The sequence below is a fragment of the Pseudomonas sp. GL-R-26 genome (genome assembly GCF_019947365.1).
Lineage (GTDB): Bacteria > Pseudomonadota > Gammaproteobacteria > Pseudomonadales > Pseudomonadaceae > Aquipseudomonas.
This window is the reverse complement of sequence record NZ_JAGYGI010000002.1, coordinates 230,687-287,058: the sequence shown is the minus strand read 5'-3', so window position 1 is coordinate 287,058 and position 56,372 is coordinate 230,687. Positions and strand designations below refer to the sequence as shown.

Genomic DNA, 56,372 nt, shown 5'->3' with positions numbered 1-56,372 from the left:
AGCGGCAGCTCAATCAAGGATTCCCAGCTCAGCGGCGCCTCGCCAAAGGTGAAGAAGCGTTGATCGTACAGCAGGCCCATGCGGGTTTCGCTGAAGGCCAGGGAGTCGAAGTGTTCGGTGTTGAGGCGCTCCAGATAGGAAACACCGAGATCCAGGCGATTGTTCGCCAATTGCTCGAGGATCTGCTCCGAACTCAGGGCCGAGAGTTCGAAGCGCAGGTTCGGGTGTTCGGCGTGCAAGTGTTGCATCAGTGGCAGCGGATCGAAGCTCGACAACGGCACTACGCCCAGGCGCAAGGTGCCGACCAGATTGCCGCGACAGGCAGCCGCCTCGGCGTACAAGCCGTCGTAGGCCGCCAACACCGTGCGCGCCCAGGCCAGCACCCGCTCGCCTGGCGCGGTGAAGCCTTCGAAGCGCTGGCCGCGATTGACCAGCGGTAGGTCGAGTTCTTCTTCAAGGCTGCGCAGGCGCATGGACAGGGTCGGCTGAGTGATGTGGCAGCGCGCGGCGGCCTGTCCGAAATGGCGGGTTTCGTCGAGCGCGATGAGGAATTTCAGCTGCTTGATGTCCATCTGCGCTCCAGGGGGTGGGAAGGTGCGGATTCTATCGCAAGCGGGGTCATTGGTCGGGTTGGATTCGTAAGTGACGACCGTGGTCTAGGCTTTGACGTCTGGAACCCGAAACCCAAGGAGAGTGCACCATGAGTCTTTTGAGCTTTGTGAAGGAAGCAGGCGAAAAATTGCTGGATTTGCTGACCCCAGGCAACGCCAATGCCAGTGAGCAGTTGAAGGAGCACATCAGCAAGGTCGGCTTGGGCAACCCGAATGTGCAGGCGACGGTCGATGGCGACAAGGTCACGGTGACCGGTGAAGTGGCGAGCCAGGAAGAGAAGGAAAAGATCCTGCTGGCGGTGGGCAATATCGCCGGGGTTGGCAGTGTGGATGATCAGATTACCGTGACTGGGCCTGTCGTTGCTGCCGCAGTGTTTGTCACCGTCGTGAAGGGCGATACCCTCAGTGCGATTTCCAAGCGCGTGTACGGCGATGCCAACAAATACAACAAAATCTTCGAGGCCAACAAGCCGATGCTGTCGCACCCGGACAAGATCTATCCAGGGCAGTCGTTGCGGATTCCTGAGTAACACCAAATCTGTGGCGAGGGGGCTTGCCCCCGTTGGAGTGCGAAGCACTCCCAATTCGGCCAATGCGTTCTTTCCGATAGATCGCGTCAGCTGAAAGGCGACTGCTGCGCAGCCGAGCGGGAGCAAGCTCCCTCGCCACATTGACCGCGCCAGGTTCAAAGCCCCGCAATCAAATCCCGATAATCCCCGACCGCCGCAAACTCCGCCGTATCCTTCGGCCCCTTGCGGCTGTCCGGCTCACGCACGGCCAGCAAATGCGCCACGCCAAAGTCCCGTGCACTGCGCAGGATCGGCAACGTATCATCGATGAACAGGCTGCGCGCAGGATCGAAATCGATATCGGCTTGCAGCGCATCCCAGAACTGCGGGCTTTCCTTGGGGAAGCCGTAGTCATGGGAGCTGATCAAACGCTCGAAGTAGGGCGCCAGTTCGATTTTTTCCAGCTTCAACGACAGCGCATCCCGATGGGCATTGGTGATCAGCACCACGCGCTTTCCGGCCCGTTTGATCGCCGCCAGAAAGGTGTCGGCATCCGGGCGCAGGGCGATCAGATGCGCGGTTTCCAGTTTCAGGTCGCGCACCGACAGTTTCAGTTCGGCGCTCCAGAAGTCCAGGCAGTACCACTGCAACTGGCCGGCATGGCGCTCGAACAACGGCTGCAGTTCCATCTCGGCCATGGCCCGGCTGACCCCGTGCAGTTCGGCGTAACGCTGGGGCAGGTGCTCCATCCAGAAGTGGTTGTCGAAATGCAGGTCCAGCAGCGTGCCGTCCATGTCCAGCAGAACGGTATCGATGTCGGACCAGGGTAATGAAGGCATGGCAACGTCTCGGGCAGTAGAAAGATTTCTGGCGTAAACAATCGGGAAAGCCGCGTTATAGTAGCGCGTTCACGCCAAGGAGCTTTGCATGCGCCAGAAACCCACCATACTCGCCCGCGAAATTGTCGCCACCAGTCGATTGTTCTGCGTGGAAGAGCTGAAGCTGCGCTTTTCCAACGGCGTGGAGCGCACGTATGAACGCCTGGTCGGCAAGGGTGCCGGGTACGGCGCGGTGATGATCGTGGCGATGCTCGATGCCGAGCATGCGGTGCTGGTCGAGGAGTATTGCGGCGGCACGGATGAATATGAAATGTCATTGCCCAAGGGTTTGATCGAGCCGGGCGAAGACGTGCTGGCAGCAGCCGAGCGTGAACTCAAGGAAGAGGCCGGTTTTGGCGCGCGGCAACTGGAGCACCTGACCGAGTTGTCGCTGTCCCCCGGTTACATGAGCCAGAAGATTCAAGTGGTGCTGGCTACTGACCTCTACGAAGCGCGTCTGGAAGGCGACGAGCCAGAGCCTATGCGGGTGGACAAGGTCAATCTGCGGGAGCTTTCGGCGCTGGCGCAAAACCCGCAATTTACCGAAGGCCGTGCCTTGGCGGCGCTGTACCTGGCCCGAGACCTGTTGACTCAGCGCGGAGCGTTCCAGCCATGAATTTCCCGCATCCGTTGATGGCGCCGGTAATTGAGCTGGCCTTGCAGGCCGGTGATGCGATCCTGCCGTTCTGGCGCACAGGTACGGCCGTCACGGCGAAGGCTGATGACTCGCCGGTGACCGCTGCTGACCTGGCCGCGCACCACCTGATTCTGGCCGGGCTGACGGTGCTCGATCCGAGCATCCCGGTGCTCTCCGAGGAAGACGCCAACATTCCCCAAAGCGTGCGGGCCGGATGGCAGCGCTGGTGGCTGGTCGATCCGCTGGATGGCACCAAGGAATTCATCAACGGCAGCGAAGAGTTCACCGTCAACATTGCTTTGATCGAAAACGGTCGGGTGGTGTTCGGTGTGGTGTCGATGCCGACCAACGGGCGTTTTTACGTCGGTGGTGCGGGACTCGGCGCCTGGCGTGGCGATAAAGGTGGCACGCCCGTGGCGATCAAGGTGCGTGATGCATTAGCGCCCGGCGAGTCGTTCACCGTGGTGGCCAGTCGTCGCCATTCGAGCCCGGAGCAGGAGCGTTTGCTGGCGGGGTTGAGCGCCAGCCTTGGCGAGCTGCAACTGGCCAATATCGGCAGTTCGCTGAAGTTTTGCCTGCTGGCTGAAGGGACGGCGGATTGCTATCCACGCCTGGCACCGACTTCCCAGTGGGACACGGCTGCAGCGCAAGGTGTGCTGGAAGGTGCGGGCGGTGAGGTGCTGGAGTTGAGCGGTGAGCCGTTCAGTTATCCGGCAAGGGAGTCGCTGTTGAATGCGTTCTTCCTGGCGTTGCCGGCGAAGGCGGCTTGGCGGGAGAAGTTGTTGGAACTGGCACGGTCCTGAGCTCGCCTTTACTTTGTGGCGAGGGGGCTTGCCCCCGTTGGGCAGCGAAGCTGCCCCAAATCTGCCCTCGCGCAGTATCCGTTAGAATCGGTTGTCTGGATTGCGCCTGCTACGCAGTCGAACGGGGGCAAGCCCCCTCGCCACAGGTGTTGTGTCAGCCGGTTCAGCGGTGCAACACGTACTGCCCGACAAACCTAACCGCATCCTCATCACGGCCTTCATTGACGACCCGCGTATGCAGCGTCAACCGTGCTCGGCTGTATCGCTGGAAGGTGGTCAGGAATTTCTTCCAGATCACCGGGTCCGGCGCCTGGCAAATGGCATTGGCATCCCCCGTCACCGGCAGCGGATAGCTGATCTGCCCTTCCTGAATAACGATGTGCCCGTCGGTAATGCCTTCTTCCTTGAGGCGCAGATGCAGCCAGCCCCAACCGGCCAGGACCGCGCCGCAATACAGGCTGCCACCGAACATGGTGCTCTTGTGGTTGACGTTGGCTTCCAGCGGCAAGTGCAGACGCAGTTGCTGGTCATGCCAGTCGAGCACTTTGAGGCCCATGTCCCGGGTGAGAGGAATGTCGTGATGGAGAACGGATTCCAGTTGTCGACTGTCGCGGCTCATTGAGGGGCCTCTGGCGTGAAGTGGATGATTGGACGGTAGCTCAGTCGAGGTCGTCAGGGTGGGCCGAGGCACCACTGTCGGCGAAACTCAAACCGTGCTTACGCAGTTTGTCGTGCAGGGTTTTGCGCGGAATTCCGAGGGCTTCGGCGACGCTGCGCACCGAGCTGTGCGAGCGTGCCAGTTCGGCGGCGATGAGGGTTTTTTCGAAGTTCTCCACTTGCTCGCTCAAACCGCCGCTGACGGCTTCGACCCTGTTGCCAGTGCCGCCTTCCGGTGTGCTGTTGTCGAGGGCCAGTTCCAGCCCGAGGGCAAAACGTTCGGCCGCATTTTGCAGCTCGCGCACGTTGCCCGGCCAGGTGTGGCGCAGCAGCAAGGCACGTTGTCCCGGTTGCAGTTCATGGGGCGGCAAGCCGTGGCGGGCACTGGCTTCATCGGCAAAATGCTGGAACAACATCAGCGCATCTTCGCCCCGTTCGCGCAGCGGTGGAATCCGTAGCGGCGCGACGTTCAGGCGGTAATACAGGTCGGCACGGAAACGCCCTTGATCCGCTGCCTGGCGCAGGTCTTCCTTGGTGGCAGCGATGATGCGGATGTCCAGCGGGATCAGCTGATTGCCGCCCAGGCGTTCGACCACCCGCTCTTGCAGCAAACGCAGCAACTTGACCTGCACATCCAGGCTCATGCTTTCGATTTCATCGAGGAACAACGTGCCGCCATTGGCGAATTCGAACTTGCCGATGCGGCGTTTCTGCGCGCCGGTGAAGGCGCCGGGCTCGTGGCCGAACAACTCGCTTTCGACCACTGATTCGGCCAGGGCACCGGCGTTGATGGCTACGAACGGACCGTTGCGACGGCTTGATAAATCGTGCAGCGCCCGGGCCACGACTTCTTTGCCTGCGCCGGTTTCGCCGAGGATCAGCACATCGGCCCTGGTCGCCGCCAGGGCGCCGATCTGCTCGCGCAGGCGCAGCATCGAAGGTGAGTGGCCAACCAGCCGCGCGCTCAGCTCGTTGCGGTCACTCAAGGCCAGCCGCAGGCTTCGGTTGTCCAGCACCAGCCGGCGCAGGGCCAACGCGCGGCGCACACTGTCGAGCAGGGCGTCGCTGGCGAAGGGTTTTTCCAGAAAGTCATAGGCCCCGGCGCGCATGGCCTGCACCGCCAGCGGCACATCGCCGTGGCCGGTGATCAGCAGCACCGGTAGCTCCGGGTCCTGGGCGTGCAGTTCGGTCAACAGTTCCAGACCGTCCATGCCGGGCATGCGGATGTCGCTGACCACCACCCCTGGCCAATCACGTTCAAGTTGTGCGGCCAGACCCTTGGCTTCGGCCAGCGGCAGGATTTTCAGGCCCGCCAGGTCCAGCGTCTGGCTCAAGGCCTGGCGCAGATGGGGGTCGTCGTCGATCAACACGACCTGAATGCGGTTGTCGATGGTCATGCACTTCGGTCCTCGGACGGTTGCAGGCTCACGCCCGGTGCGCCTGCGCGCAGCTTCAGGGTAATCAGGGCGCCGCCCTCCTTGTGGTTGGCGAACGACAGTTCACCGCCGAAGGCGCGCATCAGGGTTTCGCAAATCGCCAGCCCCAGGCCAAGGCCCTGGGTGCGGGTCTTGGTGGTGTAGAACGGTTCGCTGGCGCGCCCAAGGGCTTCCATGCAAAAGCCGGGGCCGTTGTCGCGAATGTACAGGTTGACGCCATCGGCCGTGGATTGGGCACTGAGCCAGAGTTTACGTGGCGGGCCTTTTTCCGTCAGGGCATCCAGGGCGTTGGCCAGCAGATTGCCGAGTACCTGGCGCAGGCGGGTTTCCCCGGCCTCGACCCACAGGGTGGCGGCGGGCAAGTCGCGGATCAGTTCGACTTCCATGCTGCGTCGACGCTTGGCCAGCAAGGCCAGGGCATCGTCCAGCGCCGGTTGCAGGGCGACGCTTTCCGGGGCGTGCCGATCGCGTCGGGCAAAGGCGCGCAGGTGGGCGATGATCGAGGCCATGCGACCGGTCAATTCGCTGATCAGCTTGAGGTTGCCGCGGGCATCGTCGGTGCGCTGGTGATCGAGCAACACTTCGGCGTTTTCCGCGTAGCTGCGAATTGCTGCCAGCGGCTGATTGAGTTCGTGGCTGATGCTCGCCGACATGGTGCCCAGCGCCGACAATTTGCCGGCCTGCACCAGATCATCCTGGGCGCGGACCAGCTCCTGCTGAGCCTGTTCGCGCTCCAGCACTTCCTGTTTAAGGCGCCGGTTCAGGCCTTCGAGATCGCTGGTGCGCTCGGCGACCCGGCCTTCCAGCTCGCGACGAGCCTTGGCTTCGAAAGCAATGCGCTCGAGGTAATGGCGGCGGCGCTGCATCATCAAGCCAAGCAACAGCATCAACACCAACAACGCTGCGCCACCGATGGCCACCACCGTGCGCACCGGACGGTCGATCAAGGTGCGCGGGGCGAGGATGCTGACGTCCCAGCCGGTTTCGGCGATCTGCTGGGTCTGGGTCAGCCAGGCATTGGGGTTGAGCTTCAGCGGTTTTGGATCGCGGGTTGGATAGGGCTGGATCGCAGTGATGGCTTTGCTTTCGTCTTCGCTCAACGAACGGGTCGAGCGGAATCGCCACTCCGGTCGCGAGGTGAGAATGACCACGCCGTTGTGATCGGTCAGCAGCAGTTGCTCCGGGGTTTTGCCCCACAGGCTTTCGGTGTGGTCGAGGTCGACCTTGACCACCAATACGCCGACGATTTTTTCGCCGTCGCGCACACCGGCGGCGAAGAAGTAACCGCGCTTGGCGGAGGTCGTGCCCAGGCCGAAAAAGCGCCCGAGCCGCCCGGCCATGGCTTCGCTGAAATATGGCCGGAAGGAAAAGTTGCGCCCGACAAAACTGTCGTGTTTGTCCCAGTTGGAGGCGGCCAGGGTCTTGCCAGTGGCGTCCATCAGGTACATGACTTCGGCACCGGTCTGGGTGGCGATGTTTTTCAGCAGGCGGTTGGCATTGCCTTGGGTGACGCCATCGTCCGGCGCGCCGAGCACGGCACGCAAGGCGGGCAGGTCGCCGAGGATCTGCGGCAACACTTCATAGCGGTGCAGGGTACCCAACAGGTTGGCGACGTAGAGGTCGAGGGTCTGACGATTCTGACTGGCCAGCTCGCTGCGGTAGTAACGCTCGGCGAGATGCTCCAGCGGCCACAGCAACGGCGCCAGGCACAGTGCCAGCAGGGCCAGGCTGCGCCAACGGGGTCTGGGGGGGAGAGTCGGTTTCATGAGCAGCATGCGCCTGTGGGTACAGGCGCATTATGCCTAGGCTTGCCCGCCTTGGGTCAGCTGCATCTTGATCGGCCAGCTTCAGCCGGCCTTTCAGGCAAAGACGTCGGCATCCTTGAAGAATACGCCGGCCTGATCTTTCGCCGACAGCTGCGGCGTGTCCTCCAGTTGCCAGTCGATGGCCAGGTCCGGGTCGTCCCAGCGAATGCTGCGCTCGGCCGATGGCGTGTAGTAGTCGGTGGTTTTGTATAGGAACTCGGCAAACTCGCTCAAGACCACGAACCCGTGGGCGAAACCTTCCGGAACCCAGAGTTGGCGATGATTGGCGGCAGACAGGCGCACAGCGACCCATTTACCGAAGTGCGGTGAGCTACGACGGATGTCTACGGCGACGTCCAGCACTTCACCGGCCGTGACGCGAACCAGTTTTCCCTGGGTATTTTCCAGTTGGTAATGCAGACCGCGCAGCACGCCCTTTTGTGAGCGGGAGTGATTGTCTTGAACGAACTCAGTGTCCAGTCCGGTGGCCTCTTTGAAAGCCCTGGCGTTGAAGCTCTCGTAGAAGAAACCACGTTCGTCACCAAAGACCTTGGGTTCGAGGATCAGAACACCGGGCAGGTCGGTGGTCACTACATTCATGGTCTTTCTCCAGTAACAGGCGTTTGATGGCCGCCATTCTTGCGCAAAGTGCAGATCGAGGCGAGTACGCAGGGATAAAACGCTCAATACCGCCCCGACAAACGACCGGCGCCGGCAGTGGGGGGGTTGCGTATCGCCCGAACCAGTGGCGATATAGGCGCCTAATAAAATTTCAGGGGTCGTTGTATGCCGCTCGCCACGTTGATTCATCGCGCCAGTTTGCCCAGCCCGCAGGTGTCTGTGGAGCAAGCGCTAGGGCTGCTGGAAGAACATTACGGGCTCAGCGGCAGGTTGCAGGCCCTTGGCAGCCAGCAAGACCTGAACTACCGCGTCGACAGCGAGCGGGGACGTTTCGTCCTGAAAATCTGCCGTGGCGACTACTCGGTACTGGAGATTCAGGCACAACACGCCGGGCTCAAGCATCTGGGCGAGCACCCGGATGTACAGGTGCCGCGTGTTATCGCGGCGAAAAACGGTGCAGACCTGCTGTCGCTGGACGTGGACGGCCAGGCGGTACACGTTCGCCTGCTCGACTACATCGAAGGCCAGCCGCTGACGAGCCTCGGCCATTTCAACCCGACGGTGGTGTCCGGCTTCGGGCGCCTGTGCGGTGAAATGGACCTGGCCCTGGCGGATTTCGACCATCCGGGGCTGGTGCGAACCCTGCAATGGGATGCCCGCCATGCTCACGCCCTGATCGCGCATTTGCTGTCGGTGATCAAGGATGAAGCCAAGCGCAAACTCATCGTCGAAGCGTCCGGGCAAGCCGAGCGGCATTTGCAGCCGCTGCAGGACAAACTGCCGGTGCAGGCCATTCACATGGACATCACCGACGACAACGTGGTGTGGCAGCGCGATGCGCAGCGCCATTGGCAGTTGCAAGGCGTGATCGATTTCGGCGACCTGGTGCGCACCTGGCGCATTACCGATCTGTCGGTGACCTGCGCCGCGCTGCTGCATCATGGCGAGGGCGATCCGTTCTGCATTTTGCCGGCAATCCAGGCGTATCACGCGGTCAACCCGTTGCAACACGAAGAACTGCTGGCGTTGTGGCCGCTGATCGTCGCCCGTGCGGCGGTGTTGGTGCTCAGCGGCGAACAGCAGGTCAGCATCGATCCGGGCAATGCGTACAGCCGCGATAACCTGGTCCATGAGTGGGAAATCTTCCGTGTGGCCACGTCGGTGCCGTTGGCGCTGATGGAAGCGGCGATCCTCACCGCCGTCGGCCAGAACCTGCCCACCATCGGCCGCGAAGGCTTCGCGCCGCTGTTGCCGAGCCTGGTGGGGCGTGAGTTCGCCTTGATCGACCTGGGCGTGCTCAGTCCGCATTTCGAAGCGGGGAACTGGGAGCAGGAGGGCGTCGATCAGCGCCTGCTGGATGAAGCGGCCGTGGCACATGGCCTGGCGGCCAGTCGTTACGGGCAATACCGCCTGTCCCACACCCGCCCGGACAGCGCCGCTGAACCGGACACTTGCCCGTTGCACGTCGAGTTGCGTGTGCCTCAGGGCACAGCGGTCGAAGCGCCGTTTGCCGGGGTGGTGCATCACCCATCGGTGGGCGTGCTGCAATTGGACGGCCCGCAACTGAGTGTGCGGCTTTGGGGTGTCACGCCGTCTCTGCACAGCGGCGCAGCCCTGGTCAAAGGCCAGGTACTGGGCTCGGTCAGCGGGCCATTGATCGTGCAGTTGTGCCGTGGCGCGTCGATCAATGCGCCGTTGTTCTGTACACCTTCGCGCGCGGCGGCCTGGCAAGCATTGTGCCCTTCGCCGGCAGCGTTGCTGGGGCTGGCCTGTGACGCCGAAGCCGAGCTCGACGGCCCGACCCTGCTGGCCCGGCGCGATGCCAGCTTCGCCCGCACGCAAAAACACTACTACGTCGACCCGCCGCGCATCGAACGCGGCTGGCGCAACCATTTGATCGACATGCAGGGCCGTTCCTACCTCGACATGCTCAACAATGTCGCGGTGCTGGGTCACGGCCATCCACGCATGGCCGCCGTCGCCAGCCGCCAGTGGTCATTGCTCAACACCAACTCGCGCTTCAACTACGCTGCCGTGGCCGAGTTCTCCGAACGGTTGCTGAAGCTGTCCCCTGACGGCATGGATCGCGTGTTCCTGGTCAACAGCGGCAGCGAAGCCAACGACCTGGCGATTCGCCTGGCGTGGGCCTACAGCGGCGGCCGCGACATGCTCAGTGTGCTGGAGGCCTACCACGGCTGGACCGTGGGCGCGGATTCGGTGTCGACCTCGATCGCCGACAACCCCAAGGCGTTGAGCAGCCGCCCGGACTGGGTGCACCCGGTGACCGCGCCAAACACCTATCGCGGTGAATTCCGTGGCCCCGACAGCGCACCGGATTATGTGCGCAGCGTCGAACACAACCTGGCGAAAATCACCGAGCAGAATCGCCAACTGGCCGGTTTCATCTGCGAACCGGTGTACGGCAATGCCGGCGGTATCTCGCTGCCACCAGGCTATTTGAAACAAGTCTATGCAATGGTCCGGGCTCGGGGCGGCGTGTGCATCGCCGACGAAGTGCAGGTGGGCTACGGGCGCATGGGCGATTTCTTCTGGGGCTTCGAAGAGCAGGGCGTGGTGCCGGACATCATCACCATGGCCAAGGGCATGGGCAACGGCCAGCCACTGGGCGCGGTCATCACCCGCCGGGAAATCGCCGAGGCGCTGGAGGCCGAGGGTTACTTCTTCTCGTCCGCCGGCGGTAGCCCGGTCAGTTGCCAGGTTGGCATGGCCGTGCTGGATGTGATGCACGAGGAAAAGCTCTGGGAGAACGCCCAGGTCGTAGGCGGGCACTTCAAGAAGCGCCTCGAAGCGTTGATCGATATTCATCCGTTAGTGGGCGCGGTGCACGGTTCCGGTTTTTACCTGGGCGTCGAGTTGATCCGCAACCGCGAAACCCTGGAGCCGGCCACCGAGGAAACCACCGCACTGTGCGACCGTTTGCGTGAACTGGGGATCTTCATGCAGCCGACCGGCGATTACCTGAACATCCTCAAGATCAAGCCGCCGATGGTGACTTCGCGCCAGAGCGTGGATTTCTTCGTGGACATGCTGTCGAAGGTGCTCGCGGAAGGGCTGTAAACACATCCCCCTGTGGGAGCGAGCCTGCTCGCAATAGCGGTCTTTCAGTCGAAAAGTATGTGACTGGAATGGCCTCATCGCGAGCAAGCTCGCTCCCACAGGGGTGGTAGTGCTAGTTCGATTGATATCGGCTTTCGATCGGTTGTTTTTGTAACTCTGGATGTAAGGTGCTTTAAAAGCCGATATTTATCGGATATAAAGTGGCCAGTCCACGGCGTGTACCAATGCGCTTCCATTTCTGTCAGGTATCAATGTCACTCCGGAGTCCTGAGCCATGACCACGTTGAACAGCTCCCCTCGCGCCGACGGCTTCTACATGCCAGCCGAATGGGCACCCCAAACCCAGACCTGGATGATCTGGCCCGAGCGCCCGGACAACTGGCGTCTGGGTGGCAAACCAGCACAAGCCGCCCACGTGGCAGTGGCCAAGGCCATCGCCCGTTTCGAACCGGTGACCGTGGCGGTTTCCGCCGGCCAGTACGAAAACGCCCGTGCCCGTCTGGACGTGCCGAATATTCGTGTGGTGGAAATGTCCAGTGACGACGCCTGGGTCCGCGACACCGGCCCGACCTTTGTCATCAATAACAAGGGTGAAGTCCGTGGCGTGAACTGGGACTTCAATTCGTGGGGCGGCTTCGACGGCGGCCTGTATTCGCCATGGAACCGTGACTCGCAGGTCGGCGGCAAGATCCTGGAGATCGAGCGCAGCCCGCGCTACTGCACCGAAGGCTTCGTGCTTGAAGGCGGTTCGATTCACGTCGACGGCGAAGGCACCCTGATCACCACCGAGGAATGCCTGCTCAATCGCAATCGCAATCCGCACATGAATCGCGCAGAAATCGAAGCGGTGCTGAGTGCAAACCTGGCTGTGGATAAAATCATCTGGTTGCCGGATGGCTTGTTCAACGATGAAACCGATGGTCATGTGGATAACTTCTGCTGCTACGTGCGCCCGGGTGAAGTGCTGCTGGCCTGGACCGATGATCCGCAGGACCCGAACTACCCGCGCTGCCAGTCGGCGATGAAAGTGCTGCAAGGCAGCACCGACGCCAAGGGCCGCCCGTTCACGGTGCATAAGATGCCGATCCCGGGCCCGCTGTTTGCGACCGAGGAAGAGTGCGCCGGTGTCGATCCGGTCGATGGTACGCAGGAACGTAATCCTACTGTTCGTCTGGCCGGTTCCTACGTGAACTTCCTGATCGTCAACGGCGGCATCATCGCGCCGTGCTTTGACGACCCGCAGGATGGCCCGGCAAAGGAGATCTTGCAGAACCTGTTCCCACAGCATGAAGTGGTGATGGTGCCTGGTCGCGAACTGTTACTGGGGGGCGGCAATATTCACTGCCTTACCCAGCAACAACCCGCGCCGCACAAGGAGTGAGTTAGGTCGTAACAGCTTGAGTTGATTGCAAAATTCCTCAGGCTGTCGATAAGCCACCAGCGTTGCACGGAGCCCGCGGCCCTACAGGCCTGCGGGCTTTTTTGTATATACAAGGACACACTTCAGAGACCTTGGCACAGCTCTTGTATCTCTGCTGTTGTAACTCGGGGAGGGGGAGGACTTCGATGTTCTGTCATAAACCTTGGATAAGTTAGCCGCTCACAAACCGGGAGAGAGCGCTGAAATGAACGCCGAAGTGAACGTAGTGAGCGACAAGGCGTTGCATCCCCTGGCAGTAAACAGCGAATCGCTCCAGATCCTGGCGCACTGGTTCAAGTCCAATGGAATGCGTCAGATCAGCGAAACTGATCCGCGCCGGACGATGATCGAGCGTTACCCTGCTGGTTTATTCAGCGAGGCGGAACTGGATGCGTTGTGGGATGTAATGGAAGGATAAGAAGAAAAACAACGGATTGAACAAAAAAAGCGCTGCCGGGATGGCAGCGCTTTTTTTTGCCCGCAGATTCCTGCAATCACCACAATCCCACAGGGTTTGAGACGCAACCATTCGACCGATTCAAGCAACAGACTGAAAGCCAATCCGGCGTTTTTCCGGGGCTGCTGCGGCACTAACCTGCCGACATCGAACTTTCCTGAATTTCTGTCGGAGCTCTCCCATGATCCTGCATTACATCTACGACCCCTTGTGCGGTTGGTGCTACGGCGCCAAACCGCTGCTGCAGGCCGCCCAGGCTGTGCTGCCCGTGATTGCCCACGGTGGCGGCATGATGACGGGGGCCAATCGGCAAAAGGTTTCGCCCCAACTGCGCAATTACGTCATGCCCCACGACCGGCGCATCGCCGAATACAGCGGGCAGCCGTTCGGTGAAGCCTATTTCGAAGGTTTGCTGCGTGATCACACCGCCGTGTTCGACTCGGCGCCACCCATCGCTGCGGTGCTGGCTGCCGAGCAAATGACCGGTCGCGGGCTGGAGTTGTTGGGGCGTTTGCAGAGTGCTCACTACGTGGAGGGGCGCCGCATCGCCGACGAGTCAGTACTGTTTGAACTTGCCCACGGTATGGGGCTGGACCGCGAAGCCTTCGAAAAAGCCTTCAGGGCGGCCGACACCGAAGACCATATCAGGAACAGCCGGGCTCTATTGGCCAAGGTCGGCGGGCAGGGTTTTCCGACCCTGGCGCTTGAGCACGATGACCAATTCACCCTGATCGATATCGGGCCATGGCTGGGCAAACCCCAGGCTTTTGCGCAGTGGCTGGGGCAGTCGCTGCCCGATCAGGGGTCATCCATTTCCGTAGCAGCCTGTGGCCTCGATGGCTGCACGGATTGAATATTCCTGCCGCGTAAAGCAATTTCTTAGACGGTTTTCGCCTGTTTTCAGACGATTCATGAAATTGACACATCGTTAAGGACGCAGCTACGATTCGGCCCAACGCCTGTGGCCGACCGCCACGATCAAAAATTATAAAAAGGCCCGCCGCGAGAAATCGTGGGCGGGCCTTTTTGTTTTCGTCATGAAAAAAGAGCGCGATAGCGCCGTTTCGGCCGTTCGACACAGCGCGTATCAACCGGAAATAAGGAAAAGAACAAAATGTTGAACAAGCGAATCAGCCTGATCGCTCTGGGGATGTTGAGTGCGACACAGGCCATGGCGAACGACCAGGCCGAATCCAAGGGTTTTGTTGAAGACAGCAGCCTCAAAGTGCTGCTGCGCAATGCTTACATGAACCGTGACTACAAAGACGGCAACCCGGATAAGTCCGAGTGGGGCCAGGCGGCCATTGGCACGTTCTCGTCCGGCTTCACCCAAGGCACCGTCGGTGTGGGTGTGGACGCTTTCGGGTTGTACGCACTGAACCTGGAGCGCAGCGAAGACCGTAGCGGCGCGCAAGGCATCGATTTCTTCAAGAAGGGCGACAGTGGCCAGCCGGCGGACGATCTGTCCAAGGGCGGCGCAGCAATCAAGTTCCGCCTGTCCAGCACCACCCTGACCTACGGCGACCAGATGCCGGCCCTGCCGGTGCTGAACTACGACAACTCGCGCCTGCTGCCGGAAAGCTACACCGGCACCTTGATCACCTCCAAAGAGATCAAAGGCCTGCAACTGGACGCCGGGCGCTTCACCGCCGAATCGCGCAAAAGCGCCGAAGGCCGTGACAGCGGTGGCTTGAAATCGATCAACGTACTGGGCGGTAGCTACCAGTTCACCGAGCAATTCAAGGCCGCGCTGTACGCTTCCGACGTCGAAGACGTGCTGAAGAAGCAATACGTGAACGCCAACTACGTGTTCCCGATCGACAAGGATCAGTCCCTGACCCTGGACTTCAACGGCTACCGCACCAAGCTGGAAGACTCCTACGTCGGCGAAAACGGTATCACCGGCGACGACAACAAGATCTGGAGCCTGGCGGCCACCTTCATCACCGGCCCGCACTCGTTCACCCTCGCACACCAGCGCAGCACGGGCGACAGCAACCTGGGCTACGCCTACGGCGGCTACCAGAAAGACCAGGGTCGCGTCGGCGACGGTGGCAACACCATCTACCTGGCGAACTCCTACTGGTCCGACTTCAACGCCGAAGACGAACGCAGCTGGCAAGTGGGCTACGGCCTGGACTTCAGCACCTTCGGTGTACCGGGCCTGAGCTACAACGTGGCCTACGTGCGCGGCGACAACATCACCACGTCCACCAGCGAAGGTGGCACCGAGCGCGAGATCTTCAACCAGATCAAATACGTCGTCCAAAGCGGCCCGGCCAAAGACCTCAGCGTGAAACTGCGCAGCTCGGTCCTGCGCGTGTCGCAGAAGTCGAGCGAGTACAACGTCAGCGGCAACGAAGTGCGTGTGTTTGTGGATTACCCGATCAATATTTTCTGATGATGGGTTGTGGTATCGAGGCCTGATCACAGGCTGAGAAAGGAAAAGCCCCGACTGGTTCGGGGCTTTTTTGTGGGCATAAAAAAGCAACCGATAAGGCTGCTTTTAAAAGAGGTCTCACCCGGGCGCTGATTTTCAGGTCATCAACGGGGTTCCTAACGCCGACTATCGCCACCTGATGGCAGTCGGTTTCGCGCTCTTGGTTCGATTCTCTGACAGCAGTGGCGCTTACGTCAATCCGTATGGCAACCCACTCGTTATGTGTGGACTGCCAGCGTTTAGACTTTTTTCGCTTTGCGTTTGGAGTCCCCGAAGCTTGATCGAAAAGCAAAAAGGCCCCGCTGATTCGTAATGCTGTTCACTTAAGCGCGGTGCTTCAGGCACACCTACTTTTGTGGCGAGGGAGCTTGCTCCCGCTGGGCTGCGTAGCGGCCCCAAAAATGTGACAACAATGCCATTTTTTGTGAGTGCTACGCACTCAAGCGGGAGCAAGCTCCCTCGCCACGGGTTCAGTGTCGGCCGTAAGTGAACAGCATTACCGCTGATTCGGGGCTTTTTTAAGCTTGCAGCTCAGATCATGGCGCGACATTGCTGACTCGGTTGTTGCATGGTGCATCAAGCACCTTCACCACATCATCGATGATCGCCTTACTCATATCCTGCAAAAAATGCGACGCCCAGGCGTGCCGATCAGTATCGCGAACCATGGCCGCGTCTGATGCGAGCAGTTTGGCAACATGGAGTAGATCGGAAGCGTGGTAGAGCGCCTGGATAACCGGAACGCCAGCGTTGACGCGAAACAGCGGTTCGTTGGCGTGGAAGGAGAAGTGGGTGAGGCCGATGGTTTTCAGATCTTGGGGATTGGTCATTGGACACCTCCGCTGGTTGGGAGGAATTGAGTATTTGCATGCCTTCGACGAAGGGCCGGCGTTGGTACAAAGAACGTGAAAACACAGACTTTGGACGAATCAATTTTATACATGGTCTAGCTCCTATCGTTGAGGAACTGCCACGAACCGTCGCCAAACGATTATGGGTGGCAGCTGTGCGCAGGTTGGCGAACCGGGACAATAGGAACCCGGCAGACCCAAAGGTCTCCCGCGCACAGCTACCATAACGGGAAAATACGAGCGAAAAAAAACGCCAGCAATCGTTATGGTGGCGCCTGTGCGCCTATTGTTTGGGTCGGGTCGCCAAACCCGGTCGCTGATTTTGCAGCGATGTGGGCAGCCTAGCGTGGGGCAGGGCGATTCGCAACCTACGATCTTGGCCAACAGGGCTTGTTAATTCATTACGCCACGTAACGAATGAAGTTCCCGCCCCCACCTTTATCCCCTCCCGCCAACCCCATACATTCATCTCCAACGCCTCTCCCATCATCCCGACGGGAAGGTCACTGGAGTTTCCCTCATGCCTTTCGTAACCGTACGCATCACCCGCGATGGCGTTACCACTGAGCAGAAAGCTCAGGTCATTGCCGAGATCACTGAAACACTGGAACGCGTCCTCAATAAACGCCCTGACCTGACCCACATCGTGATCGAGGAAGTCGACACCGATAACTGGGGTTACGCCGGCATCACCACCACCCAGTACCGCAAGCAACTGGCCGAGGCGGAGGGGAAGTCATGACGTCCTCCGTCACCATCGATTTCATTTCCGATGTGGTGTGCCCCTGGTGCGCACTGGGGGCGACGGCGCTGGAGCAAGCGATCGAAAACGTGGCCGGGGAAGTCTCGGTCGAGCTGACCTACAAGCCGTTCGAGTTGAACCCGGATATGCCGGCCGAAGGTGAGCAAGCGGTCGAGCACTTGATGCGTAAGTACGGGAGAACGGCCGACGACGTCGCCGCCGGCAAGGCCATGCAAATCGCTCGCGGCGAGGCCATCGGCTTCAAGTTCGATCTGGAGAAACGCACGCATTTCTACAACACCTTCGATGCGCACCGTTTGTTGCTGTGGGCGTTGCAGGAAGGCCGGCAGGTCGAGCTGAAGAAGGTGCTGCTACAGGCCTACTTCAGCGAAGGCCAGAACCCGAGTGATCACTCGACGCTGGTGCGCCTGGCGACTGAAGCGGGGCTGGATGCGACAGGGGCGAGAGAGGTGCTGACGTCCGACGCATTTGCCAGTGAAGTGCGAGAGCTTGAAATGTATTACCGCCAGCACGGCATCAACTCGGTCCCAGCCATGGTGCTGAACGGTCGCTACCTGGTGTCCGGTTCGCAATCGGTCGAGTACTACGAACAGATGTTGCGACAAATGGCGAACCCCCCGGCCGAAGCCTGATTACAGATTTTCTACCCCATTCTTTATTGTCAGAGGTCTTCATCATGAGCATTTCGAAAAAAGTTATCGTAATCACCGGCGCATCCCAAGGTCTCGGCGACGGTATGGTCAAAGCCTTTCGTGAACTCGGTTACCGGATCGTCGCCACATCGCGCTCGATCAAACCATCCACCGATCCGGACATTCACACCGTGGCTGGTGACATCGGCGAACCGGAAACCGCCCAGCGTGTCATCCGTGAAGCGATTTCCCGTTTCGGTCGCATCGACACCCTGGTCAACAACGCCGGGATCTTCATCGCCAAGCCGTTCACCGCGTACACCGCAGAAGACTACGCCAATGTGTTGTCGGTGAACGTCAATGGCTTCTTCTACATCACCCAACTCGCCATCGCCGAGATGGAAAAACAGGGCAGCGGCCACGTCGTCAACATCACCACCAGCCTGGTGGACCACGCCATCGACGGCGTGCCATCGGTGCTGGCTTCACTGACCAAGGGCGGACTCAACGCGGCAACCAAATCCCTGGCCATCGAATACGCCAAACGCGGGATCCGGGTAAACGCGGTCAGCCCGGGCATCATCAAGACCCCGATGCACGGCGAAGAAACCCACGCCGCACTGGGCAATCTGCACCCGGTCGGGCACATGGGCGAGATCGATGATATTGCACAAGCGGTCGTGTATCTGGACGGCGCCAAGTTCGTCACCGGCGAAATCCTGCACGTGGACGGTGGTCAGAGCGCGGGACACTGAACGCGATTTTTCAAAGCCCGGAAACAACGAAGCCCCTGCATTTCTGCAGGGGCTTTGTTTTGTATGGTGCGGCACCAGACGAACGGTATGCTTCGGGGAGGTCAGGTTTTCCGGGCGTCTGGATTGCGGTGGAAAATTCGGCGTACCCCAACTAATAACTATAAATAAATCAGCTAGATATGGCGTTCGGTGGAATCGAATCGGGGATTCATATGGCGTCAGACATGTTGTCGACCCATGCGTACCAGTGCAGCATGGGTAGTGAAATCAAAACTCCATTTATATGCACGGTCTTTAACCCTCCTACAGGCTTGCATTTGATAAGATTGATTGTCTGTAATGGGAGAGCAGGGTGGCTGAGGGGCCATTAACAACGATAGAAAACTAGGGAAAGTATGTATCACTTCTTTGTTACGGCGCGCAGCGGTGCTTGGGACCATGGCTTCTACCTTTATGACCGTAGCCGATTTCTTGAGTACACAAACGACAAGATCGCAGAAGCGTTCACGATTCTGACGGATAGCCATATCCAAACTCTCCTGTCATGGCCGTGCCTCTTCGCTTATGAAGGGGATGAGGAGGACGTTCGGGTCGGCATACTACGCTCGATCAAGGAGCAAGGACGTTCCATACGCATTGAATTTGAACTGAGTAGCGATATCCCCCCCATTCCGTACGCAACTATCAAACCAATCGCTTCGTTGCTGGACATCAGAGATTGGGAGATGAGTCGTACGCATTGGGCGATTAAAGATGAAGACCTTTTCGTACGGTTGCGTGAGCGCGGCCTACTGGGCGCAGGTGAGGCGGCTGGACCGGAACAAGAGCCAGCATTAGTCGACGCCCTACCGGAGGCTCCACCGTCACTCAAGGTGTCGACGGTGGGCGAGTTTATTCAGCAGGTGTTTCAGGTCCATTCGGGTGCGAGGGAGGTTTTTTATCGCGGCCATTCAAGTCGTGTCCGATACAAGCTAGAGCCATCACTGTTCAGAAAAGACGCACAAGGCAATTACCTGTACTTGGACTACGAACATACGCTGTATCGTGAACTGTTAGTCTCGAATTCTATCGACTTTCACGAGGACAACTACACTCTCGACCGACTGGTACGCATGCAACACTACTCGCTACCAACTCGGCTTCTCGACATCACATCGAATCCCTTAATTGCGTTGTATTTCGCATGCAAATCGAACCCCAATGTTGAAGGGGAGGTCATCATCCTGACAGTTGATCGGGAGCAGATTAAGTACTTTGATTCTGACACTGCAAGCTGTCTTGCGAATTTAGCTCGGCTACCAAAGGTCGATAAGGACGCCATTGATCATAGCATTGAAGACATCGACGAGTTCAATGGCCAGCTAACTCTTCGGCGACTTATCCACTTTGTCAAAGAAGAGAAGTCGTTTTTTGAGCCGCGTATCAAGCGGGAACACCTGCGCACTATCCTCTGTGTTAAAGGCAAACGCAGTAATAGTCGCATTACCTCTCAATCCGGAGCATTTTTGCTGTTTGGGCTGGACGCAGTGCTCAATGAAAGTGGCACGGAGGAAATCAGCTTGAAGCGAATTTCCGTCTCGAATAAATTCGAAATTTTGCGTCAGTTGGATCTGCTGAACATCAACGAGAGTACTGTCTTTCCGTATATCGAGAATTCGGCGAAGTACGTGGCACAAAAATACTCTTTCTCGGGAATCTCGAATGCTACGGGCCGGTCTGACAGTGCCGAGTTAGGTACATGACACGGGACAATTTAGAGAGTGCTGGCTTGCCCTTCATCTCCGAGGACTCCGAAGGTAGAGGGTGGGCAGCTTCGACCCTGCACACCAGCAATGGAATGAAAGCAACTGGCCGTGAATACGAGGTAAAATTAGGATAGTGGGAGTCATAGACGCTGACCGGCGTCGACAAAAAATGAGAAGTTTTCAAAATGGCTACTAGCCTATATATTTATCGGCCATTTTGTCGATTGCTTCCCTTCCTTATAGGCAGCTTTCGAAAAAGTGGACGTTCGCGACTGACAAAACCAAAGTTAAAAAATTTCCTAATGAGCCACATTCGCATCCAGTGAGTGGTTCTCTTAAGCAGCGTGGAGCACGTGCTTAACTTATGCCCTCTGTAGGCTTCTGCGGGGGGGACCAAATCTTAAGGGGAGGGAGCATGTCTGAATCTAAGCTGATGATCGCTGCTCGGAAAAAAAATGGGCAACTCGGCTATTTGTCCGAAGGCTACTCAATTCCTGAGTTCTTCTCGCTCATTCGCCCTATAAACAATATCAACGTACTGATGGATTTTTCCCCTTTAATTGATGTACTGCACAAGCTGCATCATCAAACTGGTAATCGGGCGCTGTTGGCAAGTTATAACGACCTGCACAATTTTTGGAGAGAGTCAAAAAGCTATAGGAAAGAATCTATCCTGATGGCTAGGGCTGAAAAGGTCAGTGAAAAATCAAGCGCCCTCATTGCCGAACTGCAAATAAGGATCGGTGATCGATATCCAGCCTTTTACGATAAAAATATCGATGAAATTCAATCCTATGTTCTTGAGCTAAAAGCAGATTGTGATATTTATATCAACACGCTGTTGTACTATATTCATGCTAAGGCCGTTCTAGAGGTAGAGTCTTTTGCTAGGGATTCTGTTCTTGTTGAGCATGGAAAATTTCTAGAGAATGTAATTCGAAAGACTTATGATAGTCTTATGTCAATTTCCAGGCATGGAGAGCAATTTATCATATTCATGGCATTCGAACGTCCTGAAGAAGCTTTGTATTTCTTGGCTTTGGAGGGCAAGTATACATCGCTAGACGAATTAAAACTTAATGCTCTAGCGCAGTGCACATCAAGAACTGTATGGGATGACTATTTCGGTAATCAGCAGATTATCTCTCTTAGTTATGCTTCGTTCAGTGATAAGTTTATTAATATAGCTATTATGCTCCGCAATCTCCTCTATAAGGCACAATCGGTAAATCATCTTATCGATAAGTTAAAGGGGGAGGGTGTCCAGTGGGATGATAGTGTTGAATCTATCCAAGCTGTGACCGATGAAATATCTATAGCTGGTGGGCGGAATCACCTTGGGCTCGGTTACTGATAAGCTCACATGAAGTCGGGCCAATGCCCTGCTCATATGCCACGTGAGCAGGGTCGTATTAGTTAGGAGCTTCGCCGTTGTTTTCAAAGCCTTTGACTGCAACCTTGCTCTCTACATCTATGTAAGAGTCGAGATGCTCGTGAGGGATGAGCAATACGTACGGCTTGACCAGTTTTGTCTTTGCGACGATATTGCTGTAGGTAGGAAACGCCCAAGAACTAATGTCTTCTCCTTCTTGACGAAAAAATCAAAAGTCAGAGTCAAGCATGAAGATTTAACTGATCACTATCCCCCACAGAGCGCTGAAGCAGTGAAATTTCACCTTGCTGAATCCCTTTCAGCAATTTAATCCCCGATAAGGCATCCATATTTGACGGTTCCACCTGCAACCAAAAATTCAATTTGCCTATTAATGATTCAATATAATAAGGATTGCGAATTTTCATTTTAGAGACATGAGAGCCATATCCATACTTTTTAATAAAGTGAAGCTCCAACTTTAAATCTCTTTTAAATGTTCTTGGCACTGCTAACATGCTGCCTGCCACAGAGAGACCAGTTACAATTCTTTGATTCGAACCAATCTGAAGCCTGGTTTTTTTATCATTTACAGCTAAACCATACTGGACAATTATTTTCGTCACAACACCGATCAGCTTGTGCGGGATATATTCACCAGAAAAAGTTAAATCATCAGCATATCGAGTGAAATTCAAATTATAGGATTTTGCAAGTAACGAAATTCGCTCATCCAGATTTTTCAATAATATATTTGTAAGGTATGGACTAGTTGATGAGCCTTGAACCAACCGACCTTCACTACAACATAGGGCGGCTAAGTAAAATGAAACATTATCAGCATATCCCAAGCTTAAAAAATAGTTCACGACCCAATTAATCGGAATGGACGGAAAAAAGTCTTTCAAATCCATCTTCATTAAACACTTCGAGTTCAAGTGCGCCGAAGCATTGCTAAAAATAGATCGGCCAGGGACAAATCCGTGCGCAGCTGAGTGCACCGGCTTATTTATAAGAATATTGTTATATATCCAATCTTGGCACATCAACATTGATGGGTAGGGGGCGCAAATTTTACGCAAACCTCCAGAGCGCTTCTTTATTTGAAACGAGCGATAAAACGCATGAGGTGCGTTAACCATCTTACGCAACTCATGTTGCTCAACGCCAATTAGGAGCGATAAATGCTCAAACTCAAAAATAACCGGAGAGGACGTTTTGCAAAGCTTCTGTATGTATGGCAGATAAGATTCTATTAACTCGCGCGAGATCCCGCGTCGTTCAAAATGCTTACGCCAAGTTTTAACAACAGCTTCATTCATAAGAACCTACAGAGGCTACCTTCTATACTTTAGCATGGTCAGATAATCTCCAGTGATAATTGCGCGAAGCGGAATTCTCGCTGGAGATTACTGCGTCAAAACGCGAAGCGTTTTGTAAGCATCATGCGTTCAGCATGCTTCACCGCTGAGCGCATGATTCTTGGTTATCGGGAACCTGACCCGGGGAGCGACTACACTCCTACGTACTAGCCTCTGCAGGCACTTTAATTATACATAAAAAAATCAACCTGGAAAGGTACCAATACTTAATAGCTCAAGATTCGGGATATAAAATTCACCATCTCGTAGGCGTGTCCCGATGAATCTCTCCGGGGCCTCACGCCATTGCCTTTTAACATTGCCCAGCCGAGGCAAATTATATTTTATCAAAGCCCTACCTGCAGCAGTAAGCCTTGCTACACCGTCTTCTTCACTAACAAATGACAAGTATAAGAGCTTTGAATAACGCTCAAAAAACAATTTCAACCCAAACTTACTTCGCCTGAAAATTGTAAATGAATCAAGAGCTCCAGACGAAGACAATAGTATATTAAGTATCTTCAAGTCAGTCATTGTTGGGCAGTAAGTATCAATGCGATCACTACTCATGCATCCCCCATAGCTCTAACGAGCACTACTTTTCGCTCAGCCCCATCTGCCTTGAATGGCCACCAAAACACAGGGAATACACTATTTGGAGTATTGGCGTTCTCTCGACAGTAAACAGCTTGTGCTCCATTATAACCCAAGCTTGGCATTTCTCTTTCCTCTCCTCCGGATATATAGCGAGGAGACAGCAATGACTCTATAGCCAGCATCCGAGCCCTATGCTCAGCAGCGGTGGGAGCGTCATAAAAGTCATCAATACCCTTTTTTATTATTTTTTGAGCTGTAACATGAACTCCTGATGCAATAAGATTATCCAACCCAGCTTGAGTAGACGACAGCGCTTTAACCCTAATTGTATAATCAGTAATGTTAGAGCCATCGAACTGAGCCTTAATTGTCTTGATCCGACCAAGCACTGTTTGACCAGACCCAATAAAGTCATCAACCAGAATAATATTATTTTGCCCTGTAGCATTATATGTCTTTAGCGCATGGGTATATCGATTGATGAGGGAGTACTTTCTCCAACCATGCCCTTCCATCAATGGCTTAAGATTATAAATAATCTCCAGCGAGCTATCTGCATTCCAGTCCGCAGACATCGCCACAACCTGAGTGTTTTCATCGCTGATACCTGGCTCCGATACAATTTCAAGAGCCAGATCAAGCATGTGCGCATGATGCATTGCTGTATCAACATACAGAAATCTATCTAACAACTCATAAATCAAGTTTCTCGACATCTCTTCTGAGCAGTCGAAATACAAAATTTCATAAAGATCGTCCAGCTTAGGTATCAACCAAGGCTGCTTAAGCACAAGCTTTGACACTAAAACAAACGAATCTTTATTCATAATACTTTCACACTATCTGCCCTGTGAAACGAAGATTAAAATCTGAATATCAACTTATCTACTTTTGAAACCTTGAAAAAAAGCAGTGGCAATACGCTATATTAGAATCGACGTACAACGCAACCATATTTTCGCCGACTCACTGAGAGTCAAGGCGTGGTGCCACAGGTAAAAGGTTTTTGCGGTGCACTGCATGTCGGTCAGGGGTTCTAGGCGGGTCATTTTTTGCAATTCGAACACCTGGTGTGAGCTGAACTCTCCGAGGTGGTTTTGCACGACTTGGTACAGTGTGACCGGGTTGCCGTTGACCTTGTTGAAGGCTTCTACGTTTCGCTGCCTGAGCCCGTATGAAGTAGATCGTGGCACCGCCGGCTAAGACTTCGATGCGGCAGGCACGGAGCCAACTCTGTGGGCTGAGCATTAAAAATGCTGCAAAGGTAGGTGAGAGCGTGCGGGGAGCGCTTCACGCGATCAGCGAAACGCAGGTCATATCAAACACGGCCGGGCTCGAGTGAAGGGATTGGACCTTATCTAACCGGCAGCCATCGGTCCGGGCTGTGTGAAAACGTTTTAGAGCACGTTTGATAGTCGGAGCAGGAGCGAAAATCCCATTCCTATGTAGATTTAAGGTCTGCCAACTAACCAAATGCTGGCAGATATTACGTAACAACGCTTTCAGTATGCGATGCTGCTTGGCAAAGAATCGAACTACGATTGGGAGCGAGGCGGTGGTGGGAGCCGTTCAGGGGGATGCCTGTCGAGTCAACGCGAATCGTGGAAAATTACCGCTTGAGGTCGAAAACAGTCCTTCCTGGCAGGCAGCTATCGACCCAGGCTGTGTGAAAACGTGTGCACCGTTTTGTAGTCTGCGTTGCTACGTAAAATCTGCCAGCGCTTGGTTGGTCAGCAGCTCTAAAAATTGCATAGGATCGTGTTTTTCGTTGCGGTCCTGGTAAAGTTACCAAATTTTAATATTTAATCGTGACTCGATCTGGGCTTTGTCGATATTTATAAATATATCCTTTCTGTTTCCTGACTCGTATGTCACAAGGGATAATACTTCCCGATCTAAGTTGGAACACTCCAAAATTAGACTTCTTTCGAGCAGCGAAAGAAACTTTCTAAAATTCTTTTTGATTTTGAGATGGTCCGACAATGTATCCCATCCTTCGATAATGGTTTCGGTGGCCATTACGGCGGACTGTACCGGGCTGAGACTAGGTTTAGCAGCGATGAACGGCAAGTGCTGCATTCCATGTTGAGATACGGAAGCCATAAACTTAGAGATATTAGCAAATTTCTCTAAACTGGCTTCTTGACTTTTGACTTTTTGTATAAAGGGGAAAAATTCTGCAGCCAAACGCTCGGATGCGTTATGAACTACATGGTAATGAAGAGAAGTCGGTTCCGAGACTATGATGAGAGGAGCGATATCCAGATTGGAGTCGAAAAAGGTTCGGACCAAAAAATTTGTAGGATGTACGTCGGCACTAATTTCCTTGTCGTAGGTGATTGTACTACTGCTAATAGAGGTGAGTTTGCTGAGGTCTGCAAGGAATGTAGCGTATTCCATCTTTTTTTCTCGTAAAGGACTGTTAACGTTTCGCGGCTGGTATGGCAATGATGCCATGTTATGCGGAATTGCGATGCAGATTGGTGCTACGACGCCACGCTAGCTTATCAATGCGCATACATGCCGCCGTTGAAGGCGATCTCGTCTTGGGGGGGGCGCTATTCGCAGTGTACTTGTGCCCTTACTGCGGTGGCCAAGGCAACCTCGGTATTTGACGCAATAGTACGGCAGCCAGGGACAGCTGCTTACTTAGGAGCGAGGATGGGCACCTTGGGTCTTTGCGAAATGTGAAGCCGAACAGCTGCTTCTGGCCGGTTGTTGCCCTTCGCCTCCAGGTTGAATTGCCAGGGTTTTCCTAAGCGAAGAGTGAGTAAATGCACGGTCAGCAGATAGTAGTAGCGTGTCGATTCAGCGTGCTGGTTCATGTGACGGTTTAGAAACCATGCGAGATGCTTTCGCTGCCAAGTCCATGGATTATCTTTGTTCCAGCGCTTAGATATCTCCGCTTGAATAGCCTTCGCTTGGCGAAGGTGACGCTGGCGCGTGGTATGCGACCCGGTGAGTACGCCCGCTAGGAACAGCTCTATATCGAATGGCTTGCTCATTGTCGACCACCAATGTAGGCCGATATCACGTCGATTCGACCATGCCCCAGTTCATAACTGATTTGTGAGCGTGCCTCTCGGTCAAATCGCAGATCTAGTTGGCTGCATCTGCCGCCGTTGATAGGCGCTAGGTGACAGGTGATCTGCTCATAGCGTTCGCAGGCGTAAGCCGCGCGCAATTCGTGGAAGCCTTTGAGGTTGTGCTGATGCAGGATGTCCCGTGCGGGGCGGACGACTCCCTGCAAGAAATCGAGGTAGCGTTCGTTCGGTGCAAGCAGGTTGCGGCTATCGTCGGGCGAGACCTTTTCGGCAAACCTCAGGGCGTCACGAATATGATCATTTACCGTAATCCAACGAGGTGCTGACGCGCCTGAACGGCCACCTTTGGTGCCGTCCTGGATGTTGATCTTGGCTTCCCGTTTTAGACGCGGAAGGTCGGCCAAAATCGCCTCGCGCAAGCGCATACCGGTGGCTCGCGCTAACTGAGCGATGGCCGCGGCGCGCGGCTGCTGGTTTTCGCAAAGCACCTCTACGATCCGCGTCACCTGTTCGCGGTCTTGGCCCTGCGGAGATGCTGTGCGGACACTTGTGCGCCGCATTCCCAGCGCCTTACTCGCGCTCGGCACTTTCACATACTGATCGCCGCGAAGCGCGGCTATGGTTCGGTTGACGCTGGACAATCGGTTTTGCGCAGTCGCGATGGCAAGCTCACCATGTTCAACTTGTTTGCGCAGATACCCGGCATAGCTCAATTGCCGCCCATAGCCAAAATTGCGTCCATCTCGCCTGCCTACCAGTGCCATGATCGAACTCCTCTCGAAGCCAAACTTTTAAAACCATCCCCACGTCATCCCGCCACGGATGTTGAGTGTTATCAGGGATCAAGGCCCCTGCGGCCTGTGAGGGTTGTCCACTAACGCGGGACTGGCGGCTCTTTACGACCGGGAGCTTGGGCATCTCATGATCTGGCCCCCTGAGCACTTCCGAGGAAGTGGGCGGGTGGAGGCTGCGCTGGCTGACGAGACCAACGCCGCGTGATCCTGAGCCGGGTGAAGGCAGCGATGCGATGACCGGGGCGTGCCTGACTGTCAGTCAGGTGCAGTCCATTCCGTGGGCTGCGGCACCATCATCGGCATTGCTGTTGCTGGTGACTTCGGTGTTTGTCACGCCGATTGTCACGAGGGGGAATGCCGCGATGCCTTGTACGAGGTGGGCTGCAGCAGTGGTAGGAGCGCCCGTCTCTTTCCGGGAGAAAGAGACGGGCGCAGGTTGGCGCAGTGAAATGGCCAAGCGGATAGGTTGCTGCAGGGCAGCTGGGTAGGGGGATGTATTTGCCGCAATGGCAACGATCTGAAGTAGGCATCCATCACTCGGTGAGTGACCGTGCGAGCCGCCGGACGCTAATCGCACTTTGGGAGAACCACCACGGTGTGGCGTAGCCTCAAAGGTTCTGGCTACCTGGGGTTGCTGTCAACGACAGCGCTTTGCCCGATCTTTTCTACGCCTGTGGATAATTTGGGTCAAGGCTCGAATTTTCGGGGATTCTGCGGCTGTGGATGAAATTATCCACCAGTGGAAATCAGTAGTTTTCCACAGACAGTTTGCATAGGTTTTATATTTTTTAAATGAGGTCCATCCAAGCAGGGCGGCTTTGCAGCCCCGCTTGGATGGACCCGCGTGGAAGGGCGGACAACGGTGATCTCACAGGCTTACCCACGTTTGGATGCGCCACGGCTATTTTGTAGGGCCGTGATGTTGTCGCCGACTGGGTGAGCGAATTCGTGGGGTGTCACATGCCCCTGGCGGTTGGCGTCGATGTAGTTGCTCCACCACGCCATGATCAGCCTGCGCTGTTCGAGGAATTCGGCCTTGTGGATATAGGCGGCGCGCACGCGGTTACGTTCCTTGTGGCTCATTTGCCGCTCGATGGCGGCGTCTGTCCACAGTCCTGACTCCAGCAAGGCGCTACAGGCCATGGTTCTGAAGCCATGGCCGCACACATCCTTGGCGGTGTCATAGCCCACGTTGCGCAGCACAGAGTTAACCGTGTTCTCGGACATGGGCTTCCAGTACTTGTGGTCGCCCGGTAGCACCAACTCTGAAAAGCGACTGAGGCTACGCAGGCGCTCCAGTATTTCGATGACCTGCGGCGATAGCGGAACCATTTGAATGTCGCCGTTCATCTTGGTCCCCCGTGTGGAGTTGCGTACCCCTTCAATCGGTGCGCGCGTATCGGGGATTTCCCACATGGCGCGTTGGAGGTCGAACTCACTCCATCGGGCGAAGCGCAGTTCGCTAGAGCGGACGAATACATGCAACGTCAACAGGACGGCGAGGCGGGTCAATTCGCGACCATGGTAGTTGTCGATGCGGTGTAGCAGTTCGGGCAGGCGATTGAGGGAGAGGGCAGGGCGGTGGACTGTACGCGGTGCGTGAATCGAGCCTGCCAGATCCAGCGCAGGGTTCATGGTGATTTGCCGAGCCCTTTTGGCACCGCGCATGATAGTGGATAAGTAGTTCTGCACCCTGAGCGCCACATCCATGGTGCCGCGTTCCTTGATGCGCTGGGTGATCTCTAGCAGGTCGTGGGTATCGAGTTCAGCGATGGGTCGTTGGCCGATCAACGGGAAGACGTGGGTACGCAGTCGGCTCATCACGGTTTTTGCGTGTCCTTCGGTCCAGCGACGGGACATGTCGGCGTGCCACTCCAGAGCAACGGTTTCGAAAAGCAGTGCCGCCCGCTGGGCTACGATCTTGGCCTTCTTCTTTTCTTCCATTGGGTCGAGGTTGTCGAGCAGCAACGCCTTGGCTTCGTCTCGCTTACGTCGTGCGACGGAAAGGGTAACGATGGGGTAATTGCCGATGATGAGCGTACCTTCCTTGCCGCTGGGCTTGGTGTACTTCAAGCGCCAGGTCTTCACGCCATTGGGTTTGACGAAAAGGTACATGCCTCCGCCGTCGAACAGCTTGTAGGCGCGTTCGCGGGTTTTGGCGGTGCGGCATTGCAGGTCGCTGAGGGGGATCGCTAGACGTGGCATAGGGGTACGCGCTCCTGACCGGAAAATCGCAGTACCCCTAACATACCCTCGGGGAAGGGGGATTTTGTTGGATCCCGACAGAGGGTCCTGGAACGAAAAAACCCGCCAAAGGGCGGGTTTTCGGGGCTTCCAGAGCATTCAGTGGAATGCAATGGAGCCTAATGTGGTGCCGGCACCAGGAATCGAACCCGGGACCTACTGATTACAAGTCAGTTGCTCTACCATCTGAGCTATACCGGCGTGTCAGGGCGACGATTATAGCGATTGGCTGGCTTCTGTAAACCCCTGAATTTTGACTATTTTTGTTCGGGCTTCAGGTCAGGTGCGCAGCAGGGTTTTCTTGAGTTTCTGAATGGCTTGCCAGGTTCGACTGTTTTGCATCGCGCGCAGCTGTGCTTCGGCCTGTTCGGCGCGTTGCAGGGCGGCGGCGAGTTGGTGTTCGGCGTCGCTGACGGGGTGGCTGAAGTTGTGGCCTTTGCAGAACTGGAACTCGTCCAGGTTGCACGGCGGGATGTCGAAGGCGGGTTTGAGGTTCAGGTGTTCTTCGGCGAGGTAGTAGGTGTTGATGCCGTCGAACAGGATGGAGTGGTAGCCGGCGTCGGTGACGAGGGTTTCCCAGGCCTGGTCGCGGGCCCAAGGGGTTTCGATGAGGATCACCCATGGCCGCCATTGGCTGAAGTCCATGCCGCGCAGGACGGTTTCTTCGTGGCCTTCGACATCGATTTTCAGGAAGTGAATGGCGCGGCCCAGGGCGTGTTCTTCGCAGATGGAGGTCAGGGTGCGGGACTTGATCGTTTGACTGCGCACGTCCATGCCGGCGTCTTTGTGCAGTTTGGCCATGGCCGGCTCGAGGGTCGAGAGGCCGGTGCCGGCGATGCCGTAGAAGGTCAGGTCGTCAGCGCTTTCCCCGGCCGCGCATTGCAGGTTGGTGTCTTTGGGACGTTGCTGGCACAGGGCTTCGTAGTAGTTGGGCATCGGTTCGACGTTGATGCCGGTCCAGCCGTTGTCGTAGAACGCCCTGGTGACAGAGTCATGGGTGGGATCATTTGCCCCAACGTCGATGTAGAAGCCGTTCTCGACGGTTTTGAGGGCGCGCCACAGGCGTATGTCTTCGAAATTCTGTGCGTAGGAAATGAACGTCACTGGCGCATCCTGTCGGAGGAATGTTCTTGTTCGTGGCCGCGCTGCCGGCGCCCTTGCCTGTGTGTATATCAAGAGTGATGAAAGGGTGCAATTTCCCCTGTCTGCGGTCCGGGATTAGGCGTTTATGTCGTTTTGATTAAATGCTTATGCACATTGCAATTGGCGGCGCACTGGGTTTAGGCCGATTTTGTGGATCTGTTCTCATTTGTCCGCAAATGCCTGTTTTTTCGATTTTTTATGTGGGTGTACAAAAAATGAACAGTGCGGTTTTTGCCCTGAAACTGGCATGAATATTGGATCCATGATAATTCCATCAACAGAGTTATCCACAGGTCGGATGCGTTTAGGCGCGTTCGGCCAGGAGCAGGAAATTACGCGGCGTGAGCGGGGTTTCGCAGAAGGTGCCGACGCGGACGCTGTAGCCCTGCTCGGCGAGGAAAAGTGCCCGGTCAAGGACCAACCAAAGCTCCAGCGGGCGTCGGAAAAGTCCGCGCAGTAGTTCAAGGTTGCGCACTTCGGCCAGTCGCTGCCAGCCGGCAGCTTCGAGACTTGGCCAATCTTGCGGGCCGATTGTGGATAACTTCTTGAGTGCGGCCAAGTGATGGCAGTAATCGGTGAAGGGTTTGTCCAGCCAGGCGCTGGGCAGGGAAGGGGTTGGCAGGTACTCGTCCAGGCCACGCAGTTGCCGTTGCAGCAAGTCGAAGCCCAATCGTCGGGCCATGGAGGTGTCGCGTTGACGTCGCACGCGGGCGCCGGCGGTAACGGTTTCGCTCATGGGCAACGCGAGGTCGTCGAGGGAAAGCTGTAGGCTGGAGCCTTTGGTGACCGAGGAAATCGGCGAGTATTGGGCAAGACTGATCCGGTTGTAGCAGCACGGCGCAATGGCGAGCTGTTTGCAGCCCGTGGCGCTGGCGAGTTGAATCAACCGCACATGCAAATCACCGCAGGCGTGAAGCGCGACGGGCGTGTGATGCGCACTCAGTAGGCGAGCTGCGTCTGCCGCGAGCACATCCTGTTCGATATGCAGAGCATGCAGGTGATGGTGTTGGCTGAGTGCCTGGCCGCTGGTTACCAGTACCGGGTCGTATTCCAGGCACGTCAGTTGTTGCCCCGGTTGCAGCAGGCGGCGGCCCAAATGCCCTTTGCCTGAGCACCAGTCCAGCCAATGCTGCGGTGCTTCGGAAAACTGCAATCGACTGGCGAAGGCTTCGATCTGCTGCCATTTGCGCCCCGGTACATCGACGTTCAATCGATGGCCGGCCGCTTCGAGCGCGCGTGCGGGCAATTCATCCACGGCACTCAAGGCAACAGACATCCTGGCCAAGGAAGCAAAGGGCTCCGGTGCATTCAGGAGGGCAGGTTGGTTGTGTGCGTTTTCCGCGTCTTCCAGCGTTCGCTCGCGTAGCCATGCGGCCAGAGCAGGGTAGGACGCTTCCCAAGGTAGCTGTAGATGAGTAAACGGCCGGGGTTTCCACAGTGCCTGATGCTCTGTCAGAAAAGCATCCAGCGCTGTGAAACGGGCGAGCAGGGCCTCGCCCGTCAACACGTGGGAATCAACGCCCTTGGCAGGCATCGACGCGCAACCAGCGCTCCAGCAGCTTGAAGCCGCGCACCAGCACGTAGGCCATCACCAGGTAGAACATGCCCGCGGCGAAGAAGATCTCCACCGGCAGGTAGGTCCGGGCAATGATGGTGCGGGCCATGCCGGTCAGTTCCAGCAACGTCACGGTGCTGGCCAGGGCGCTGGCCTTGAGCATCAGGATCACTTCGTTGCTGTAGGCGGGCAGGCCGATGCGCGCGGCGCGCGGCAGGATGATGTAGAACAGCGCCTTGGGTCTGGACATGCCCAGCGCCCGTGCCGCTTCGATCTCGCCCGGTGGAATCGCCTGGATGGCGCCCCGCAGGATTTCCGCAATGTAGGCTGCAGTGTGCAGGGTCATGGTCGCCGTGGCGCACCAGAACGGATCGCGCAGGTACGGCCACATCGAACTGTTACGGATCGCGTCGAACTGCGCCAGGCCGTAGTAGACGAGGAACAGTTGAACCAGCAACGGCGTGCCACGGAAAAAGAAGATGTAGCCGTAGGGAAATGCCCGCACCCACCACAGGCGCGACGAGCGGGCGATGCCCAGTGGAATGGCCAGCAGCAATCCGGCGATCACGGCGATGGCCACCAGTTCCAGGGTCAGGGTTGCGCCCTGGGCCAGTTTCGGCAGCCATTTGATGATGACTTCCCAGTTCATTGGGTGCTCCTCGCGAAGCCGCGAGCGGCACGTTTTTCCAGGAAGTGCATGCCGGTCATCGCCAGCACCGTCAGGCTCAGGTACATGAACGCGGCCACCATATAGAAGGTGAACGGCTGCTTGGACACGGTCACGCCGATTTGCGCATGGCGCATGATTTCTTCCAGGCCGATCACCGACACCAGCGCGGTGTCTTTCATCAGGATCATGAACAGGTTGCCCAAGCCGGGCAGGGCGATGCGCCACATCTGCGGCATGATCAGCTTGGTGAAGATGCGCCACTTCGACAGGCCCAGGGCCACGCCGGCTTCACGATGGCCTTTCGGGATGGCGAGGATCGCGCCGCGAAACACTTCCGTGGCGTAGGCGCCGAAGCACAGGCCCAGCGCAATGACGCCAGCGGCGAAGGCGTTGAGTTCAAGGTCGGGGTTGCCGAAGAACTCGCCCAGGGCACGCATCAGGTTGACCGTGCCGAAGTAGATCAACAGCACCCAGAGCAATTCCGGGATGCCGCGAACCAGGGTCGAATAAGTGCCGCCAAGCCATTGCAGCGGCTTGTACGGGGAAGTCTTGGCCAAGGCGCCGAGCAGACCGAGCACCAGCCCCAGGCTCAGGGCCGAGAGTGCCAGTTTCACAGTCATCAGCGCGCCAGCGGCGAGCGCCGGGCCGAATCCGTAGAGGTCGATAATCATGGATTTCTTTTCAAATCGCGGCAGGCAAGGCCGAGAACCGGCGCCATCAGGCGCCGGTCAGGCAGGTCAGTATCAATAGATGCTGAACGGGAAGTACTTGTCGTTGATCTTCTTGTAGGTGCCGTCAGCGACGATTTCTTTGAGCGCAGTGTTCAGCTTCTCGCGGATCGGGTCCTTCTTGCGCACGGCAATACCGATCTTGTCGCTTTCTTCCACCGGGTCGCCCTTGAACTCGTAGCTACGGCCGGCGTCGCTTTTCAGCCATTCGTAGTTGACATACTTGTCGGCCAGGATCCCGTCCAGACGACCGGAAGTCAGGTCGAGGTAGGCGTTTTCCTGGGTGTCGTAGAGCTTGATGGTGATGTCGTCACCATAGTGGTCTTCCAGGAAGGTGCCGGCCAGGGTCGCGCGCTGGGCGCCGATGATCTTGCCTTTGAGCGCCGCCTTGTCGGTTTTGAAGTCGATGTCTTTCTTGGCGATGAACTGCAGCTTGTTGGAGTAGTACGGGTCGGTGAAGTCCACCGCTTGCTTGCGTTCGTCGGTGATCGACATCGAGGAGATCAGGAAGTCGAACTTCTTGGCGTTCAGGGCCGGGATGATGCCGTCCCAGTCGGAGGTCACGACGGTGCACTCGACTTTCATCTTGGCGCACAGGGCGTCGCCGATCTCTTTGTCGAAGCCGACGACATTGCCACTGGCATCTTTATTGTTGAACGGCGGGTAAGCCGCTTCGATGCCCATCTTCAGGGTTTCGGCCATGGCACCGGCGCTGAACGCCAGGGTGACGGCGGCAGCCAGGAAGACCTTTTTGTAGTTCTGCATGTGGGTAGCTCCGTTAGCGGTTGCTGGACATGAATTGTTTGCAGCGCGCCGAAAGCGGGTTTTCGAACACCTGCTGTGGCGATCCTTGCTCTTCTACCAGGCCCTGGTGGAGGAATACCACTTCGCTGGAGACCTGACGGGCGAAGCCCATTTCGTGGGTCACGAGCAGCATGGTGCGGCCTTCTTCGGCTAGCGCGCGGATGACATTAAGTACTTCCTGGACCATTTCCGGGTCAAGCGCCGAGGTGGGCTCGTCGAACAGGATGACCTTGGGCTGCATGGCCAGGGTGCGGGCGATGGCCGCGCGTTGTTGCTGGCCGCCGGACAACTGCGCCGGGTAGGCATGGCGCTTGTCGGCGATGCCGACCTTGGCCAGCAGGGCTTCGGCCACTTCGATGGCTTCGGCCTTGCTCTGGCCGAGCACGCGGCGCGGGGCTTCGATGATGTTGTCGAGCACGCTCATGTGCGGCCACAGATTAAAGTTTTGAAACACAAAACCGATTTCGCTACGCAGGCGATTGATCTGCTTGCCGTCGGCGGCCACCAGTTCACCGTTCTTCGCGGCCTTGAGCTTGAGTTCTTCGCCGGCGACCAGGATCTGGCCCTGGTGCGGGTTTTCCAGCAGGTTGATGCACCGCAGGAACGTGGACTTGCCGGAGCCGGAGGAACCCAGGATCGAGATCACATCGCCGTCGCGGGCGGTCAGCGAGATGCCTTTGAGCACCTCCAGCGAACCGTAGCGTTTGTGCAAGTTGCGGATTTCAAGCGCGGGCGCGGCCTCAGCCATGTGCGTTCCTCATATATGTTGCGCTCCTGCTGTTGGCGGCCTTCCTGGCGAGGCGGCCAACCTAGCATAGCGTTTCAATGGCAGCCAACAGCGCTACGGACGGTAAACGGCTGGTGCGTGGCAGGTTGTCGCATCGGCGCAGCAGACTGTCGCCCCATCAACAACCGAACAGCCGTTTGAACCTTGCCTGTCGATAAAAAGCGCGGTGGCTGCCGCAAAAAAAGGCGCGATGTTGCCAGCTTTGACAGGGTGTTGGAAGCGCTATCCGGCCAAATGCACCGCTTGTGCACTTTTAATGTGCGCGGAGCCATTTTCAGGTGTGTTTCCGGTGCGCTGATTCACCCCACAAAGTGGGTGGCAGGGTAACGCTCTGGCGAAGTGCCATTAAATTCAATGGGTTGCGATGACTGTCCGGTCTAAGCGAGATCGCCGGGTTAGAGGGTTTTGAAATATTTTGGCGCAATTATTGCGTGCAGAATCCAGAACGCCCCGTTGGCTTCTTTTTACGAGAAGGATTGCCGAACGGGATGCACGCATTCGCTTCTCCTTACAAAGGTAGTTTTAATGAGCAGTACCCAAAGCTCTAATGGCCTCGAACAGGGGCTCAAACCGCGCCACGTGACCATGCTGTCGATTGCCGGGGTTATCGGCGCCGGCTTGTTCGTTGGCTCGGGGCACGCCATCGCCGCTGCAGGTCCGGCTGTTCTGTTGGCTTACGCCGCCGCCGGCATGTTGGTGGTGCTGGTGATGCGCATGCTCGGCGAAATGGCCGTTGCCTCGCCGGACACCGGTTCGTTTTCGACTTACGCCGACCGCGCGATCGGTCACTGGGCCGGTTTCACCATCGGCTGGTTGTACTGGTGGTTCTGGGTGCTGGTGATTCCGCTGGAAGCCAACGCCGCCGCGACCATCCTGCATGCCTGGTTCCCTGGCGTGGACATCTGGGCCTTCGCTCTGGTCATCACGATGCTGCTGACCGTGACCAACCTCTTCAGCGTAAAGAACTACGGTGAGTTCGAGTTCTGGTTCGCCCTGATCAAGGTTGTGGCAATCATTGGTTTCATTGTGCTCGGCGTCCTGGCGATCTTCGGCTTCCTGCCGAACAGCCAGGTCAGCGGTGTTTCGCACCTGTTCGACACCCAAGGCTTCCTGCCAAACGGCATGGGCGCGGTGCTGGGTGCGATCCTGACCACCATGTTCTCCTTCATGGGTACCGAGATCGTGACCATCGCAGCCGCGGAATCGAAAGATCCGGGCAAGCAAATCTCCAAGGCCACCAACTCGGTGATCTGGCGGATCGGCTTGTTCTACCTCGTATCGATCTTCATCGTTGTGGCCCTGGTGCCATGGAACGACCCGATCCTGGCCAGCCTTGGTTCTTACCAGACTGTGCTTGAACGCATGGGCATCCCGAACGCCAAGATGATCGTCGACATTGTGGTACTGGTTGCTGTGACCAGCTGCCTGAACTCGGCGCTCTACACGTCCTCGCGCATGATGTTTTCCCTGGGCAAACGCGGCGATGCGCCGGCGATGTCTACGCGCACCAACAAAAGTGGCACGCCTTACTGGGCAGTGATGTTGTCCACTGGCGCAGCGTTCCTGGCAACATTCGCCAACTACGTGGCTCCGGCTGCCGTGTTCGAATTCCTGCTGGCCAGCTCCGGTGCCATCGCATTGCTGGTGTACCTGGTGATTGCGATTTCGCAACTGCGCATGCGTAAGCAGCGTATAGCGCGCGGCGAGAAAATCGCCTTCAGCATGTGGCTGTTCCCGGGCCTGACCTACGCGGTGATCGTCTTCATCGTCGCGGCCCTGACCATCATGCTGTTCCAGGATGCCCATCGCGTGGAAATTCTCGCGACCGGCTTGCTCAGTGCTCTGGTGGTAGCGGCCGGCTTGCTGGTGGCTCGCCGTCGCAACCTGGAAAAGCGTGGCGCGGTAGTGCTGAACTGATCCATATCGCGTAACGCAAAACGGCCGCTGTCAGAGATGACAAGCGGCCGTTTTTGTTTGAGTCGTAACCTTTACTCGGCTTTTTCTTCCGGCGCTTCCAGCGACTCGCGGTAGACATCCAGTGCAGCGCTGAAATCGGCGATGAACTGCGGCTCGCTCAGCCAGGCCTGGGCGCTCTCGCGATCCATGCCGTCGGCCCACATGCGGTAGTCGATCAGCATGTCGGCGGCCAGGTGGGTGGCGGCCATGCCTTCGTCGTCGGCGTTTTCCATGTCCAGCAGTTCTGGATGGTCGATGATGATAAAGGCCAGGTTCGTCAGCAGAACCGAGAGCATTTCGTTGCGGCTGACGGCTTCCGCGTCGCGCATTTTGCTGAACATCGCCAGGGTGTATTCCGGGATCGGTTCGGCGAGGTGGCCAAGGTCATCGTCCAGTGCGGCGGGTTTGCGGCCGTGGATATTGATCTGCTTGGCTTTGGCTTTTGCGCGCTTGGCGCGTTTCTGTTGCTTGTTCAGGGAGGCCATGGGAACTCAGTTCGGTTTCTGTTGGGTTTGCGCGGCAATGGCGTCGGACGCCGCCACGTAGTCGGCCTGGAAGGCCGGTGATTCGATCCACGCCAAGGCGCCGGCCTCGTCGGTTTCGGTCGCCCATTGGCGATACTCGATCAGCGCGGCAAGGATGAAGTCCATCGCGCCTTCCTCGCCTTCCTGTTCGTACACCAGTTCCAGCAGCGGGTCTTCGAGGAAGGCCGTGCACAGGGCTTGCTGGCTGATCTTTTCGGCGTCGATCATTTTCTTGAACAGTTCGGTCAGGTCCACCGACTCGAAGTCGATGCGATCATCGTTCGGGTCCAGTTCCACCGGCGCGGCAGCCCGCTGGGTGCGGTTCTGCTTGGCCTTGGCCTTGGCGCGGGAGGCGCGTTTGTGCTGCTTGTTGGCGGAGGCCATGGGTGTCGTTCCGTATTCGTTGAGAGGGCAAAGGGCCTAGCTGCGTGGCACTCGCCGCCCGGGGGTATCGGGGGCCAGTTCGCCGTTTTGCAGCCAGGCCAATGCAATGGGCCATAGTGTGGCTTGGTATGCGCTACGAAAAAAGGCGAAATGTCCGACTTCTTCTTCGCCGATGTCTTCGGGATGGATACGCAGGTGGGAGTTTGTGCTGCCGGTGAAGTAGCCGAGCAAGCGTTCGATGGCCGGGACAGTGCCGTAGGGGTCATCGCTGATGCTGATGGCCAGGGTTTGCGCGGTGACGCTGGCAAAGGGCAACTGCCCGGTGGTTTTGTTGATTGTGCGGCCGCTGGAGCGTTTCTCGTAGCGGGCAGTGGAGAGGCTCCAGTCACGGACCACGCCGGCGGGTGTGTCTTCCAGCCATCCGAGGCGTTTGCCCGGAAAGTAACCGTAGATCATCGTCACCAGCGGCATCAGCACATGCCACTTGCCGAACATGCGCCAGCGATGGGCCGGCGCATAGTCGCGCCAGTAGGCGAATTGCGCACCGACCGTCACCAGACGCCGGATCAGGTGCCCGGACGCCCCCAGGCCCGCTGCACAGCCGCCAAAGCTGTGGCCGACCACATCGACAGGCTGGCCAGGAAACTCGCGCTGTGCGCGCTTGAGCATCGCCTCGAAATCCAGCGTACCCCAATCGGTCCACGAGGCTTGAAGCCCCTTGAGCGATGCCGGACGCGACTCGCCGATGCCGCGGTAGTCATAGGTGATGACATCGAAGCCGTGGGCGAACAGGTAGTCGGCAAAACGTGAGTAATGCCGGCAACGGACCGACGTGGCGGCATTGATGATCACCACCGGACGAGCTGCGTCCTGAGAGGCGTGTCGCCAGGTGAAGCCACCGAGGATGAAACCGTCCGGGGCGGTTTCCTTGAACGGATTGCCGGGGGTGGTATCCGGCAGCGGCAACCCGATGCGAGTGGGGGCCAGTGGAGGCGTGTCCTGCAAACTCATCGGTGTCAGTCCTTTGCGGGTAGCTGCCAACGATAGTCCTGATGCCGTTGATGAACAATCCGTTCGCCTCAGCGCGGTTGTTGATTAGTCAATCGCTCTTCAAGTGCTGCTCGCTCCCGATCCAGTGCGTCACGCAGTTCCTCTTCACTCGGCAGGACAAGCTTGTACTTGCTGGCGAGCAATTGTTCGATCAGCGCTTGTTCGATCTCGCTTTCCTGAAGCTTGCCGGCATTGGGTAAGCCAAGAAACTCCAGTACCACCGGATCACGGATGAAATCCCGAGGGCTGGCCTTCATGTTTTGAATGTGGGTGGCGGCCTCCTGCTTGACGCTGCCGCGATCGCGGCTCGCCAGCAGGCGTTCGTAGTACAACGTATTGATCTGGCGCTCCAGCGCTCGGCTTGACCAGTTTTGGGTGGCTGATTCGTTCATGTACCAGAGACGAGCGCTGTCGTTGTCGACTCGAAGCAAGCGGCGGTAGTGGGTCCAGCTCAATTCGTGACGCAGTGCGTCACGAATTGGAAAGGCTTGATAGAACAGACGCATATACCGCAGGTTGGAAGCGTCAAATCCCTTTCCGAACTCCGCAGTTAGCACTTTGGCCAAGGTCGACAGTAACTCTTTGCCATACCTGGCCCGTCGCGCGCCGTTCTGTTCGAACTCAACGATGTGCCGGCCAATCTGCCAACAGGTCTGCACTTGAACGGTATCGACCGCCCGAAGCACCTTCTGACGTGCCTGATGGATCAATTTTCCAAGGTTGCCAAGCAGTGATGCCAGATGTGGGTCGTGAGTGTCGTGGGGTGTGAGGGTCGTCATGAGGTCTTCCGCAGCAGGTTGAACAGCGAAAGAGAATGACAAGTGAGCACCCTTCAAAGATGCCGGGTGTTACTGAGAAACAGGCAGGAAATACCGGGTTCTCAGGCAGGACGGGTCTAAATCCTGGCGAGGGATGAGGAACAAATGGCGTAGTACGTTTCGTACTCAGGTCAAATCAATCTAAACCCCTCCCTCCGAATGGAAATCCAAAGGATGTAACGATTGGGTTCTGCAGAACCCGGGAGTCGTCATCATGAAATACCTCCATACACTCCTGTTGCCCCTCACCGCTGTAGGCGTGCTGATGTTTCCTGCGATGTCACCTGCCGCCAGCCTCGAGCCCATCGACAGCCAGGGGGTGCAGGCGCAAAGCCAGGAACAAAACGGCATCACCTACCTGTCGGGCGGTATTGGCGAGGATGAGTCCAAGGCCATCCAGCAGACCACCGGCTATAACTTGCACATGACGTTCTCTGTCGGGACGGGAAATGAATACGCTCCAGACGTGAATGTGGTTATTCAGAAGGCCCCGGGACAGACCGTGCTAACGCTCAATGACGCTGGTCCGCTGGTTTACGTGAAACTGCCAGCCGGGAAATACACCGTCATTGCGACGCATCACGGAGAAACACGGCATGACGTTGCCGATGTTGGCAGTGGTGCAGCCCGTAACCTGGTTTTCCACTGGAATGATGCGAGTTAACGAGAGGCTGCAAATCAAGGGGCGCAACCAGACCCTGAATCTTGTGATTCAGGGTTTCTTGTATGTGGTCTCATGAACGGCGTACAAACCCGTCTGGGGCGCCGATCATTATCGACGTGATGATCATAACGACGCCAATGTCTGGATGAGTGCAACGCGTAAAGGGTTGGTTTCTACGCTCAGCAGCTTGATGGCCAAGGCGCAGCAGACCACGATCAACATAGGTTTGATCAACCGTGGTCCGACCCGGACAGCGGCCCGTGCACCCAATTGAGCACCGACGAAGGCCGCCAAAGCCATGGCAATGGCTACCGGCCAGATAATCACACCTTTGGTGATAAAGACTGACAGAGAACCGAGATTGCATGAGGCGTTGGCAAGTTTGGTAAAGCTCATGGCCCGCATCATGCCCAAGCCGCAGAGCAGTACGAATCCGACGATAAAGAAAGAGCCCACACCGGGGCCAAATATACCGTCGTAAAAGCCCAGAATCGGCGCCACGCTAAACGAAAAAAGCAGAATGCCGATTCTCTTGCGTCGATCTTCATTGGCCAGCTTTGGAGAGAGCGCAAAATAGATGGCCACCAGAATCAGCATGATAGGTACGCAAACTTCCAGGTAGCGCTTATCAATAGAGCTGACCAGCAAGGCACCACTGGCGCCGCCAATAAACCCGCAGATAACCAGGAAACGCCCTTCGCGCCACTCGATCATTCCTTTGCGAGCAAAGGTTACAGTTGCCGAAACAGTTGCCGAAGCGGCCTGGAACTTGTTCGTGGCAATCGCACTGATAGGGTCCACCCCAGCCAGAAAAAGTGCAGGCAAGGTTATCAGTCCGCCCCCACCCGCAATTGCATCAAAAAAACCGGCGCAGAACGCCACGAGCGCCAATAGGCCAATTACATCCCAAGACATTCCGATCCCTCTTTTACAGTTACTGGCAAGTCATCCAAAAGTCAGCCCAGCAGCCTCAGCGGGTCTTCTGAAATAACGATAGGAGACGAAAATTTCGACAGGCCAAAAATGCGAACTAGCACCCGTCTGTTGTCTTGAATGATGTCCCGGCCGTGCAGCGCCCGAACGTTATTGATGAGCAAGGCGGACTCTTGCGTCAGTGTGTATTCGATTGGAGTTGCTTCGCGCACACCCTGGCAAAGGGCGGCATAGGCCGTTTTGACGAAACGTGAGGCATTGCCGTTAACCGAAAATCGGTATGAGTTGAAACGGGCGGCGAACCCGACGTTGTCATCGAACTCCAGGATTGAAACATTGTGACCATCCTCTCCCTTGCCTCTGACGAAGGAGTCACTGCGGGTGAACTGAAAACTCCCCGTAGTCAGCGCGAGGCAGTTGGTTACGCCGATTTTTTCGAGTATGGGAGTCAGTGGAATGACTCGTGTTGGCTCCAGGCTCGGGTTCCACAAGGCTGAGAGTATCAGCGACGACGGCGAGGGTGAGTGCCCGTCTTTCGCGTTTATGGCGCACCAGTAAGGAGCCTCGGTGTGTGGACCTAGCGCCAGGCCGGAGTGGGAACTCAGTTCTTTGATATCCGGCTCGGCAGGGATTCTGATCAGTCCGCCGCCCTCGAAGTTGGCCACCAGTCGAACCAGTTTTCCTTCATTGTCCATGTCGTAGGCAAAGGCCCTGTTATCTACCAGTTTCAACAAAATCTGATTACGGGCGGCCAGGCAAAGGACGTCGTATCGGTTTTCCAGGAAAGTCTGGTCTGGTAGTTCATCTGGAGGGCTGGCGTCTGAGATTTTTTGCAACCCATCAAAGATCAATACGGAAACAAGCCCATTGGAATAGGCACTCAACAGTTCGCATTGGTCTTTCGAGAACGAGAACTTCAATTCAATAGCTGCACAAGCGGCTTTGGACTTGGCTCCCGGTGCCTGCGGTCCACCGATGGCGGCCAGTTCTTCGGCGAATGTGTGAAGCAACGTTGACTGCGGAATATCAAAGCTGAAAGTTCTGATTTCTTGTTCGGTAAAAAGCTCAGCGGTTTCGACGTCTGGTTGAACGGCGTCAGTCATTTTCTACATCCCTGCTGTGTATCTGCTGCCGGTTATGCGGCAGCTCCTCCTTTGATTCTGCACAAACTGTTAATCGGCGTATGTCATCCATTTCCGTTAAAGCAGACGGAGCGTTCTGACAGGCCGGGGGGCAACCAGGAATTACCGATATCCGATGCCTGAAGGCTTTTCGGGAGTCAGCCTCGGCAACCGTTACGGGCGCTTGCTGGCGTGGTGACAGGAGGTGGGGAATTGTCGCTTCGATGGTGGCTGGACCGATGCCTCATCAAATCGCAGGCATAAAAAAACCCTGAATCTTGCGATTCAGGGTTTTCGGTATTTGGTGCCCAGAGACGGAATCGAACCGCCGACACGGGGATTTTCAATCCCCTGCTCTACCGACTGAGCTATCTGGGCAACGGGGCGCATTAAACGGGTTTTTCAGGGGGTCGTCAAGCAAGTTTTCAAAAAAATTTTAATTATTACCGTCGCTTACGTTCCGACCCCCGAGAAATCGGGGTTACTCCGACGGCGGCACGTAGCCTTCGGCCTTGGCGTAATCCTCGCCGGAGAAGTACTTGTCCATCTCGCCCTGAAGATATTTGCGGTCTTCGGCGTTCATCATGTTCAGGCGTTTTTCGTTGATCAGCAGGGTCTGGTGCTTTTGCCAGTCGGCCCAGGCCTTTTGCGAGACGTGGTCAAAAATGTCCTGGCCCTTGGCGCCCGGGAAGGGAGCGCGCTCCAGACCTGGCAATTCTTCTTTGTACTTGCGGCACATGATGGTGCGGGTCATGACGACTCTCCTGCGTTCAATACGGCGGCCGCGCGTTCGAGCAAGGTTTTGACCGGGGCGGCAAGGCCCAGGCGCGGCGGGGTGGCGAGGTTATACCAGAGCCAGTCAGCCTCGGCCACGTGATGGCCGGACTCCTGGACCTGAACCAGCCAGGGTTCGATGGATAATTGAAAATGGCTGAAGGTGTGCACCAGGCTCGGCAATGCCTGTTGGGTGCCCAGTTCCAGCGAGTGCTGCGATGCCAGGTGCGGCAGGTCGTCGAGGTCGTCGAGTTCCGGCAAGCTCCACAAGCCGCCCCACAGGCCCGTGGACGGGCGACGGTAAAGCAGGATCGCGCCCTCGCCGTTGGCCAGCATCGGCATCAGCGTGCGTTTCTGTGGGATGGCTTTACGCGGCTTGGGGATCGGGTAGCGGGTTTCCAGGCCGAGCATGTGCGCCTCACAGCCCTTTTCCAGCGGGCACAGCAGGCAGCTCGGTTTGCTGCGGGTGCAGAGCGTGGCGCCCAGGTCCATCATCGCCTGGGTGTAGGCGTTGACCCTGTCGTGCGGCGTAAAGCGCTCAGCATTGGCCCAGAGCTGTTTGGCGACCTTCGGCTCACCGGGGTAGCCCTCTTGCGCGGTAAAGCGCGCCAGCACCCGTTTGACGTTGCCGTCGAGGATCGGCGCGCGCAGGCCCATGCTGATACTGGCAATGGCGCCGGCGGTGGACAGGCCGATCCCCGGCAAGTCAGTGAGTTTTTCCACGTCCCGGGGAAACTCGCCGCCATACTGCTCGACGACGATCTTCGCGGTCTTTTGCAAATTGCGTGCGCGGGTGTAGTAACCCAGGCCCGTCCACAGGTGCAGCACTTCGTCCTCCGGTGCCGCCGCCAAGGCTTCGACCGTTGGCAACGAGGCCATGAAGCGGTCGAAGTAGTTCAGCACGGTGCTGACCTGGGTCTGCTGCAACATGATTTCCGAGACCCATACCCGATACGGGTTGATGTCCTGCTGCCAGGGCAAATCGTGACGGCCGTGGCGGTCGAACCATTCCAGCACCGCCGTTGAAAACTGCTCGGCTCTCATCGCTTGAACAGCCCCTTGAGCGCGTCTTTGAGTTGCGGGTTGACCTTGTCGCCCAATTTCTCGTCGATTTTTTCGCTGATCCTGTCGCCAGCCAGTTTGGCCGCGACCTGGCTCATGCGCTCGTTATCCAAACGGCAAGCCTTGGCGCCCAGCTCCAGCGGGCCACGGCAGCGCAGTGGCCACTCAATGCCGACAAACTTGTCGCCGACTTGGCAGGCCGGGTCCGGCATGGCGCTGGTATCGCCTTCGACGATGATGCCAACGCGGTAGTCCATGCCCAGCACTCGCAGATCGATGTCACCGCCACCGTTGACGGTCATGCCCGGGATGCGCACTTTCAGGTCCGGATTACTGGCCACGCCGTTATGGAAGGTCAGATTGCCTTTGAGTTCCTGGAAGGGTGTGTCCTTGCCCCGGGGTTCGCCATTGAGGGTTTTGCGGTTGAGCGTGGCGATGCCTTTGCACAGCTGTTGCTCAAGGTTGGCGTTGAGCAGCACGCCATTGTTGATGATGAAACTGGCGTTGCCGTTGAGGGTTTCGATCAACGCTTTCTGGCTGTTGCCGCTGCCGGTCAGGCTGCTGTTGAGCGTGACCAGGCCTTTGACCGGCGGATTCTTGCCCTGGCTTTCGAGGATTTTTTCTGCCGGTACCCGGCTGATCTTCGTCTGCAGATTCAGCGCCGGCACCGGCTGGCGCACATCGAGCGTGCCGGTGGTTTCGAAGTTGCCCTCGTACAGGTCGCCGCGCAGGTTGGCCAGTGTCAGCAGGCCGCCCTGGCCGGTGGCCTTGAGTGCGGCGTTATGGATCGGCAGTTTTTGCAGGGTCAACTGGCCGAAGGTCAGGTCGGCGTCCACATCGAGCTTGCTCAAGCGTTCTACGGGCAACAGGCGCTCACTGCTCCAGGCGTCCTTGGTCGGCGCGGGAGGCAACGGAGTACTGCCGGCGCCGGCCATGGCTTCGGCTTCGGTGTTGGCGACTTCGGCCTGACGCACTTGTGTTGCGCTATTGGCCTCGGCGGATTTCGGCGGCAGGTAACGGTCGACGTTGAAGGTGTCGGCCTTGAGTACTGCGCGCAGCGATTGCTTGGCGAAATCTTCGACGGCAATGCGGCCGCTGAAGGTGCTGTCGTCGACTTTCAGGTTGAGGTTGTCGAGCGCCAGGCTGGTGGGTGTAGCTGCCAGACGGCTGACCAGTTCGACCTTGCTCAGGCTGCCTTCGGCCATGGCTGGGAGTTTCTGGCCGATGCTGTCGACGAATTTCGCCAGGTCGAACTGGGCAATCGAGATACCGCCGCTGACTTGTGGGGTCTTGTCGAGGTCGTTGACTTTCAGTTCGCCCAGTGCCCGCAGTTGGTTGGCGGAGATCTTGATTCCGGTCCACTCGGCGACATTGGCGGCCTTGTCCAGCACCAACTGGCCCTGGGCGGAGAACGTCATGGTCTTGCCTTGCAGCGGGTCGCCGGTCACTTCACCGGACAACTTCATGTCTTCGAGCTGATAGCGCTGCAGTGCACGTGCGATACGCACCTCACCATTGAGCTCGGTACGCACTCGCAATGCCGGCTGGTTGGCAGACAGGAAAGCCGTGAGTTTGAGCGGAATGTTGACGGAGTCGTGAACCGCGCCGGTGCTCAACTGGATGCTTTCGGCGCTGAAACTCTTGCCGGTTTTTTCGTCGCTGTATTCGACCCGTGCGTTGTTCACGGTCAGGCTGTCGATGTCCAGGCGGATCGGCTGCGGCGGTTTTTCGGCCGCGACGCTGGTGGCAGGTGCAGGTTCACTCGCTGCGGGCGCAGTACTGGTCGTGTCAGTGTTGGCCGGTGCCGGTACCTTGCCGACGTCTTGCCAATTGCCGTGACCGTCCTTGTCGCGGTTCAGGCGCAGGTTCAGGCCCTCGACTCGCACGTCGCTCATCTGCACTTCACGGCGCAGCAGCGGCAGTACGCGCACCGACAGGCCGAGCATCTGCAAGTCGGCAAACGGTTCGGCCGGTTTGATCAGGGTCGCCACACTGGCGTCGTGCAGTTCCAGGCCCAGCCAAGGGAACAGGCTCCAGCCGATATCGCCATTGAGTGTCAGCTCGATGTGCGCCTTGTCGCGGGCAATCTGGCGGATCTCGTCTTTGTAGTCGTTGGGATCGAATAGGTGGGTCAGGGCAAAGCCCAGCGCCACAATGATCAGCAACAGCCCGAGAAGTACCAGACCCAGGATTTTGCCGAACGCTTTCATGGGCGAGTCCTTGTAATTAATCGAATTCAAAATTTAGCCGAGGAGTATAGCGCCCCCGAACAGACGACCGGTCAGTGATCACGCCGGCAATACGTCCAGAGGCAGTTTCAGCTTGGCGGCCAGCGCCTGAGCCTCCAGATGCCCGGCAGGCGCCAGCAGGCGCAGGGGCATGCCCGATTGCGCGGCCATTTTCCGGGCTTCGGCGACCAGTCGCTCGGCAACACCACGGCGACGGGTAATTTTTCGCACACATATTTGGGACAAGTGCCAGGCGTCTTGGTGCCTTTGCAGGCGGGCCGCGCCCAGCAGGCGATCATTGAAGCGCCCGGCGATCAGCGTGCCGTCGCGCAAACAGTCTTCGATCAACTGCTCGGCCCCGGAAAAAGGGGCGAACAGCCAGTCCGGGGCGTCGCTGTAGATCTTCTGCAGATCCTGCAGATCCTGCCGATCCTGGGCAGTGACTTGGTTCAGCGGCTCGACAATGATCGGCATGGTGATTCCTGTGAGGTCATGAAGCGATAGAGATCAGATGACGTACAAAAGGTGATGTCAGTTTGGTTTTTCTGTCACTTGCAAATGGTAACCTTTGCCCGTTCGTCCGTCCTTCTGCGACCTGTTGTCGCACAACAAGGTGCTCCACCAAAAAACGGTCATGCCTGCGTGCATTAAGGCCGGGAGCGGACAGTGGCTGGCGAACCATACTGATAATTGGGGGATACACAATGACCACGAGCATCACGGCGGGTGGCTTCAGCGCCGACCAGCCTGCGTTCCTGTCCAAGGAGCGGATCATCGCCAAGCCCGGTTTCAACCGCTGGCTGGTGCCACCGGCCGCGTTGGCCATCCACTTGTGCATCGGCATGGCCTACGGTTTTTCGGTGTTCTGGCTGCCGCTGTCCAAGGCGCTGGGTATCTCCACTCCGATGGCCTGCGCACCGGACATGAGTTTTATCGCACAAGTCTTTTCGTCCCAGTGTGACTGGCCGATCTCGATGCTCGGCTGGATCTACACCCTGTTCTTCATCTTCCTGGGTTGCTCGGCCGCCATCTGGGGTGGCTGGCTGGAACATGCCGGACCGCGCAAGGCTGGTGTCGTATCGGCACTGTGCTGGTGTGGCGGCCTGCTGATTTCGGCGCTGGGGGTGTATACCCACCAGATCTGGCTGATGTGGATCGGCTCCGGGGTCATCGGCGGTATCGGCCTGGGCCTTGGCTACATTTCGCCGGTGTCGACCCTGATCAAGTGGTTCCCGGACAAGCGCGGCATGGCGACCGGCATGGCGATCATGGGCTTCGGCGGCGGCGCAATGGTCGGCGCTCCGCTGGCGGCGGCGCTGATGGGACATTTCGCCTCGCCAACCAGTGTCGGCGTGTGGCAGAGCTTCCTGGTGATGGCCGCGATCTACTTCGTGTTCATGATCGGTGGCGCGCTGTCCTACCGTGTTCCGCCAACCGGCTGGAAGCCAGAAGGCTGGGCGGCCCCGGCGAAAAAAGCCTCGAACGCGATGATCACTCATCGTCATGTGCACGTGAATGTGGCCTGGAAGACGCCGCAGTTCCGTCTGGTGTGGCTGGTGCTGTGCCTGAACGTATCGGCCGGTATCGGCATCCTCGGCATGGCGTCGCCGCTGTTGCAGGAAGTGTTCGCGGGCAAGTTGCTGGGGAATGACCTGACCTTCGGTCAACTGGACGCCTCGCAACTGGCTTCGATTGCCGCCATCGCTGCCGGTTTCACCGGTTTGCTGAGCCTGTTCAATATCGGCGGGCGCTTCTTCTGGGCTTCGTTCTCGGATTACCTGGGCCGTAAAAACACTTACTTCGTGTTCTTCGCCCTTGGCTTTGCCCTGTACGGACTGATTCCGAACCTTGGTCACCTGGGTAGCATCGCGCTGTTCGTGGCGGCGTTCTGCATCATCCTGTCGATGTATGGCGGTGGTTTCGCGACTGTTCCGGCGTATCTGGCGGACCTGTTCGGCACGCAAATGGTCGGTGCGATTCACGGTCGTCTGCTGACCGCGTGGGCGGCTGCCGGTGTGCTCGGTCCGGTGCTGGTGAATTACCTGCGTGAGTATCAGCTGAGCATCGGCGTCGAGCGTGCGGCGGCTTACGACATCACCCTGTACATCCTCGCCGGCCTGCTGGTGCTGGGTTTCCTGTGCAACCTGCTGGTGCGTCCGGTGGCGGACAAGTACTTCATGACCGACGCCGAACTGGCCGCCGAACAGGCGCTGGGCCATGACAAAGGCGCTGACAGCAGCACCGTGCTGGAGTGGAAAGCCGCGCCGGGCACCAAGCCGCTGGCGATTGCGGCGTGGCTGGTGGTGGGCATTCCGCTGGCGTGGGGTGTGTGGGTGACCCTGCAGAAGACGGCGGTGCTGTTTCACTAAGTAAACGCATCACCCTTGTAGGAGCGAGCCTGCTCGCGATAGCGGTCTGACAGTCGACAATGATGTTGAATGTGAGGGCCCCATCGCGAGCAGGCTCGCTCCTACAGTTATTTTGTGGTGTGCCAAATAGCTTGTATGGACATGTCTATCGTCGGTACCCCCGGATTCACTCCGTCAGGGATATCACCTCTCGTGTTTCTGTTTGGCGCCCGCAAGCCTATAATGGCTGCCTTTTTCGCCCAATGATTTTGCGGAGCTGGTGATGGCCGAACGTAAGGCGTCTGTCGAGCGCGACACTCTGGAAACCCAGATCAAAGCCTCGATCAACCTCGATGGCACCGGAAAGGCCCGATTTGATATCGGTGTTCCTTTTCTTGAGCACATGCTGGACCAGATCGCCCGTCACGGGCTGATCGACCTGGATATTGTCAGCAAGGGCGACCTGCATATCGATGACCACCACACGGTGGAAGACGTCGGTATCACCCTCGGCCAGGCGTTTGCCAAAGCCATCGGCGACAAGAAAGGCATCCGTCGCTACGGCCACGCCTACGTGCCGCTCGATGAAGCGCTGTCGCGCGTGGTGATCGACTTCTCCGGCCGTCCAGGCCTGCAGATGCACGTGCCGTACACCCGCGCCACTGTCGGCGGCTTCGACGTTGACCTGTTCCAGGAATTCTTCCAGGGCTTCGTCAACCATGCGCTGGTCAGCCTGCACATCGACAACCTGCGTGGCACCAACACCCACCACCAGATCGAAACCGTGTTCAAGGCTTTCGGCCGTGCCCTGCGCATGGCCGTCGAGCTCGATGACCGCATGGCCGGGCAAATGCCTTCGACCAAGGGCGTCCTGTAATGCAGACAGTCGCGGTTATCGATTACGGCATGGGCAACCTGCACTCGGTGGCCAAGGCCCTCGAGCACGTGGGTGCCGGCAAGGTGCTGATCACCAGCGATGCCAACGTGATTCGCGAAGCCGACCGGGTGGTTTTCCCCGGCGTTGGCGCGATTCGCGATTGCATGGCGGAGATCCGTCGCCTCGGTTTCGATTCGCTGGTGCGTGAAGTCAGCCAGGACCGTCCGTTCCTTGGCATCTGCGTGGGCATGCAAGCCTTGCTCGATACCAGCGAAGAGAACGATGGCGTCGACTGCATTGGCCTGTTCCCGGGTGCGGTGAAGTTCTTCGGCAAGGATCTGGTCGAAGACGGCGAACACCTGAAAGTCCCGCACATGGGCTGGAACGAAGTGAAGCAGAAGGTCAGTCACCCGCTGTGGCACGACATTCCGGACATGGCGCGGTTCTACTTCGTGCACAGCTACTACATCGCTGCCGCCAACGCGCGGCAAGTGGTGGGTGGCGGTCACTACGGTGTCGATTTCGCCGCGGCGCTGGCCGAAGGCTCGCGTTTCGCCGTGCAGTTCCACCCGGAGAAAAGCCATACCCATGGCCTGCAGTTGCTGCAGAACTTCGCTGCGTGGGACGGTCGCTGGTAAATGGCAGTCAAGAAGAAGCCCCCGATCCTGACCCTCACTCCCGAGCAGGAGAGCGAGGCCAATCGCAAGATCAAGCGTTTCATGGAAGACCGCTTCGAACTCGACCTCGGCTCGTTCGAGGCGGCGGAGATTCTTGAGCTGTTTACCCGTGAAATTGCTCCGCACTATTACAACAGGGCGATTTTCGATGTGCAGGCGCACCTCAAGGAGAGGTTCGAAAGCATCGAAAGCGACTTGTGGGCGCTCGAGAAAAACTGATTTCCGAGCCAAGCTGAACATTCAAATTTGAAGGTTTGCCAGATGCTGATTATTCCCGCTATCGATCTTAAAGACGGTGCCTGTGTTCGTCTGCGCCAGGGCCGCATGGAAGATTCCACGGTGTTCTCCGATGACCCGGTGAGCATGGCTGCCAAGTGGGTGGAGGGCGGTTGCCGTCGTCTGCATCTGGTCGACCTGAACGGCGCCTTCGAAGGCCAGCCAGTCAACGGTGAAGTGGTCACCGCCATCGCCAAGCGCTATCCGAACCTGCCGATCCAGATCGGCGGCGGTATCCGCTCCCTTGAAACCATCGAGCACTACGTGAAAGCGGGCGTTAGCTACGTGATCATCGGCACCAAGGCCGTGAAAGATCCGGCCTTCGTTGCAGAAGCCTGCCGCGCGTTCCCGGGCAAGGTGATTGTCGGCCTGGACGCCAAGGACGGTTTCGTTGCCACCGACGGTTGGGCTGAAATCAGCACCATCCAGGTGATCGACCTGGCCAAGCAGTTCGAAGCTGACGGCGTTTCCGCGATCGTTTATACCGACATCGCCAAAGACGGCATGATGCAGGGCTGCAACGTACCGTTCACCGCGGCACTGGCTGCTGCAACAAAGATCCCGGTGATCGCTTCCGGCGGCATCCACAACCTGGGTGACATCAAGACCCTGCTCGACGCCAAGGCGCCAGGCATCATCGGTGCGATCACAGGCCGCGCGATTTATGAGGGCACTCTGGATGTTGCTGAGGCTCAAGCTTTTTGTGATGGCTACGCGGCCAGCTCCAAGCTGTAAGCTGCAAGTTAAAAGCGCGACCGCGATCCGCTCTTACTTGCAGCTTATAGCTTGAAGCTTGCAACTCTTAATCGGAGATTAAGTATGGCTCTGGCCAAACGCATCATCCCTTGCCTGGACGTGGACAACGGCCGGGTGGTCAAGGGTGTGAAATTCGAAAACATCCGCGACGCCGGTGACCCGGTGGAAATCGCCCGTCGCTACGACGAGCAGGGCGCCGACGAGATTACCTTTCTCGACATCACCGCCAGCGTCGATGGCCGCGACACCACGCTGCACACCGTCGAGCGCATGGCCAGCCAGGTGTTCATCCCGCTGACCGTGGGCGGTGGCGTGCGCACCGTGCAGGACATCCGCAACCTGCTCAATGCCGGTGCGGACAAGGTCTCGATCAACACCGCCGCGGTATTCAACCCGGAGTTCGTCGGAGAAGCCGCACAGCATTTCGGTTCGCAATGCATCGTGGTGGCCATCGACGCGAAGAAGGTTTCCGGGCCGGGTGAAACCCCGCGCTGGGAAATCTTTACCCATGGCGGTCGCAAGCCAACCGGCCTCGACGCCGTTGAGTGGGCGAAGAAAATGGAAGGCCTGGGCGCCGGCGAAATCCTGCTGACCAGCATGGACCAGGACGGCATGAAAAACGGTTTCGACCTGGGCGTCACCCGCGCCATCAGCGATGCGCTGGGCATCCCGGTGATCGCTTCCGGCGGTGTCGGCAACCTGCAACACCTGGCCGACGGCATTATCGAAGGCCACGCCAGCGCGGTGCTGGCGGCGAGTATTTTCCACTTCGGCGAATACACCGTGCAGGAAGCCAAGGCCTATATGGCCCATCGCGGAATCGTGATGCGTTAAACAAACCGATACAGGCCAGTGGACACCATGGCGTACCCAAGGCACTCTTGGGTACGCCATGGATTTCGGTAGCCAGACATGCTTAAACGCTTTCTTCTCGTCCTTGTCAGCGCTTCTCTTTTGTTGATCAGCGGAGCAAACGCTAAAGACAGCCCCGATACCGACCTGGTGTTGCTGACGGAGAACTTCCCGCCGTACAACATGGCGAAGAACGGCAAGAACTTCGCTCAGGACGAGAACATCAATGGCATCGCCACCGATATCGTCCGCGAGATGTTCAAGCGCGCCGACATTACCTACAGCCTGACGCTGCGTTTCCCTTGGGAGCGAATCTACAAACTCACCCTGGAAAAACCCGGTTACGGCGTATTCGTCATGGCGCGGTTGCCGGATCGCGAGAAGCTATTCAAATGGGTCGGCCCGATTGGCCCGGACGACTGGATCATGCTGGCCAAGGCTGACAGCAAGATCACCCTCGAAACCTTGAATGACGCGCGCAAATACAAGATCGGCGCCTACAAGGGCGACGCCATTGCCGAGACGCTGGCTAAGCAGGGCCTCAACCCGATCGTTGTGCTGCGAGATCAGGACAACGCCAGGAAGCTGGTCAACGGGCAGATCGACCTGTGGGCCACCGGTGACCCGGCCGGGCGTTATCTGGCGCGCCAGGAAGGGGTCAGCGGGTTGAAAACCGTACTGCGTTTCAACAGTGCCGAACTGTACCTGGCACTGAACAAGGACGTGCCGGACGAGACGGTGGCCAAGCTCCAGGCGGCGCTGGACCAGATGCGCAAGGAAGGTCGGGTGGACGAGATCATGGCGCAGTATCTCTAGGATTCAACACCAACCCTTTAGCCATGCTCGGACCACTGTGGGAGCGAGCTTGCTTGCGATGACGGTCTGCCTGTCGATAGAGATGTTGAATTTGATGGCGCTATCGCGAGCAAGCTCGCTCCCACAGGGGTTCTGTGGTGTAGTTGCTAGCGGTACACCCCATCCTTCCCATGCGCCGCCGTCGCCCGGTTACCGCGCACACTGATCATCTGCCGGATATCAATCCACTCGATTCCCTGAGCCTTCAGCTTGGGCAACTCACGCTCCAGCACCGCCAATGTCTGCGGATACGGATGCCCGATCATCACCGCCGAACCCTGCTTGTGCGCGAGGCTGATCGCGGTCTGCAGTTGGGTCAGGATCGCCGCTTCAGCGCGCTCATCGTCGAGAAACACATCCCGCGAAACGCTCGCCAAACCGATTTTCTGCGCTTCGGCTGCGGCCACGGTCTGGGCGCTGGTGCGGCTGTCGACGAAGAATTTATGCCGGCGCTGCAAATCCGCCATCAACCACGCCATGGCGGCTGGCTGTGCGGTCATGCGGCTGCCCATGTGGTTGTTGATGCCGCTGGTGTACGGGACCATTTTGAACGCGGCGTCCAGGCGCTTTTCCAGCTCTTCGATGGGCAACTCGGGGTGCCAGGCGAACGGTCCGGTGGCCGGGTCCATAGGCATGTGCAGGATGACGATCTTGCCGGCGCGATGGGCTTCGCGAGCGAATTCGGTGGCGTGGGGCGTGTCGGGCATGATTGCCGTGGTCACCGGGCCGGGCAGGGCGAGCACGCGGCGATCCCGGGGCAGGTTCTGCCCCAGGTCATCGAAGATCAGACTCAGGTAGGCTTTGTGGGGCGTTGGTCCGGCGGGTTCTGCGTGAGCAACACCCGCCAGACAACACAACAGACCAATCAGCAACCGCAGAAACATCTCAACGGCCGGACGTGATGCTCAGCCCTTTGAGCAGGCTCAGGGCCTGGGCCAATTGGTAATCATCGTCCTGCGGCATCGGCTTGGCTTTGCCGCTGGAGCTGGTCGGTTTATCGGCGCCGCCGTTGCCATTGCCCAGGTGACCCTGCAAGTCAGCTTCCTTGAAGTAATCGCTGTCCTGCTCGCTGGTGATCTTGGCCTTGCGTACTTCGATGTCCGGCACGATGCCCTGGGCCTGGATGGAGCGGCCGTTCGGCGTGTAATACAACGCCGTGGTGATCTTCAATGCGCGCTCATTGTTCAGCGGCAGCACGGTTTGCACCGAGCCCTTGCCGAAACTGGTGGTGCCCATCAGCACGGCACGTTTCTGGTCCTGCAGGGCGCCGGCGACAATTTCCGAAGCCGAGGCGCTGCCGCCGTTGATCAGCACGACCATTGGCACGGCTTCGCTTTCGTCCTTGCCGGTGGCAGAGAACCGCAGCTCGGAGTTGGCGATGCGGCCCTTGGTGTAAACGATCAGGCCCTTGGTGATGAAGTGGTCGACCACTTCCACCGCCGCCTGCAGCACGCCGCCCGGGTTGTTGCGCAGGTCGAGAATGATGCCCTTGAGCTTCTTGCCGTTGTCCTTGCGCAGCTTGGCCAGGGCCTTGGAGACTTCTTCGCCGGTCTTGACCTGGAACTGGGTGATGCGGATGTAGCCGTAGCCCGATTCCAGCAACTGGCTCTTCACGCTCTTCACCTGGATGACGGCGCGGGCCAGGGTCACGTCGAACGGCGTGCCGCCGTCGCGCACCAGGGTCAGGGTGATTTTCTGACCGATCTTGCCGCGCATCTTGTCCACGGCTTCGGTCATGCTCTGGCCACGGGTCGGCTGGCCGTTGATCTTGACGATGAAGTCGCCGGCCTGAATGCCGGCCTTGGAGGCTGGAGTATCGTCAATGGGCGACACCACCTTGATAAAGCCGTCTTCGGCGCCGACTTCAATGCCCAGGCCGCCGAATTCACCGCTGGTGCTTTCCTGCAACTCGGCGAAATCTTCAGGGCCCAGGTAGGCGGAATGCGGATCGAGGTTGCTGAGCATGCCCTTGATGGCGTTTTCCAGCAGGGTCTTGTCGTCCACCGGTTCGACATAAGCGGCCTTGATCCGGTCCATCACCTCGGCAAAGGTGCGCAACTCATCCAGCGGCAGTGGCGCCTTGGTGGTCGCAGCAGTGCCCGCAGGCGCAACCGCCGGCGCTGGTTGAGCGGCAAACGCCAGAGGCGCGCCGATCACCAGGGCGATCGTCAGGGCCAGCGAGGTAAGGCGGGACAAATGCAGCATGTCTAACAAACTCCTGAATTAGGTAACGCGCTTATCCTTGCGCGCGGCACCATTGTGCCGGATCACTCGGGTGACCCTGCTGACGAATAGCAAAATACAGCGCTGGGGTGTCCTGCCCGCCACTGTTGCCGACAGTGGAGATGGACTCACCGGCTTTAACAACATCACCCGCAGACTTGAGCAGCGTCTGGTTGTGACCATAAAGACTCAAAAAACCGTTGCCGTGGTCGAGGATCACCAGCAACCCGGCGCCTCGCAGCCAGTCGGCAAACACTACGCGACCACCATGCACCGCATGCACGGTGCTGCCGGCAGACGCGCCGATCATCACGCCATCCCACTTGGTCCGGGCATCGTCGCCACGGCTTTCACCGTAGCGCGCCAGCAGTCGACCGTCGACAGGCCAGGGAAGTTTGCCGCGGGTTGACGCAAACGGGCCGCCAAAGGTCTCGCCGGAACTGGAAACCAGTGCGCCAGGTGTCGACCTGACCGGTTTGCGTGGGGCGTCGTCGCTGGCATCTGCCTGCGCCTGGGCCTCACGTAAACGCTTTTTTTCGGCTTCCTGCTGGGCAATCAGCGCTTTTTGCCGCGCTTCTTCTGCCTCACGAGCCTGGCGGGCCAGGGTTTCTTCAATGGTTTTAAGGACTTTAGACAGGTCTGCCTGATCCTGCTCGCGCGTCGCCAGTTTCTGATCGCGAGCCTTTACGTCGTCATTGAGCTTGGCCAGGACTTGCTGGCGCTCCTTGCGGACTTTCTCAAGCTCGTCACGCTGAGTGTCGAGGCTGCTTTGCTGCACCAGCAATTGCGCCTGCTGC

55 protein-coding genes and 2 tRNA genes (2 of these 57 running past the window's edge) are annotated in these 56,372 nt (G+C 57.7%); 22 read left to right on the top strand and 35 right to left on the bottom strand.

The window, feature by feature from the left end:
* Positions 1–572, bottom strand: partial view of a LysR family transcriptional regulator gene (locus tag KGA96_RS04525; RefSeq protein WP_223511820.1) — the 5' portion only. It extends 316 nt beyond the left edge of the window; 572 of the gene's 888 nt are visible here — the first part of the coding sequence; the start codon lies at positions 570–572; its stop codon lies beyond the left edge, outside the window.
* A 128-nt stretch (positions 573–700) separates the two neighbouring features.
* On the opposite strand from KGA96_RS04525, the gene lysM reads away from it, so the two are divergent.
* Entirely contained in the window at positions 701–1,141 is a 441-nt protein-coding gene (gene lysM / locus KGA96_RS04520) for a peptidoglycan-binding protein LysM (RefSeq protein ID WP_046040810.1), read from the top strand.
* 155 nt (positions 1,142–1,296) lie between these two features.
* Here lysM and yrfG read toward each other — a convergent pair whose 3' ends face one another.
* The gene (gene yrfG, locus KGA96_RS04515) at positions 1,297–1,959 is read right to left on the bottom strand and encodes a GMP/IMP nucleotidase (RefSeq protein WP_046040812.1); all 663 of its coding nucleotides are present in this window, start codon (positions 1,957–1,959) and stop codon (positions 1,297–1,299) included.
* 88 nt (positions 1,960–2,047) lie between these two features.
* Between yrfG and nudE the strand changes: the two genes are divergently transcribed.
* Positions 2,048–2,614 carry an ADP compounds hydrolase NudE gene (gene nudE / locus KGA96_RS04510; RefSeq protein WP_046040814.1) on the top strand — a complete coding sequence of 189 codons (567 nt, stop codon included), beginning with the start codon at positions 2,048–2,050 and terminating at the stop codon, positions 2,612–2,614.
* A complete protein-coding gene (cysQ, locus tag KGA96_RS04505; RefSeq protein WP_223465546.1) occupies positions 2,611–3,438 on the top strand; it encodes a 3'(2'),5'-bisphosphate nucleotidase CysQ in 828 nt (275 codons plus the stop codon). The genes nudE and cysQ overlap by 4 nt, the downstream gene beginning before the upstream one ends.
* 163 nt (positions 3,439–3,601) lie before the next feature.
* On the opposite strand, the gene KGA96_RS04500 is transcribed toward cysQ, so the two are convergent.
* From KGA96_RS04500 to rfbC, 4 genes are all read right to left on the bottom strand, one after another.
* Positions 3,602–4,057, bottom strand: coding sequence for a YiiD C-terminal domain-containing protein (locus tag KGA96_RS04500; RefSeq protein WP_008003181.1), 456 nt, complete (start codon positions 4,055–4,057; stop codon positions 3,602–3,604).
* Between the two features lie 40 nt (positions 4,058–4,097).
* Positions 4,098–5,492 carry a sigma-54-dependent transcriptional regulator gene (locus KGA96_RS04495; RefSeq protein WP_223511805.1) on the bottom strand — a complete coding sequence of 465 codons (1,395 nt, stop codon included), beginning with the start codon at positions 5,490–5,492 and terminating at the stop codon, positions 4,098–4,100.
* Positions 5,489–7,297: an ATP-binding protein gene (locus tag KGA96_RS04490; RefSeq protein ID WP_046040890.1), complete on the bottom strand. Its 1,809-nt coding sequence runs from the start codon at positions 7,295–7,297 to the stop codon at positions 5,489–5,491. Before KGA96_RS04490 ends, KGA96_RS04495 begins: the two co-directional genes overlap by 4 nt.
* A 93-nt stretch (positions 7,298–7,390) precedes the next feature.
* The gene (gene rfbC, locus KGA96_RS04485; RefSeq protein ID WP_046040819.1) at positions 7,391–7,936 is read right to left on the bottom strand and encodes a dTDP-4-dehydrorhamnose 3,5-epimerase; all 546 of its coding nucleotides are present in this window, start codon (positions 7,934–7,936) and stop codon (positions 7,391–7,393) included.
* Positions 7,937–8,122: 186 nt separating this feature from the next.
* Here rfbC and KGA96_RS04480 point away from each other — a divergent pair, with 186 nt between their 5' ends.
* The 5 genes from KGA96_RS04480 (at position 8,123) to KGA96_RS04460 (ending at position 15,313) form a co-directional block, all read left to right on the top strand.
* Complete coding sequence (locus tag KGA96_RS04480; RefSeq protein ID WP_223511803.1) at positions 8,123–11,035, top strand: aminotransferase; 2,913 nt, start codon at positions 8,123–8,125, stop codon at positions 11,033–11,035.
* Between the two features lie 274 nt (positions 11,036–11,309).
* A complete protein-coding gene (aguA, locus tag KGA96_RS04475; protein WP_046040822.1) occupies positions 11,310–12,416 on the top strand; it encodes an agmatine deiminase in 1,107 nt (368 codons plus the stop codon).
* A 244-nt stretch (positions 12,417–12,660) separates the two neighbouring features.
* On the top strand, positions 12,661–12,873 hold the full coding sequence (locus tag KGA96_RS04470; protein WP_007972820.1) for a hypothetical protein: 213 nt from the start codon (positions 12,661–12,663) through the stop codon (positions 12,871–12,873).
* Between the two features lie 220 nt (positions 12,874–13,093).
* Positions 13,094–13,765: a DsbA family protein gene (locus KGA96_RS04465; RefSeq protein WP_223511794.1), complete on the top strand. Its 672-nt coding sequence runs from the start codon at positions 13,094–13,096 to the stop codon at positions 13,763–13,765.
* A gap of 261 nt (positions 13,766–14,026) precedes the next feature.
* The gene (locus tag KGA96_RS04460) at positions 14,027–15,313 is read left to right on the top strand and encodes an OprD family porin (protein WP_223511792.1); all 1,287 of its coding nucleotides are present in this window, start codon (positions 14,027–14,029) and stop codon (positions 15,311–15,313) included.
* Between the two features lie 575 nt (positions 15,314–15,888).
* On the opposite strand, the gene KGA96_RS04455 is transcribed toward KGA96_RS04460, so the two are convergent.
* Entirely contained in the window at positions 15,889–16,182 is a 294-nt protein-coding gene (locus KGA96_RS04455; protein WP_223511790.1) for a DUF3077 domain-containing protein, read from the bottom strand.
* 541 nt (positions 16,183–16,723) lie between these two features.
* On the opposite strand from KGA96_RS04455, the gene KGA96_RS04450 reads away from it, so the two are divergent.
* The 5 genes from KGA96_RS04450 to KGA96_RS04430 all read left to right on the top strand — a co-directional run bounded on the left by KGA96_RS04450 (position 16,724) and on the right by KGA96_RS04430 (position 21,452).
* Positions 16,724–16,945 (top strand): tautomerase family protein, encoded by a 222-nt coding sequence (locus tag KGA96_RS04450; RefSeq protein WP_007972813.1) that lies wholly within the window; start codon positions 16,724–16,726, stop codon positions 16,943–16,945.
* On the top strand, positions 16,942–17,598 hold the full coding sequence (locus tag KGA96_RS04445) for a DsbA family oxidoreductase (protein ID WP_223511788.1): 657 nt from the start codon (positions 16,942–16,944) through the stop codon (positions 17,596–17,598). The genes KGA96_RS04450 and KGA96_RS04445 overlap by 4 nt, the downstream gene beginning before the upstream one ends.
* 44 nt (positions 17,599–17,642) lie before the next feature.
* Positions 17,643–18,353, top strand: a complete 711-nt coding sequence (locus tag KGA96_RS04440) for an SDR family NAD(P)-dependent oxidoreductase (RefSeq protein WP_223511786.1) — start codon at positions 17,643–17,645, stop codon at positions 18,351–18,353.
* 395 nt (positions 18,354–18,748) lie between these two features.
* On the top strand, positions 18,749–20,095 hold the full coding sequence (locus KGA96_RS04435) for an FRG domain-containing protein (RefSeq protein WP_223511784.1): 1,347 nt from the start codon (positions 18,749–18,751) through the stop codon (positions 20,093–20,095).
* 418 nt (positions 20,096–20,513) lie between these two features.
* Positions 20,514–21,452: a hypothetical protein gene (locus tag KGA96_RS04430; protein ID WP_223511782.1), complete on the top strand. Its 939-nt coding sequence runs from the start codon at positions 20,514–20,516 to the stop codon at positions 21,450–21,452.
* A gap of 260 nt (positions 21,453–21,712) precedes the next feature.
* Here KGA96_RS04430 and KGA96_RS04425 read toward each other — a convergent pair whose 3' ends face one another.
* From KGA96_RS04425 to KGA96_RS04355, 14 genes are all read right to left on the bottom strand, one after another.
* Entirely contained in the window at positions 21,713–22,792 is a 1,080-nt protein-coding gene (locus tag KGA96_RS04425) for a reverse transcriptase family protein (protein ID WP_223511781.1), read from the bottom strand.
* A 243-nt stretch (positions 22,793–23,035) separates the two neighbouring features.
* Complete coding sequence (locus tag KGA96_RS04420; protein ID WP_152644241.1) at positions 23,036–23,401, bottom strand: hypothetical protein; 366 nt, start codon at positions 23,399–23,401, stop codon at positions 23,036–23,038.
* Positions 23,398–24,255 (bottom strand): hypothetical protein, encoded by an 858-nt coding sequence (locus KGA96_RS04415; protein ID WP_223511773.1) that lies wholly within the window; start codon positions 24,253–24,255, stop codon positions 23,398–23,400. Before KGA96_RS04415 ends, KGA96_RS04420 begins: the two co-directional genes overlap by 4 nt.
* A gap of 958 nt (positions 24,256–25,213) precedes the next feature.
* The gene (locus tag KGA96_RS04405) at positions 25,214–25,828 is read right to left on the bottom strand and encodes a hypothetical protein (protein WP_223511771.1); all 615 of its coding nucleotides are present in this window, start codon (positions 25,826–25,828) and stop codon (positions 25,214–25,216) included.
* A gap of 245 nt (positions 25,829–26,073) precedes the next feature.
* Positions 26,074–26,433, bottom strand: coding sequence for a hypothetical protein (locus tag KGA96_RS04400; protein WP_045057709.1), 360 nt, complete (start codon positions 26,431–26,433; stop codon positions 26,074–26,076).
* Positions 26,430–27,236, bottom strand: coding sequence for an integrase domain-containing protein (locus KGA96_RS04395; RefSeq protein ID WP_223511769.1), 807 nt, complete (start codon positions 27,234–27,236; stop codon positions 26,430–26,432). Before KGA96_RS04395 ends, KGA96_RS04400 begins: the two co-directional genes overlap by 4 nt.
* Before the next feature lie 906 nt (positions 27,237–28,142).
* Positions 28,143–29,471, bottom strand: coding sequence for a tyrosine-type recombinase/integrase (locus KGA96_RS04390; RefSeq protein WP_223511767.1), 1,329 nt, complete (start codon positions 29,469–29,471; stop codon positions 28,143–28,145).
* A gap of 164 nt (positions 29,472–29,635) precedes the next feature.
* A tRNA-Thr gene (locus tag KGA96_RS04385) sits at positions 29,636–29,711 on the bottom strand.
* Between the two features lie 78 nt (positions 29,712–29,789).
* Positions 29,790–30,614, bottom strand: a complete 825-nt coding sequence (locus KGA96_RS04380; RefSeq protein ID WP_223465555.1) for an FkbM family methyltransferase — start codon at positions 30,612–30,614, stop codon at positions 29,790–29,792.
* 343 nt (positions 30,615–30,957) lie between these two features.
* Positions 30,958–32,187: a methyltransferase gene (locus KGA96_RS04375; protein ID WP_223511765.1), complete on the bottom strand. Its 1,230-nt coding sequence runs from the start codon at positions 32,185–32,187 to the stop codon at positions 30,958–30,960.
* Positions 32,168–32,857 carry an ABC transporter permease gene (locus KGA96_RS04370; RefSeq protein WP_008046525.1) on the bottom strand — a complete coding sequence of 230 codons (690 nt, stop codon included), beginning with the start codon at positions 32,855–32,857 and terminating at the stop codon, positions 32,168–32,170. The genes KGA96_RS04375 and KGA96_RS04370 overlap by 20 nt, the downstream gene beginning before the upstream one ends.
* Positions 32,854–33,549, bottom strand: a complete 696-nt coding sequence (locus KGA96_RS04365) for an ABC transporter permease (RefSeq protein ID WP_046040843.1) — start codon at positions 33,547–33,549, stop codon at positions 32,854–32,856. The genes KGA96_RS04370 and KGA96_RS04365 overlap by 4 nt, the downstream gene beginning before the upstream one ends.
* Positions 33,550–33,621: 72 nt before the next feature.
* Positions 33,622–34,371 (bottom strand): ABC transporter substrate-binding protein, encoded by a 750-nt coding sequence (locus KGA96_RS04360; protein ID WP_046040845.1) that lies wholly within the window; start codon positions 34,369–34,371, stop codon positions 33,622–33,624.
* 13 nt (positions 34,372–34,384) lie between these two features.
* On the bottom strand, positions 34,385–35,158 hold the full coding sequence (locus KGA96_RS04355) for an ABC transporter ATP-binding protein (protein ID WP_046040846.1): 774 nt from the start codon (positions 35,156–35,158) through the stop codon (positions 34,385–34,387).
* Between the two features lie 564 nt (positions 35,159–35,722).
* Here KGA96_RS04355 and gabP point away from each other — a divergent pair.
* The gene (gene gabP / locus KGA96_RS04350; RefSeq protein WP_046040847.1) at positions 35,723–37,114 is read left to right on the top strand and encodes a GABA permease; all 1,392 of its coding nucleotides are present in this window, start codon (positions 35,723–35,725) and stop codon (positions 37,112–37,114) included.
* 71 nt (positions 37,115–37,185) lie between these two features.
* Here the strand turns inward: gabP and KGA96_RS04345 are convergent, their stop codons facing one another.
* From KGA96_RS04345 to KGA96_RS04330, 4 genes are all read right to left on the bottom strand, one after another.
* On the bottom strand, positions 37,186–37,638 hold the full coding sequence (locus KGA96_RS04345; RefSeq protein WP_223465558.1) for a hypothetical protein: 453 nt from the start codon (positions 37,636–37,638) through the stop codon (positions 37,186–37,188).
* Positions 37,639–37,644: 6 nt separating this feature from the next.
* Positions 37,645–38,061 (bottom strand): hypothetical protein, encoded by a 417-nt coding sequence (locus KGA96_RS04340; RefSeq protein ID WP_046040850.1) that lies wholly within the window; start codon positions 38,059–38,061, stop codon positions 37,645–37,647.
* 36 nt (positions 38,062–38,097) lie between these two features.
* A complete protein-coding gene (locus KGA96_RS04335) occupies positions 38,098–39,072 on the bottom strand; it encodes an alpha/beta fold hydrolase (protein ID WP_223511763.1) in 975 nt (324 codons plus the stop codon).
* A 68-nt stretch (positions 39,073–39,140) separates the two neighbouring features.
* A complete protein-coding gene (locus tag KGA96_RS04330) occupies positions 39,141–39,890 on the bottom strand; it encodes a DUF1016 N-terminal domain-containing protein (RefSeq protein WP_046040854.1) in 750 nt (249 codons plus the stop codon).
* 253 nt (positions 39,891–40,143) lie between these two features.
* Between KGA96_RS04330 and KGA96_RS04325 the strand changes: the two genes are divergently transcribed.
* A complete protein-coding gene (locus KGA96_RS04325) occupies positions 40,144–40,593 on the top strand; it encodes a hypothetical protein (RefSeq protein WP_046040855.1) in 450 nt (149 codons plus the stop codon).
* Between the two features lie 123 nt (positions 40,594–40,716).
* On the opposite strand, the gene KGA96_RS04320 is transcribed toward KGA96_RS04325, so the two are convergent.
* From KGA96_RS04320 to KGA96_RS04290, 7 genes are all read right to left on the bottom strand, one after another.
* The gene (locus KGA96_RS04320; RefSeq protein ID WP_223511754.1) at positions 40,717–41,508 is read right to left on the bottom strand and encodes a TSUP family transporter; all 792 of its coding nucleotides are present in this window, start codon (positions 41,506–41,508) and stop codon (positions 40,717–40,719) included.
* A 41-nt stretch (positions 41,509–41,549) separates the two neighbouring features.
* Positions 41,550–42,629: a hypothetical protein gene (locus KGA96_RS04315; protein ID WP_223465560.1), complete on the bottom strand. Its 1,080-nt coding sequence runs from the start codon at positions 42,627–42,629 to the stop codon at positions 41,550–41,552.
* 320 nt (positions 42,630–42,949) lie between these two features.
* A tRNA-Phe gene (locus KGA96_RS04310) sits at positions 42,950–43,025 on the bottom strand.
* Between the two features lie 103 nt (positions 43,026–43,128).
* Positions 43,129–43,401 carry an oxidative damage protection protein gene (locus tag KGA96_RS04305; RefSeq protein ID WP_007989188.1) on the bottom strand — a complete coding sequence of 91 codons (273 nt, stop codon included), beginning with the start codon at positions 43,399–43,401 and terminating at the stop codon, positions 43,129–43,131.
* Positions 43,398–44,465: an A/G-specific adenine glycosylase gene (gene mutY / locus KGA96_RS04300; RefSeq protein ID WP_223511744.1), complete on the bottom strand. Its 1,068-nt coding sequence runs from the start codon at positions 44,463–44,465 to the stop codon at positions 43,398–43,400. Before mutY ends, KGA96_RS04305 begins: the two co-directional genes overlap by 4 nt.
* Positions 44,462–46,693, bottom strand: a complete 2,232-nt coding sequence (locus tag KGA96_RS04295; RefSeq protein ID WP_223511734.1) for an AsmA family protein — start codon at positions 46,691–46,693, stop codon at positions 44,462–44,464. The genes mutY and KGA96_RS04295 overlap by 4 nt, the downstream gene beginning before the upstream one ends.
* A 78-nt stretch (positions 46,694–46,771) precedes the next feature.
* Positions 46,772–47,185, bottom strand: coding sequence for an acetyl-CoA sensor PanZ family protein (locus tag KGA96_RS04290; RefSeq protein WP_223511725.1), 414 nt, complete (start codon positions 47,183–47,185; stop codon positions 46,772–46,774).
* 230 nt (positions 47,186–47,415) lie between these two features.
* Here KGA96_RS04290 and KGA96_RS04285 point away from each other — a divergent pair, with 230 nt between their 5' ends.
* The 7 genes from KGA96_RS04285 to KGA96_RS04255 all read left to right on the top strand — a co-directional run bounded on the left by KGA96_RS04285 (position 47,416) and on the right by KGA96_RS04255 (position 53,313).
* Entirely contained in the window at positions 47,416–49,080 is a 1,665-nt protein-coding gene (locus KGA96_RS04285; protein WP_223465561.1) for an OFA family MFS transporter, read from the top strand.
* A gap of 262 nt (positions 49,081–49,342) precedes the next feature.
* Positions 49,343–49,936 (top strand): imidazoleglycerol-phosphate dehydratase HisB, encoded by a 594-nt coding sequence (gene hisB, locus KGA96_RS04280; RefSeq protein WP_003218037.1) that lies wholly within the window; start codon positions 49,343–49,345, stop codon positions 49,934–49,936.
* Entirely contained in the window at positions 49,936–50,574 is a 639-nt protein-coding gene (gene hisH, locus KGA96_RS04275; protein WP_008047713.1) for an imidazole glycerol phosphate synthase subunit HisH, read from the top strand. The genes hisB and hisH overlap by 1 nt, the downstream gene beginning before the upstream one ends.
* Complete coding sequence (locus KGA96_RS04270; protein ID WP_007989200.1) at positions 50,575–50,832, top strand: DUF2164 domain-containing protein; 258 nt, start codon at positions 50,575–50,577, stop codon at positions 50,830–50,832.
* 42 nt (positions 50,833–50,874) lie between these two features.
* The gene (gene hisA / locus KGA96_RS04265; RefSeq protein WP_046040868.1) at positions 50,875–51,624 is read left to right on the top strand and encodes a 1-(5-phosphoribosyl)-5-[(5-phosphoribosylamino)methylideneamino]imidazole-4-carboxamide isomerase; all 750 of its coding nucleotides are present in this window, start codon (positions 50,875–50,877) and stop codon (positions 51,622–51,624) included.
* Positions 51,625–51,708: 84 nt separating this feature from the next.
* Entirely contained in the window at positions 51,709–52,479 is a 771-nt protein-coding gene (gene hisF / locus KGA96_RS04260) for an imidazole glycerol phosphate synthase subunit HisF (RefSeq protein ID WP_007972752.1), read from the top strand.
* Between the two features lie 78 nt (positions 52,480–52,557).
* Positions 52,558–53,313, top strand: a complete 756-nt coding sequence (locus tag KGA96_RS04255; protein WP_046040870.1) for a substrate-binding periplasmic protein — start codon at positions 52,558–52,560, stop codon at positions 53,311–53,313.
* A 146-nt stretch (positions 53,314–53,459) separates the two neighbouring features.
* Here the strand turns inward: KGA96_RS04255 and KGA96_RS04250 are convergent, their stop codons facing one another.
* The 3 genes in view from KGA96_RS04250 to KGA96_RS04240 are tightly spaced (at most 31 nt apart) and all read right to left on the bottom strand, a layout consistent with a single transcriptional unit that may run on beyond the window.
* A complete protein-coding gene (locus KGA96_RS04250) occupies positions 53,460–54,236 on the bottom strand; it encodes a divergent polysaccharide deacetylase family protein (RefSeq protein ID WP_223511723.1) in 777 nt (258 codons plus the stop codon).
* Between the two features lies 1 nt (position 54,237).
* Positions 54,238–55,557 carry a S41 family peptidase gene (locus KGA96_RS04245; protein WP_046040873.1) on the bottom strand — a complete coding sequence of 440 codons (1,320 nt, stop codon included), beginning with the start codon at positions 55,555–55,557 and terminating at the stop codon, positions 54,238–54,240.
* A 31-nt stretch (positions 55,558–55,588) separates the two neighbouring features.
* Positions 55,589–56,372: the 3' portion of a murein hydrolase activator EnvC family protein gene (locus KGA96_RS04240; RefSeq protein WP_046040875.1), read on the bottom strand. The gene runs 512 nt beyond the window's last position; 784 of the gene's 1,296 nt are visible here — the last part of the coding sequence; its start codon lies beyond the right edge, outside the window; it ends in the stop codon at positions 55,589–55,591.

Coding starts and splice junctions, on each gene's coding strand:
- KGA96_RS04435 (WP_223511784.1), top strand. CDS start 18,749: ATGTATCACTTCTTTGTTACGGCGCGCAGCGGTGCTTGGGACCATGGC.
- KGA96_RS04395 (WP_223511769.1), bottom strand. CDS start 27,236: ATGGCACTGGTAGGCAGGCGAGATGGACGCAATTTTGGCTATGGGCGG.
- yrfG (WP_046040812.1), bottom strand. CDS start 1,959: ATGCCTTCATTACCCTGGTCCGACATCGATACCGTTCTGCTGGACATG.
- KGA96_RS04285 (WP_223465561.1), top strand. CDS start 47,416: ATGACCACGAGCATCACGGCGGGTGGCTTCAGCGCCGACCAGCCTGCG.
- hisH (WP_008047713.1), top strand. CDS start 49,936: ATGCAGACAGTCGCGGTTATCGATTACGGCATGGGCAACCTGCACTCG.
- KGA96_RS04460 (WP_223511792.1), top strand. CDS start 14,027: ATGTTGAACAAGCGAATCAGCCTGATCGCTCTGGGGATGTTGAGTGCG.
- gabP (WP_046040847.1), top strand. CDS start 35,723: ATGAGCAGTACCCAAAGCTCTAATGGCCTCGAACAGGGGCTCAAACCG.
- KGA96_RS04465 (WP_223511794.1), top strand. CDS start 13,094: ATGATCCTGCATTACATCTACGACCCCTTGTGCGGTTGGTGCTACGGC.
- KGA96_RS04355 (WP_046040846.1), bottom strand. CDS start 35,158: ATGGCTGAGGCCGCGCCCGCGCTTGAAATCCGCAACTTGCACAAACGC.
- KGA96_RS04320 (WP_223511754.1), bottom strand. CDS start 41,508: ATGTCTTGGGATGTAATTGGCCTATTGGCGCTCGTGGCGTTCTGCGCC.
- KGA96_RS04270 (WP_007989200.1), top strand. CDS start 50,575: ATGGCAGTCAAGAAGAAGCCCCCGATCCTGACCCTCACTCCCGAGCAG.
- KGA96_RS04425 (WP_223511781.1), bottom strand. CDS start 22,792: ATGAATGAAGCTGTTGTTAAAACTTGGCGTAAGCATTTTGAACGACGC.
- KGA96_RS04405 (WP_223511771.1), bottom strand. CDS start 25,828: ATGGAATACGCTACATTCCTTGCAGACCTCAGCAAACTCACCTCTATT.
- KGA96_RS04250 (WP_223511723.1), bottom strand. CDS start 54,236: ATGTTTCTGCGGTTGCTGATTGGTCTGTTGTGTTGTCTGGCGGGTGTT.
- KGA96_RS04330 (WP_046040854.1), bottom strand. CDS start 39,890: ATGACGACCCTCACACCCCACGACACTCACGACCCACATCTGGCATCA.
- KGA96_RS04340 (WP_046040850.1), bottom strand. CDS start 38,061: ATGGCCTCCGCCAACAAGCAGCACAAACGCGCCTCCCGCGCCAAGGCC.
- aguA (WP_046040822.1), top strand. CDS start 11,310: ATGACCACGTTGAACAGCTCCCCTCGCGCCGACGGCTTCTACATGCCA.
- KGA96_RS04490 (WP_046040890.1), bottom strand. CDS start 7,297: ATGAAACCGACTCTCCCCCCCAGACCCCGTTGGCGCAGCCTGGCCCTG.
- hisB (WP_003218037.1), top strand. CDS start 49,343: ATGGCCGAACGTAAGGCGTCTGTCGAGCGCGACACTCTGGAAACCCAG.
- mutY (WP_223511744.1), bottom strand. CDS start 44,465: ATGAGAGCCGAGCAGTTTTCAACGGCGGTGCTGGAATGGTTCGACCGC.
- KGA96_RS04495 (WP_223511805.1), bottom strand. CDS start 5,492: ATGACCATCGACAACCGCATTCAGGTCGTGTTGATCGACGACGACCCC.
- KGA96_RS04370 (WP_008046525.1), bottom strand. CDS start 32,857: ATGAACTGGGAAGTCATCATCAAATGGCTGCCGAAACTGGCCCAGGGC.
- KGA96_RS04345 (WP_223465558.1), bottom strand. CDS start 37,638: ATGGCCTCCCTGAACAAGCAACAGAAACGCGCCAAGCGCGCAAAAGCC.
- KGA96_RS04305 (WP_007989188.1), bottom strand. CDS start 43,401: ATGACCCGCACCATCATGTGCCGCAAGTACAAAGAAGAATTGCCAGGT.
- KGA96_RS04295 (WP_223511734.1), bottom strand. CDS start 46,693: ATGAAAGCGTTCGGCAAAATCCTGGGTCTGGTACTTCTCGGGCTGTTG.
- lysM (WP_046040810.1), top strand. CDS start 701: ATGAGTCTTTTGAGCTTTGTGAAGGAAGCAGGCGAAAAATTGCTGGAT.
- KGA96_RS04430 (WP_223511782.1), top strand. CDS start 20,514: ATGTCTGAATCTAAGCTGATGATCGCTGCTCGGAAAAAAAATGGGCAA.
- KGA96_RS04415 (WP_223511773.1), bottom strand. CDS start 24,255: ATGAATAAAGATTCGTTTGTTTTAGTGTCAAAGCTTGTGCTTAAGCAG.
- KGA96_RS04500 (WP_008003181.1), bottom strand. CDS start 4,057: ATGAGCCGCGACAGTCGACAACTGGAATCCGTTCTCCATCACGACATT.
- KGA96_RS04420 (WP_152644241.1), bottom strand. CDS start 23,401: ATGAGTAGTGATCGCATTGATACTTACTGCCCAACAATGACTGACTTG.
- KGA96_RS04390 (WP_223511767.1), bottom strand. CDS start 29,471: ATGCCACGTCTAGCGATCCCCCTCAGCGACCTGCAATGCCGCACCGCC.
- KGA96_RS04450 (WP_007972813.1), top strand. CDS start 16,724: ATGCCTTTCGTAACCGTACGCATCACCCGCGATGGCGTTACCACTGAG.
- KGA96_RS04375 (WP_223511765.1), bottom strand. CDS start 32,187: ATGCCTGCCAAGGGCGTTGATTCCCACGTGTTGACGGGCGAGGCCCTG.
- KGA96_RS04315 (WP_223465560.1), bottom strand. CDS start 42,629: ATGACTGACGCCGTTCAACCAGACGTCGAAACCGCTGAGCTTTTTACC.
- nudE (WP_046040814.1), top strand. CDS start 2,048: ATGCGCCAGAAACCCACCATACTCGCCCGCGAAATTGTCGCCACCAGT.
- KGA96_RS04440 (WP_223511786.1), top strand. CDS start 17,643: ATGAGCATTTCGAAAAAAGTTATCGTAATCACCGGCGCATCCCAAGGT.
- KGA96_RS04470 (WP_007972820.1), top strand. CDS start 12,661: ATGAACGCCGAAGTGAACGTAGTGAGCGACAAGGCGTTGCATCCCCTG.
- KGA96_RS04445 (WP_223511788.1), top strand. CDS start 16,942: ATGACGTCCTCCGTCACCATCGATTTCATTTCCGATGTGGTGTGCCCC.
- cysQ (WP_223465546.1), top strand. CDS start 2,611: ATGAATTTCCCGCATCCGTTGATGGCGCCGGTAATTGAGCTGGCCTTG.
- KGA96_RS04335 (WP_223511763.1), bottom strand. CDS start 39,072: ATGAGTTTGCAGGACACGCCTCCACTGGCCCCCACTCGCATCGGGTTG.
- KGA96_RS04455 (WP_223511790.1), bottom strand. CDS start 16,182: ATGACCAATCCCCAAGATCTGAAAACCATCGGCCTCACCCACTTCTCC.
- hisF (WP_007972752.1), top strand. CDS start 51,709: ATGGCTCTGGCCAAACGCATCATCCCTTGCCTGGACGTGGACAACGGC.
- KGA96_RS04245 (WP_046040873.1), bottom strand. CDS start 55,557: ATGCTGCATTTGTCCCGCCTTACCTCGCTGGCCCTGACGATCGCCCTG.
- KGA96_RS04365 (WP_046040843.1), bottom strand. CDS start 33,549: ATGATTATCGACCTCTACGGATTCGGCCCGGCGCTCGCCGCTGGCGCG.
- KGA96_RS04325 (WP_046040855.1), top strand. CDS start 40,144: ATGAAATACCTCCATACACTCCTGTTGCCCCTCACCGCTGTAGGCGTG.
- KGA96_RS04255 (WP_046040870.1), top strand. CDS start 52,558: ATGCTTAAACGCTTTCTTCTCGTCCTTGTCAGCGCTTCTCTTTTGTTG.
- KGA96_RS04360 (WP_046040845.1), bottom strand. CDS start 34,371: ATGCAGAACTACAAAAAGGTCTTCCTGGCTGCCGCCGTCACCCTGGCG.
- hisA (WP_046040868.1), top strand. CDS start 50,875: ATGCTGATTATTCCCGCTATCGATCTTAAAGACGGTGCCTGTGTTCGT.
- KGA96_RS04480 (WP_223511803.1), top strand. CDS start 8,123: ATGCCGCTCGCCACGTTGATTCATCGCGCCAGTTTGCCCAGCCCGCAG.
- KGA96_RS04290 (WP_223511725.1), bottom strand. CDS start 47,185: ATGCCGATCATTGTCGAGCCGCTGAACCAAGTCACTGCCCAGGATCGG.
- KGA96_RS04400 (WP_045057709.1), bottom strand. CDS start 26,433: ATGAGCAAGCCATTCGATATAGAGCTGTTCCTAGCGGGCGTACTCACC.
- rfbC (WP_046040819.1), bottom strand. CDS start 7,936: ATGAATGTAGTGACCACCGACCTGCCCGGTGTTCTGATCCTCGAACCC.